The organism is Sulfitobacter sediminilitoris (genome assembly GCF_010667575.1).
In the GTDB taxonomy this organism is placed as follows: domain Bacteria; phylum Pseudomonadota; class Alphaproteobacteria; order Rhodobacterales; family Rhodobacteraceae; genus Sulfitobacter; species Sulfitobacter sediminilitoris.
The window spans coordinates 1-57077 of the sequence record NZ_JAABNT010000014.1 but is presented as its reverse complement, the minus strand read 5'-3'; the positions used below and the strand labels follow the sequence as shown (position 1 = coordinate 57077).

Genomic DNA, 57077 nt, shown 5'->3' with positions numbered 1-57077 from the left:
AACATGCGCTTTTGTTCGGCATCGCTGTTATCGGGGTGGGTGACGCTCACCATCTCGACTTTCTCGAACTGGTGTTGGCGCAGCATGCCTGCGGTATCGCGCCCCGCGCTGCCCGCTTCTGAGCGGAAGCAAAGGGTGTGTGCGGTGTAGCGGCGCGGCAGGTAATCGGCATCGACGACGTGATCGGCCATGATATAGGTCAGAGGCACCTCGGAGGTTGGCACCAGCCACATGCCTTCTTCCGTGCGATAGCTGTCCTCACCAAACTTTGGCAGTTTGTCGGTGCCGTACATGGCCTCGTCCTTGACTAGAACCGGAGGGTTCACCTCGGTCAGTCCGTTTTCGTCCACGTGGGTGTCCACCATTAACTGCGCCAGCGCCCGGTGAATGCGTGCCACGGCACCCGACAACAGCACGAAACGGCTGCCGGAGATTTTCGCCGCCGTCTCAAAATCCATCGATGCGGCCACGCCCGCGATCTCGTAATGCTCTTTCGGCTCGAAATCGAATGTCGGGATGTCGCCCCAGCGATTCACTTCGACGTTGTCGTTCTCATCCGCACCGTCAGGCACATCATCCGCAGGCCGGTTTGGCAAACGGGCAAGCATGTCGGTCAGCTGCGCATCAAGTTCATTGGCTTCGGCCCGCATTGCTGCGACCTCTTCCTTTTTTTGCCCCACCAGCGCGCGCAACCGCTCGAACTCGGCTTCGTCGCCCTTGGCCTTGGCCGCGCCCACTTCCTTGCTGGCCTTGTTCTGTTCGGCCTGCGCGTTCTCGGCAGCGGCGATCTTCGCCCTTCGCGCCTCGTCCAGCTTCAACACTTCGGATGACATCGGCGCATCCCCCCGCCGGGCAAGCGCAGCGTCAAAGGCTTCGGGGTTCTCGCGGATGGCGCGGATGTCATGCATGGGTCCGGTCCTTACTGATGAATCGTTTGCGGGCGGTTATGCCTCAAACTTTGCCAAGGGGGTAGAGTTGTCGCAGCCTTTGATTGTCGGCCCGATTTGACCCTTTCCACCTTGCGCCCACCGGCGGGCGCACATAGGTTCTGCCAAACTCAGCGACAGGGCCATGAAGCGCCCGAAAGCCCACCGAAAAGGACGCATACGATGGCCGGTATTGAACAGTTCATCCCCCTCATTCTGATCTTTGCGATCATGTACTTCCTGCTGATCCGTCCGCAGCAGAAAAAGGTCAAGGAACATCAGGCGATGGTTTCGGCACTGCGCCGTGGCGATCAGGTGGTCACTCAGGGCGGCGTGATCGGCAAGGTCGTCAAGGTCAAGGACGATGGTGAAGTTGAAGTAGAGATCGCCGACGGCGTGAAAGTGCGCGTGGTGCAATCCACCATCGCAACAGTTGTCTCCAAGACTGAACCCGCCAAATAACCTCGCAGACCAAGCCGAAAAGAGGGCGCAGATATGCTTCAGATTGATCTGTGGAAACGGATTATGATCGCGCTGACCTGTGCTGTTGGCCTGTGGCTGGCGCTGCCCAATGCGTTCTACGGTCCGGTTGAGCAGCACAATGATGCGGTCAACGCGATCGAGTTGCAGGGTGCAACGCCGGAACTTGAGGCGCAGCGTGCGCTTTGGCCGGATTGGTTGCCCTCTGGCCTCGTAAACCTGGGCCTTGACCTGCGCGGCGGCGCACACTTGCTGGCCGAGGTGCGGGTTCAGGACGTTTACGCCACCCGGATGGAGGCCCAATGGCCCGAAGTCCGTGATGCACTTCGCAGCCTGACGCCTGTGCGCCGACAGCAATCACCCGAAGATGAACTGAGGGTGCGTCTCAATGATCCCGAAAAGATGGCGGAAGCTTTGGAGATCGTGCGCGGTCTTGCGCGGCCAGTGCCAACTTTGACCGGGGCGGGGGCAACGGACATTGATGTGCGCGGCGATGCGGGCGTTATTATCGTCACCCTGTCCGAGCCCGAAAAGCAGGCCACGAACGAACGCACCATGCAGCAGTCGCTGGAAATCATCCGCCGCCGGATCGATGAGGTTGGCACGCGCGAGCCCACGATCCAGCGTCAGGGGTCGGACCGTATCCTGATCCAGGTGCCCGGCATCGGTTCTGCTGCGGAGCTGAAGGCAATCATCGGTACCACCGCGCAACTGACCTTTAACCCTGTGGTCAGCCGTGGAACCGATGAAAACGCGAACCCCGGCATCGGCAACAAGATCGTACCGTCCATTGATGAACCCGGCGCCTTCTACACTTTGGAATCCGCCCCGGTGGTGACTGGAGAAGAACTGGTCGACGCGCAACCGTCCTTTGACCAAAATGGACGGCCCGCAGTGACGTTCCGGTTCAACACGTCTGGTGCGCGGAAATTCGGTGACTACACCGCAGAAAACATCGGTTCACCCTTCGCCATCGTGCTGGACGATGAGGTGATCAGCGCGCCCACAATTCAAAGCCACATACCAGGCGGCTCGGGTATCATTACCGGCAATTTCGATGTGGAGGAATCCACCAACTTAGCCATCTTGTTGCGCGCGGGTGCGCTGCCTGCCGGTCTCGACTTCCTCGAAGAGCGCACAATCGGCCCCGAATTGGGGCAGGACAGCATTGACGCGGGCAAGGTCGCGACCGTCGTTGCCTTTGTAGCGGTTCTGTTCTTCATGTTTGTCAGCTACGGGCTCTTCGGTATTTTCGCAAACATCGCTTTGATCATCAACGTCGCTATGATCTTTGGTCTACTGAGCCTCGTCGGGGCCACCCTGACCCTACCGGGCATCGCGGGTATTGTTCTGACCGTCGGCATGGCCGTGGATGCCAACGTGTTGGTTTTCGAACGTATCCGCGAGGAATTGCGAACCGCCAAGGGTCCAGCCCGCGCGATCTCGCTTGGCTATGAGAAAGCGCTCTCGGCTATCATCGACGCCAACATTACCACGCTGATCACCGCAGTAATCCTTTTCGTGATGGGCTCCGGCCCGGTGCGTGGTTTCGCGATCACGCTGGGCTTTGGCATCATCACATCCGTCTTCACGGCCATTTTCGTCACCCGTCTGATGGTGGTGATCTGGTTTGAACGGGCACGTCCCAAAACGATCGAGGTCTGAGACATGCGTCTGCGTCTGTTCAAAGAAGCGCCGAATTTCGACTATTTCAGCCGCTGGAAGCTGTGGCTGGGCATTTCGGGTTTGATGATGATCGTGGCGTTTGCCTCTTTCATGCTGCAAGGCCTGAATTACGGCATCGACTTTCGCGGAGGCACGACGGTTCGGACAGAAAGCCCCCGTGTTGTGGATGTCGCGGAATACCGCGCAGCACTGGATGTGCTGGAACTGGGTGACATTTCCATCACTGAGGTTTTTGATCCCTCCTTCCGCGATGACCAGAATGTCGCAATGATCCGGATACAGGCGCAGGACGATCAGGAGGCAGTATCTGTCGAAACCATCAGTGCGGTTGAAGCGGCGCTTAAAGAAGCACGGCCTGATATCAAGTTCACTTCTGTTGAATCTGTCGGCCCTAAGGTATCTGGTGAATTGATCCAGACTGCTGCCATCGCCGTCGTACTGGCGATCGGTGCGGTACTGATCTACATCTGGCTGCGGTTTGAATGGCAATTTGCGGCTGGTGCCGTGTTGGCGCTGGTGCATGACGTTCTGCTGACAATCGGTGTGTTCTCGGAACTCCAAATCCGCTTTGACCTTGCCATCATCGCGGCCTTGCTGACCATCGTGGGATATTCGCTGAACGATACCGTCGTCGTCTTTGACCGGGTCCGCGAAAACCTGCGCAAGTACAAGAAGCGGGACCTGAAAGAGGTTTTGAACCTGTCGATCAATGAGACAATGTCGCGGACTTTCATGACCTCCTTCACAACGCTTATTGCCTTGATTGCGCTGTTTGTGTTGGGCGGAGACGTGATCAGAGGCTTTGTCTTTGCGATGATCTGGGGCGTGATCGTTGGTACCTATTCCTCAATTTTCGTGGCATCCGCGATTTTGTTGTATCTGGGTGTAAAGCGTGACTGGTCCAAACCCGATGCCAACGCTGGAAATCAATACGCCAACATAGATGCCTGAAGCACTTGCATCGGCTTTTCAGACCAAGGGTTTGATCTGGCTGATCGGGGCGGTTTGCGTGGCAGGACTTGTCCGGGGTTTTTCGGGCTTCGGCTCCGCGATGATCATCATGCCGGTAGCCTCTTCCGTTCTGCCGCCGATCAAGGCGGTGATTTTTCTGGTCGCTGGAGAAATGCTTGGGCCACTCCCGAACCTGCCCGCAGCGCTGAGTGATGGCGCGCCGAAAGACGTAGGTGTCCTGATGATAGGCGCGCTGGTGGCTATGCCCATTGGGACCGCGTTTCTTAGCATCATTGATCCAAATGTATTTGGGTGGTTGATTTCGGCTGTGGTTCTGGCGCTGCTCGTTCTGCTTGTGAACGGTTGGCGATATAAGGGGGAACTGACCCGTCGCCTGACTGTTGCGACCGGCGCGCTAGGTGGGTTCATGACCGGCTTTGCCGGAATTCCGGGGCCACCTGTAATCATGCTCTACATGGCAAGCAGCTTGCCCATATCGGTGATCCGCGCCAATTTTCTGCTCTACCTGTTGGCGGTGGACCTGATCCTGTTTCCCTTTCTCTGGCTGAGCGGTCTGATGGTCTGGCAGGTCTTTTTCCTGGGGCTGCTTATCGGCATACCCAACCTTGTTGCGAACATGATTGGGGCGTTGCTTTTTGACCCGCAGGCAGAGGCGCTTTTTCGACGTGTGGCCTATATCGTCATCGCAGCATCGGCTATTGTCAGCTTGCCGATTTGGAAAGGATAACCAATGCGCCTCAATGAGATTGTCTTCACCGATGCCCAGCCCATCGAAGGCTATGGGCCGGGGTTCTTTCGTATCGGGGGGCAGGTGATCGAAGGCGCCGTCATAACGGGGCCTGCTGGCACCCAGACATGGGCAGGGTTCGAAGATGCAGGTACATTGCTTGAGTTGAAAGAGCAGATCGACGTTTTGTTCATCGGCACCGGTGCGGATGTGGCCCATCTGCCTGATGATCTGCTGAACCCGCTTCAGGAGGCCGGGATCGGGGTTGAGGCGATGGCTTCTCCTGCCGCCTGCCGCACCTACAACGTACTACTGAGCGAGGGACGCCGCGTGGCCCTCGCGTTGATTCCGGTGTGATCTGACGCGATGACGCTGAAGGCTTCCAATCTGACGCTTGCCCGGGGGGGCGTCCCTGTTCTGACTGGGCTCAGCTTTGTGCTGGAACCCAGGGCAGCACTGATCCTGCGTGGTCCGAACGGGGCGGGCAAGACAACGCTGCTGCGCACGATTGCGGGGCTGCAACCGGCCGTCGAAGGCGAAATTTCGGGGGCTGCTGACCAGATCGCCTATGCGGGACATGCCGACGGCTTGAAAGCGATGCTGACGGTCCGCGAAAATCTGATGTTTTGGGCGCAGGTTTTCGGCCGCCATGACATCACACCGGCGCTTGATGCCTACGCGTTGCATCCATTGGCAGACCGGCTTGCCGGAACGCTTTCGGCAGGGCAGAAACGGCGTCTTGGGCTTTCGCGGTTGCTTGTGACGGGGTGCCCCATCTGGGTGCTGGATGAACCCACTGTGTCGCTTGACACTGATGCCGTTGCCATGTTCGCCGCTGCGGTACGGGCGCATCTGGCGCAGGGCGGTTCGGCGTTGATGGCGACACATATCGACCTTGGGCTTGAGGCTGACGTGATCGATATTACGCCGTATCGGGCCATGACAACCCTGCGCGTGGGTGCCAGCGACGAGGCGTTCTTGTGATTGCGCTGCTGATGCGTGACTTGCGGCTGGCCTTCCGCGCTGGTGGCGGTTTTGGCCTTGGCCTTGCATTCTTTCTGATTGTCACGACGCTTGTGCCTTTCAGCGTTGGCCCCCAGCCTGCCTTGCTCTCAACGATTGCAGCGGGCGTTCTGTGGTTGGGCGCGCTCCTTGCCTGTCTGCTGTCCCTCGACCGGCTGCTGGCACTGGATTACGAAGACGGCACGCTTGACCTTTTGCTCACGGCGCCGCTGCCACTTGAGGCCGCTGTCAGCGTCAAGGCGCTGGCCCATTGGATTACAACAGGCTTGCCGCTTGTCTTGGCAGCCCCGGTGCTGGGCGTGCTGTTGAATCTGCCGGGGGCTGGATATGGCTGGTTGGTGATCTCCCTGGCCATCGGCACACCCGCGCTTTCTGTCATCGGCACCTTTGGCGCGGCGCTTACGGTCGGCATCAAACGCGGCGGTCTTTTGCTGTCACTGCTGGTTTTGCCGCTTTATGTCCCGACATTGATTTTCGGGGCAGAAGCTGCGCGACGTGGCGCGGCAGGCCTTGATCCGGCAACGCCACTCTTGATGCTGGCGGGCATTACCCTTGCCACCATCGCGCTTATGCCTTTCGCCAGCGCGGCCGTGCTGCGCATGGGATTGCGGTAGAACGTCTGATGGTGCATTCGTAATACCCGTTTGCCATTGCGGCGCTTTGCCCATTGAGGCCTTGCGAAGGGCACATTACATAGGCGCTATGTCCATTTGGTCCTATGCAAATCCGGTCAAATTCTTGGCCCTCAGCACCAAGGTGCAACCCTTTCTCTGGGTGGCAGCCGCTGGATGCGTGATCGTCGGTCTGATCTGGGGGTTTTTCGGCACGCCCGACGATTTCCGCCAAGGCTCAACCGTTAAGATAATTTACCTGCATGTGCCCTCCGCGCTGATGGCAATCAACGCATGGTTCATGATGCTGATCACGTCCCTGATCTGGCTCATCCGTCGCCACCATGTGAGTGCGCTGGCCGCCAAAGCCGCAGCACCTGTCGGCCTTGTCATGACGCTGATCGCCTTGGTCACCGGTGCCATCTGGGGCCAGCCGATGTGGGGCACGTGGTGGGCGTGGGACCCGCGCCTGACGTCATTTCTGATCCTGTTTCTTTTTTATCTGGGCTATATCGCCCTCTGGGAAGCCATTGAGGATCCAGACACAGCTGCCGATCTGACATCAATCCTGTGTCTTGTCGGCTCCGTCTTTGCGGTGCTGTCACGCTACGCGGTTCAGTTCTGGAATCAGGGCCTGCACCAAGGCACCTCTATCCCGGTAGCTACCGGAGAACGCTCTGTCTCGGATGTTTTCTGGTACCCGCTGTTGACCAGCATGGTGGGTTTTGGCCTGCTGTTTCTCGCGCTGGTGCTGTACCGCACCGGTACTGAAATTCGCCTGCGTCGTGCACAAGCGCTGCGTGTCCGGGCAGGGCGGGAGCTATGATGCCTGATCTTGGAAAATACGCGGTTGAAGTGCTGTCGGCCTACGCCGCATCTCTTGTTTTGCTGGCAGCGTTGGTGATGCTCAGCCTGCGACGGGGCCGCGCTGCACGCGCCGCCCTGAAAGAGATTGAAGCGAAGGTCAAGAAAGATGGCTAAAGTCTCGCCTCTGATGATCGCGCCGCCACTGATCTTTGCGGCTTTCGTTCTTCTGGCTGTTGTCGGCATGTTTCGCGAAGATCCTGAAGGTCTGCCATCAACACTTGTCGGTCAACCCGCGCCGGGCCTGCCCGAAGGAACGCTGGAGGGGTTCCCAGCGGCCACGCCTGAAATGCTGGCCAGTGGCAAGGTTACCCTCGTCAATTTCTGGGCAAGCTGGTGTCCGCCCTGTCGCGCGGAGCATCCCATGCTTTTGGAGATGGAAGCAGAAGGTATTCCGATCATCGGCATCAATTTCAAGGATACGCAGGCGAACGCCTTCAAATACCTCACAGAAGACGACAATCCTTTTGTCGGTGTGTCGTTCGACCCGCAGGGCCGCACCGCAATTGACTGGGGTGTTACCGCGCCACCCGAGACATTCATTCTGGATGGCGATGGTACGGTTCTGTTTCGTTTCGCTGGCCCGTTGGTGGGCAGCGATTATGAACAGCGGTTCCTGCCTGCGTTCAACAAGGCAATGGGCCAGTAAGTCAAAAGGCCCCTAAAGCCGGTAGCCGCCCGACACTGTGATTGTCTCTCCGGTGATGAAGCCCGCCGCATCCGACGCCAGAAACCGAACAACCTTCGCAATATCTTCCGGTACTCCTGATCGCCCAAGCGCCGTCATATCGACGAAGGCCTTAACAAGCTCAGGCGGACGGGGGCTTTCGGCCCTATCAATGGCGCCCGGTGCGATACCATTGACGCGGATACCCTGCGGACCCAGCGTCTTGGCCATGCCGCGCGTCCATGTATCAAGCGCTGCTTTGCTGGCTGAGTAGGACACAGCGCCCATCGCTGGAAGGAATGCATTGACCGATGAGATATTGATGATGCTTGCCCCCACCTTCAGATGGGGCAGGGCAACATTCAGCAATGCCATGGGCGCCGCGACGTTGATCGCATTGTTCTGACCGTTATCCTCGTCGTCCGCCAAGAGTGAGCCAGCGTTGTTTACAATTACATCCAGCCTGCCAAACCGGTTGATGACCTGAGGGATAATGTCAGCGGCCTGAGACCTGTCTGACAGGTCCGCTTTGATCGCGAGGATATCTGGCAAACTGTCAAGCAAGGCATCGGGGGCCGTCGAATTGTAGGTCACCGCCACTTCGTGATCCTGAGCGAGGTTTTCTGCAATCCCACGGCCAATGCCGCGCGCGCCGCCGGTGATAAGTGCAACTGGTTTCATCGTCTCATCCTCACCTCGAACTGAATTCTTGGCCTCTTGTCTTCAGCGTAAAGAAAAAGACCCCCGCTGCAATGTGCAACGGGGGCCTTTCTAATGTCATGCAAGCGGTGACTTACTCGGCAGCGATCGCGTCACCTTTTGCAAGGTCACGCAGCACATAGTGCAGCACGCCGCCGTGTTCGATGTATTCGATCTCGATCGCCGTATCGATCCGGCACTTGATCATGATCTCTTTTACCGAGCCATCCTCCATGTTGATGGTGCAGGGGACTTCCTGCAGAGGCTTGATTGTGTCGAGACCGGAGATGGATACCGTTTCTTTTCCGGTCAGGCCCAGAGACTTGCGGGTGTCCCCACCGGTGAATTCGAACGGAATGACGCCCATGCCGACAAGGTTGGAACGGTGAATGCGCTCAAAGCTCTCTGCAATCACGGCCTTGACGCCCAGCAGTGCGGTGCCTTTGGCTGCCCAGTCACGGCTTGATCCCGCGCCATATTGCTCGCCCCCGAAGATCACAAGCGGTGTCCCTTGATCCTGATAGGCCATTGCCGCGTCAAAGATCGACGTTTGCGCGCCGTCCGGCCCAAGGGTGTAGCCGCCTTCGACCCCATCCAGCATCTCGTTCTTGATGCGGATGTTGGCGAATGTACCGCGCATCATCACCTCGTGGTTACCGCGACGCGAACCGTAAGAGTTGAATTCGCGCACAGGAACCTGACGTTCGACCAGATACTGACCGGCTGGCGTGCTGTCCTTGAATGAACCCGCCGGCGAGATGTGGTCAGTCGTGATCATATCGCCCAGAACCGCCAGCACTTTCGCGCCCTCGATATTGGTGATCACACCCGGCTCTGGCGACATGCCCTGGAAATAGGGTGGGTTCTGAACGTAGGTGGACTGCGGCGGCCAGTCGTAGGTCTTGGCTTCGGTCGTTTCCACGGCCTGCCATTTGTCGTCACCCTTGAACACATCCGCGTACTTGGTCTGGAACGCCTCGCGGGTCACGGTCTGCTCGACCAGTTCCGCGACTTCCTTCGACGTGGGCCAGATGTCCTTGAGGTAGACGTCGTTGCCGACCTGATCCTGACCCAGCGGGCTGTTGGCCAGATCGACGTTCATATCGCCGACCAGCGCATAAGCCACAACCAGCGGTGGGGAGGCGAGGTAGTTCGCGCGCACATCGGGGCTGATCCGCCCTTCGAAGTTGCGGTTGCCGGAAAGGACCGAGGTCGCGATCAGGTCATAGTCGTTGATCGCCTTGCTGATCGGTGCCTCCAGCGGACCGGAGTTGCCGATGCAGGTGGTGCAGCCGTAGCCCACAAGGTTGAACCCAATGGCGTCGAGGTCTTCCTGAAGGTTTGCCGCCTCAAGGTAGGCCGAAACCACCTGAGAGCCGGGCGCAAGCGATGTCTTGACCCAGGGCTTGCGGGTCAGACCTTTTTCGCGCGCCTTACGTGCCACCAGACCGGCACCGATCATCACATAAGGGTTGGATGTATTGGTGCAGGAGGTGATCGATGCGATTACGATGGATCCATCGTGCAACTGGTAATGGCCGTCGTCGGTCTTCACATATCCACGCTGATGGTGCCCTTCGTCGCCGGGAATTTCGCTTGGCTCAGGCTGGCCGCCTTCACCTTCCCAACGAATCTCTTCCTTCAGGGTCGCGTCTTTGCCCTCGCGTACGCCTTTGACATAATCGCCGAACGCCGTATGCGCTCTGTCCAGCGCAATGTAGTCCTGCGGACGCTTCGGACCCGAGATCGCAGGTACAATCGTGCCCATATCAAGGCTCAGCGTGTCGGTATAGACCGGCGCGTAATCTGCATCACGCCACATGCCGTTTTCCTTGGCATAGGCTTCGACGAGCGCGATGCGATCTTCATCACGGCCCGTCGTGCGCAGGTAGCGGAGCGTCTCACCATCGATGGGGAAGAAGCCGCAGGTCGCGCCGTATTCCGGTGCCATGTTTGCAATCGTCGCACGGTCCGCCAATGGCAGTTTGTCGAGGCCCTTGCCATAGAATTCCACGAACTTGCCGACCACGCCTTTCTCGCGCAGCATCTCGACCACCTTCAGCACAAGGTCTGTGCCGGTGGTGCCTTCCATCATCTCGCCGGTCAGCTCAAAGCCGACAACTTCGGGGATCAGCATGGAAATCGGCTGGCCCAGCATTGCCGCCTCGGCTTCGATCCCGCCGACGCCCCAGCCCAGAACGGCCATGCCGTTGACCATGGTGGTGTGGCTGTCGGTGCCGACCAGCGTGTCGGGGTAGGCAACTTCCTCACCATTCTGGTCGGTGTCGGTCCAGACGGTCTGGGCCAGATACTCAAGGTTCACCTGGTGGCAGATACCGGTGCCGGGGGGCACGACGCGGAAGTTGTTGAACGCCTTTTGGCCCCACTTGAGAAAGGTGTAGCGCTCCATGTTCCGCTCATATTCGCGGTCCACGTTCATCTGGAAGGCGCGCGGGTTGCCGAACTCGTCAATCATGACGGAGTGGTCGATGACCAGATCGACGGGGTTCAGCGGATTGATCTTTTCCGCATCACCACCAAGGGCCACCAGTCCGTCGCGCATTGCAGCCAGGTCGACCACCGCAGGTACACCGGTAAAGTCCTGCATCAGGACGCGGGCAGGGCGGTAGGCAATCTCGCGTGGGTTCTTGCCGCCTTTTTGTGCCCATTCGGCAAATGCCTTGATGTCATCGACGGTGACTGTTTTGCCGTCCTCAAACCGCAACATGTTCTCCAACACCACTTTCAGCGCGGCGGGCAGATTTGAGAAATCACCAAGCCCGGCCTCCTGAGCGGCGGGGATGGAGTAATAGGCGACGCTTTGATCACCTGCGGTAATCGTCTTACGTGTTTTGGCTGTGTCCTGACCGACTTGAATCGTCATAAAAGACTCCCTTTCTGGTCTGTTGGCTGGCGGAACTTGAGGCTTCAATGCCACTGACGCCTGTGCGGATCAACCACTATTCGTGGCTCTTCAGCACTTTTGTATACCATGGTGTACAGAAAGTGTAGCCCAACACAGCAATCTGACGCAGCTTTCAAGAAACCTTGATTGGTTATTTCAGATCACAAAGGCTAAACCTGAGGCTCGCATGCCGCCAGTCACCGGAATCACATGAAACACCTCACCTTTGCGCTTATAGCTGTCGTCGTCAGCCTTGCCTCGCCTTTGATGGCACAGCAGAACCCGGTCGTTGTCGAGCTTTATACATCGCAAGGGTGTTCAAGCTGCCCCCCTGCGGATGCGATGTTGCTTGAACTTTCGGGCCGGGAGGACGTGATCGCGTTGGCGCTTCATGTGGATTATTGGGACTATATTGGCTGGAAAGATCCGTTCGGCCACCCCGCGCATGCCGAGCGCCAGCGCACCTACGCTGCGGCGGGCAACCGACGGTCTGTCTATACGCCCGAAATGATCGTTGGCGGTGTGACGGATATCGTTGGGGCCAAGCCGATGGCGCTTTCCAAGGCCATAGCAGAGCACGCGCGCAAGCCCGTGAAAGTCACCCTTGATCTGGCGCGGGACGGTGACACGCTGAACATCGCGGCAAAGCGGGTGGCAGATGTGGATGGCAAGATGACAGTCCACATGCTGCGCTACACCCCCCGCCAATCGACCAAGATCAAACGTGGCGAGAACGCGGGAAAGACGCTGGAATATACAAACATTGTTGAAGGCTGGACGGTCTTGGGCGAGTGGGATGGAGCCGAACCGCTGAGCATCTCAGCCCCGATTGAGGGGGACAAGCCAGCCGTCGTGATCATCCAGAAAAAGAATGCGGGCCCCATTCTGGCCGCCGCTCGGATGCGGTAGGGCTTTTTCTCAGCGCGGATGTTTCATCACGTCACCAAAGCCACACCTTTGACTAGGGTTGGTCGGCCCGCCACCGGCGATGCACCCAGAACCATTGCTCGGGTGCTGCCCTGACACGGGCGGCAAGGCTGTCGTTCAGGGCTTGGGTCATTGTCAACGGGTCAGAGTGGGGAACGGGCGCTTCCAAAACACATTCAAAACTAAGCCCGTCGTCCTGCCGGATGCCGTAGAAGGGAATCAGCAATGCATCGTAGCGAATTGCCAACTCTGCCGCAGATACGGCAGTGCGTGCAGGTTCTCCCAGAAAATCAAGGATGGGCGCGTATTGCACATGCTGATCGAATAGCAAAACCAACTGGCCGCCACCCTTGAGATGGCGCACGAAGCCTGCTGTTCCTTTGCGGCCCTGCGGAAAAACAGGTCCGCCGAAGGCCTCCATCGTCTTGACGTAATGCGCATTAAAATATGGGTTTTTCATATCGCGGTAGAGCCCGCCAATGTCATAGCCCTTGGCCACCAGTGCCGCACGGGTTGCCTCATAATTTCCAAAATGACCGGTCACCAGAATGACGGGACGTCCTTCGTCCACAGCCTTTTGCAGCGCTTCTGATCCGGGGCCCGTTGGCGTCACTTTTTCCATCCGTGCGGGAAAGTCCTTGGCTGAGTAATTCTCGATAAAGGTGCGCCCGACGTTGTTGAGGCATTTGCTGGCAATCTCGGCCCGGCGCGTGGCAGAAAGTTCCGGCCAGATCATCGCCAGATTGCGCAACGCCCGCCTGCGATATCCCGCGATAGGGCCGATAACGCGTTCCACAATCCAGCCAACGAACCGAACGCGTGCGGTATAGGGCAGGGCCAGCGCCAACCGAATGATTCCCACGATCAAAGCATTTGTCAGATAATCCCCCAGCTTGCGCGCCGGTTGTGCGTGGGGATCATCCAAGGCTGTTTGTTCTGACATCGGTTCCGGTCATTTGCGACAAGTGCGCCAGACATAGCCCGTGGGTTCAGGGGCAACAAGTCAGCTTTGTCATGCAGGAGTTAGTCCTCTGGTTCGTCTTCGACCACCAGCAACAGATCGCCAGATTGTTCCATTTGACGGATCACTGCAACAACATCTGACATTGCGGCCTCCGCATCGGCAGGTTTGACCTTGCCTGATGCATCGATCTCCTCGCGGAGTTGATCGGCCATGCGGCCTGACATGTTCTCAAGAACAAAGTCGCGTGAGGCAGCAAATCCCGCTGCTTCCGCACCGGCCAGTGCCACAACCAAGGAGGGCTGTTCGACTTCACGCAGGATGCGCGGAATATCGCGGGGCGCGATGCGTGCAGGTATATTGCCAAAGGTGAAGATTGCCTTGCGCACAGCGTCGGCAAAGCCTTGATCCGTCTCGTCCAATCCGGTCAGCACATCGTCGCGGGTGACGGAGGTCGATGAATTCAGGATTGCGCCTACGCGTTCGACCGGTCCATCATCAAAGGCCTGTTTGGGTTGTGCATCAAGTTGGGTCGCCAGCGACAGGCCAATCCGGTCCACCGCTTCGGGCGTTACTGCGTTGGTCAGCGACACCGCATAGGTAACTCTGCGGGCCTGTGGCCCCGGCAAGCGCCCCAGCAGTTCAGCGGCGAGGGACACCGGCAATTTCGACAGCATCACCGCAGCGATTTCCACACTTTCGTTTTCCAGAACCGGGAGCAGTTTTTCCGGACCCAGTTCACGAATTCGTCCCCAGGGGTCGCCGAATTGCCGGACACCGGCCTCCTTGCGCAGTCGTGCTGCGGTCTGATGGCTGATCTTGCCCTCCAGTGCGTCCAGCGCACCAGCAATGCCTGGCGGAAAAGACAGACCAATTTTCTCCAACTCGGTCGCGAACTCATCCACAACTGCGCTCAGCGTGTCGCGATCGACCAGACGCATCTCACCCATTTGTTGGGTCGGTGTGACCTGCAATTCATCCGGCAGTTCCTCAAGCGGGATATCCGCGCCTTCGTTCAGCAACAAACGCACAACGATGGCAGCTTTCGCCCGGCGACTGAGAGATTTGGAAACGCCGCCCCCGGTCATGTCAGGGAGCGGCGCAATTGCGTTCATTGGAACCATATCGTTCATCACAGGCAATCCCTCACAAGTGTGTGGGTTATGCCGTTCAAAGATGAAGAAACGTTGAAATCAGTAGTTGAAGGTCTGACCGGTTGCGATGGCCGTCCGCAAGGAGGCCTCTGCCCATGTACCCGTACCGCCATGGGCACGAATTTCACGCAGTTGCACCAGCGCATCGGCGATCTTGCCCTGCTCAACCAAGCCCTGACCCATGTAAGACCGCGCCAAGACATTGGCCGGGTTCACCCGCAAAGCCTGGGCATAGTAAGACATTGCAGCGTCCACGTTACCCATCTTTCGGTTGGTAAAGCCAAGGTAGGTCAGCGTCCGGTCATCGTCCTGTGGCATCTGGGCCAAAACCACCTGCGCATCATCGTACCGCCCGGCATAAGCCAATTCGCGGACATTCTCATACAGGCTGTCAACGTCAAGGTTGCTTTCCTGCGCCACGACACAGGCCTTGGTTTTTTTGTCGTATACCTGGCCCGTCTTGCACTTGGGCTTGGATGGGGCTTGCTCATCACCACCACCGGCGGCAATAGCAGAAGTTGCACCGAAGGGAATGGCAAGGGCGGACGCCAGAACGATATGTTTCATTTGATGTCTCCTGAAGTGGGCTGTTGGCCGTAAATTAGTCTAAAGCCAAAACATGCCAAGCGGGATGGGCAAACTTACACGCATAAGTGACCCAAGTATATTCAGCATCGACCCGCCGAAAAAAGCGCAGACCGCTGAACGGGCTGCGCAGGCTTTTTGTCGCTGAGAAAGAACGCTCAGGTGCTGACGGGCAGACAGCTATTTGTCGCACTGTCGTAGGCCGTACCGGCCGCACAGGACATGGCCTGCTTCTGTTTGCTGTAGCTACAGCCTTCTGCGTATGCCAAAGCGGGGGCGGCTGTCAGGGCCAGCGCAATCGCAAGGGTCTTGATCTTCATGGTCCGTCTCCTTTTGGTTGTTATTTGAAAGTTACACGGTTTTCACAACATTTCAAATATTCCGATGACGCTGCGACAACTTGCGCCTCAGCGCAGCACGCCCTGCGCCCAAAAATCAGACGCAGACCGAAGCAAAACCTCACAGCTACAGTGCGTACCGTTTAAGCTAACGGTCAGCAGAAACTGGCGTCACGCTGCACCAAAGACCCGCGCAAAGATCGTATCGACATGTTTGGTGTGATAGCCCAGATCAAACTTCTCTTCGATCTCTTCCGCGCTCAGGGAATTCAGCACGTCCGCGTCCGCCAGCAATTCAGTTTTGAAGTCTTTGCCCTGTTCCCAAACCTTCATTGCGTTGCGCTGGACAAGTTTGTAGGCGTCTTCCCGGCTTACCCCAGCCTGTGTCAATGCCAGCAAGACACGCTGCGACATCACCAATCCCCGGAATTTATTCATGTTGGCCAGCATGTTGTCAGGATAGATAACCAGCTGGTCCACCACGGACGTCAGCCGCGCGAGCGCGAAGTCCAGTGTGACTGTGGTATCTGGCCCGATGTTGCGCTCAACGGAACTGTGCGAGATATCACGCTCGTGCCAAAGTGCTACGTTTTCCATCGCTGGGACCACCGCCATGCGGACCAGACGCGCAAGGCCGGTGAGGTTCTCGGTCAAGACCGGATTGCGCTTGTGCGGCATCGCGGATGAACCCTTCTGACCGGCAGAAAAGAACTCCTCCGCTTCCAGCACTTCGGTGCGCTGCATGTGGCGAATTTCCGTCGCGATGTTTTCGATGGAAGATCCGACCACGCCCAACGCTGCGAAAAAGGCAGCATGTCGGTCACGCGGTATCACCTGGGTCGAGATCGGCTCGGGCTTCAGCCCCAGTTTCTCGCAGACATGCTCTTCGATCCGTGGATCGATATTGGCGAATGTTCCGACCGCACCCGAGATGGCACCTGTTGCGATCTCATCGCGGGCGGTGCGCAGACGCGCAAGGTTGCGGTCCATTTCGGCGTAGAACCGCGCAAAGGTGAGACCCATCGTTGTGGGTTCGGCGTGAATGCCGTGTGACCGGCCAATCCGCACGGTCATCTTGTGCTCCATCGCCCGGCGCTTGAGAGCGGCAAGCAGCCCTTCAACATCCGCGATCAGGATGTCTGCGGCACGGGTCAATTGCACGTTGAAACAGGTGTCCAGAACGTCGGATGAGGTCATGCCCTGATGCACGAAACGTGCCTCGTCGCTGCCGACATGTTCGGCCAGATGTGTCAGGAAGGCGATCACGTCATGCTTGGTCACCGCTTCGATCTCATCAATGCGCGCGACATCGAATTCGATATCCTTGGCCTTCCAGACCGCTTCCGCATTTTCGCGTGGAATAACACCCAGATCGGCCATGGCGTCGCAGGCGTGGGCTTCGATTTCGTACCAGATGCGAAACTTGGTCTCGGGCGACCAGATGGCGACCATATCGGGGCGGGAATAGCGGGGGATCATGTGAAGCACACCTTGTGATGACAGTTTTCAGGCTCATGCGCGGCATAGACCGCGGGCGCGTGAAGAACAAGTCAGGAGCCGAACGCTCGCAGTATTTCATGTGCCTCAGTCGTTGGGCGCACGGAGGAGGGCAGATTTCATGGGGGCGGACGTACCAACACAAGTCCATTTTCGGTGCGGGACCTGCTTGGGGTGAATTTCCAAGCGTTAGCTCTACCGAGGCCACAGCGCCGGAGCGGCTGTTTCCCTGCCGTTCAGAGTGGCTTTCGAACAGAAGTGAGGTCCGGAACAAGAGGCACTTATGGCAGAAGTTCGGTGAGCACTTCCGAGGACCGCTCAAAGGTGCGGTGAACGGGGCACCTGTCCGCGATCTCAAGCAGGCGGTCGCGCTGGTCGTCACTCAGATCCCCGGTCAGCTTGATCCGTCTGCGCCAGGTGTCGATCTTATCACCGCTGCCGGTTTCGGCGTCCTGCGCGTGGACCTTGTCGTGGCACACATCGACGCTGACGTGCTCTAATGGCCAACCCTTTCGGCGGGCGTACATGCGGATCGTCATCGAAGTGCAGGCCCCAAGGCCAGCAGACAAGAAGCCGTACGGCGACATACCCCGGTTAGTGCCGCCGTAGGCCAGTGGTTCATCCGCCAGCGTATGATGGGTGGGACCTGCATTGACGTCCTGCAGAAAGCCGTTTGGATCAGCTTCGGCGACGCGCACGATGCCTTCTGGTGCACCCGGCGGTGGGGCGGGCTGTTTCAAGGGCAGGTACAGGCTGGCCCAAGTGGCGATCACGTCGGCGGCATATTCGGAATCTGCTGCACGTGTAACGAGGTGGTCGGCATTATCCAGTGTGACAAAGCTTTTTGGATGTTTAGCAGCAAGGAATATCTGGCTGGCGTTGTCGATGCTGACAATCGCGTCCTGCGGCGCGTGCAGGACCAGCAGCGCAGCCCTGAGATTGCCGATGGCTGGCGCCAGCTCTCCCGCAGCGACGTCTTCGATAAAGCTTTTTCCGATTTTGAACGGGCGACCGCCAAGCGACACCTCTGCTACACCTTTGGAAATGATCTCGGGCAAAGCATCGGCGAAATTGTGGGTGACATGCTCCGGGTCGAAAGGAGCGCCAATAGTGGCAACTGCCTTGATCTCATCCATTTGTGCGGCGGCCTTTAGTACGGCAGCGCCCCCCAGCGAATGGCCTATCAGCAACGCAGGCGGCAGCCCTTCACTGTCGAGATAGGCGCAGGCCGCGATAAGATCTTCGACGTTGGACGTGAACGAGGTGTTCGAAAACTCCCCTTCGGAATGCCCAAGTCCAGTAAAATCAAACCGCAAGACGGCTATGCCCATTCCTGCCAGCCGTGCAGCAATGCGCCGCGCCGCAGGAATATCCTTGCCGCAGGTAAAGCAGTGCGCAAAGAGCGCTGTGGCCAGATGCGGGCCATCGGGCATGTCAAGGCGGGCGGCCAGCGTATCGCCATTGTGGCCGGGGAAGGTGATGCGTTTTGTGGCCATGGGTGCTCTCCGTTGAAGGTTGTCTAAGGGTGGGGGACGCGCAGATGGCATGCAAGGTCTGTGTCACGGCCCTCACGCCCACGTGACGCACAAGACCATGGGCCTCTGGGCGATTGCCTGTCCTGAATGCTGCGTGTAGCAAGGCGCTACAGTCCCAAAAAACGCGAGACCTGCCGTGGCGAACCCACCAAAATCAAATCTATCTTCTGCCACCATTGCAGCACAGGCTGCAGGAGCGACAGACGCTGAGACAGGCGGCGTCGTACCTGCGGTTCATATGGCGACAACCTTCGCGCGGGATGAAAACTATGCGCCGCTAAATGCGCAGAATGTCTATCTGCGCTCTCACAACGAAAACGCCCGCGTGGCCGAGCGGCTCTTGTCTCAGCTTGAAGGTGCTGCTGAGACGCTCTTGTTTCCTTCCGGTATGGCCGCAGTCGCTGCCGTGTTCCGAACGGTTTCCAACGGATCCAGCGTTGTGGTGCAAAGCCAGATATATTGGGGAACGACCGCCTGGATCAGGGATTTCTGTACCCGCCGCGACATTGCGTTGCACGAGGTTGAAGCCTCTGACCCGGCAGCGCTGGACGCAGCTTGCAAGACCCACTCTCCGGCGATTGTCTGGATTGAGACGCCCTCAAACCCGTGGCTGCGCATCACTGATATCGCCCAAGCTGCTCATATGGCGCATGGCGTCGGGGCCAAACTGGTCGTGGACAGCACAGCGGCCTCTCCGGTGTTAAGCCAGCCTTTGAGCCATGGCGCGGACATCGTGATGCATTCAGCGACCAAGGGGATTAACGGGCATTCAGATGTTCTGGCCGGATCGCTGTCTATGGCCGCTGCTGATGATCCGATCTCGCACATGATCCTTGCGGATCGCGATATGGCGGGCGCCGTGTTGGGACCGATGGAGGCCTGGCTGCTGACACGCGGCATGCGCACCTTGCCCTTGCGCATGCGAGAAATGTCGCGCAATGCGCAGTCTTTGGCGGGATACCTGCTGGACCATCCCGCGGTGGAAGATGTGCTCTATCCTGGGCTGCCGGACCATGCCGGACACGAGATTGCCGCGCGCCAGATGACCGGGGGTTTTGGTGGTCTGCTGTCCTTTGTCGTAAAGGGCGGCGCGGAGGCAGCATTGCGGGCCGTCGGACGCATGCAGTTGTTCCACCGGGCAACCTCTTTGGGCGGCGTGGAGAGCCTTGTGGAGCATCGCCATACGATTGAGCCGCATACGGGGATACCCGAAGGGTTGCTGCGCCTGTCCGTGGGGATCGAGGATGTCGAGGATTTGAAGGGGGATCTGGGGCAGGCATTGGGACAGTAATCCCAGCCTGAAACTGAGTTGCTGGCCAGATTGGGAATGTGCACCGGGTTGGCCGACGCCAAACGCTTCAATATTCTGTTGCACGGAGACATTCAGCGCTACCTTAGCAATGTCGGTCCGCAGGACCATTTGCCAGGGAGGCCACGATGAAGCACTTTTTCACAACACTGACCGCAGGAATTTTGCTTGCAAGTACAGCCATCGCCGATGGGCATCGCAACGCGGCACCGGAGGGCGCGCAGGCCTATATTATCTCACCGAGCGACGGTGCGACGGTCAGCAATCCGGTGACGGTCGTATTCGGACTGACTGGCATGGGCGTGGCTCCGGCAGGCACCGAAGCCGACAACACAGGACACCATCATTTGCTGATCAACACCGACCCCGGCACTCTGGACCTTGATACCAGTCTGCCAGCCACGGATCAGGTCGTGCATTTCGGTGGCGGACAAACACAGGTGATCAAGGACCTGCCGTCTGGAACACATACGCTGCAACTGCTTTTGGGGGATCTGAACCATGTGCCTCATGATCCACCTGTGATGAGCGATGTCATTACCATCACTGTTGAGTGAATGGTGCTGATTGCGCTGAAACGGAACTGATGAACAGGGGACAGCGGCACGTGCGTTGTCGGCCCCCTGCGTCTATCGTCCCATCAAGGCTGGATCGAACGGATATGTCGTGAGATTCTCGAAACCCTCTTCGGTCACCAGCACCTGATCTTCCAGCTTGATGGCAAAGTCTCCGCCGTCCGGCTGAACCAGCGCTTCGACGCAAAGGACCATGCCGGCCTCCAACGGATAATCATAAGCCCCTTCAACGGCATGGTCAGGATAGGCAACCAACGGCCACTCGTCACACAATCCCACGCCGTGCATGAGACAGCCGTACTTGCCCGCCTGAAATTGGGCATCCAGAACATGAGTGCCTGCCGATAGCTCCGGGATCATCACGCCAGGCTTGAGCATTTGCATGTTGGTCTGGATGTGCTCCACCCCGTGCTGCATGGCGTAGATCATGTCAGGTCTTGGCTTTTGATCGCCAATCCACCAGGTGCGGGAGATGTCCACACAAATGCCGTAGCTGCCGACAAGATCGGTATCGAATGCCACGATTTCATTGTTTTGAACAATCCGCCCGCCACATTCCTGAAACCACGGGTTTGTGCGTGGTCCTGAGGTCAGCAGCCGTGTCTCGATCCATTCCCCACCACGCTTGATATTCTCAGCGTGCAGCACGGCCCAGATTTCATCCTCCGAGGTCGCGCCCTTTGGGACCATCTCGCGTGCGAAATTCTCCATCTCGCGCACGGCCGTCTCGCAGGCATGCGATGCGCAGCGCATTGCCAGGATCTCGTCCGGACCTTTGACCGAGCGGCTCTTCTCGGTGACTTCTTCTCCGTCCATCACCTCGAACCCCTGCGCCTCAAGTGCGCGCAATCCGTGCAGCATGATCTTGTCCACGGCGATGCGCCTTTCCCCGCCGCCATGCTCTCGGATCAATTCACGCACCTCGTTCGACAGCACGTCGGCCGCAACGTCTACCTTGTCGCCCCGGTCAAAATAAAACAGATCGGCACCGGATCGCTGTTCGCGCACCAATGGATTGAATTCGCTCAGAAAAGGTGAGTTCTTGTAGTCCCACATCACCATGTATCCATCGGCACAAAGCAGTACGGCGCGGAACGGATTGTGGGTATTCCAGAGCTGCATATTGGTGCTGTCAGTGGCGTAACGGATGTTGAGCGGGTCAAACATCAAAAGCCCGCCATAGCCGCGATCCACGATGTGCCGTGTCAGCCGCTTCCAGCGGTATTCGCGCATTGCCGGCAAGTTTGGGAGCGTGAGCCCTGCCGCCTCCCATTCGCGAAACGCCAACCCCGTCGGGCCGATCTCAACCCGGTTGGCGTCATTGGGCGTACCATCCCCCAGAAAAGCGCCCCGGTTCGGGTCAATCTTACGGGTGGTGCTGTAGTGCTGGTTCATGGCGCGGCTCTCGTGGCTATTCATCTCATGCTTGCCCATTTTTCAGGCAGTTGGATGTGGTAAACCGACGCTTTCGCATGTCGTTTTTGCAAGACATTCCCCGTCGCCCTCCGTATTTTCGCCGGATGAAAACGATCCTTCAACGTTTCCTGCCGGATGAGATGCGGGGACAGAAATCGCTGCCGGGTGTTGCGCCCTGCGCTCCCGATGACTGGCTGCGGGTTGATGACGCATACGCGGCACAGATGTCTTATCGGCTTGAGTTGCTTGAGCAGCGCGAGGAGGCTGTTCTGTGGCTTGATCCAGCGGCACTGCCAGCGGCGCAAGAGGTTCTGCAGGAGGCGCTCAAGATATTGCCCGGCAAGGGTTTTGTAGTGTCAGACGATGAGGTTCGCTGCCCGGATGGTCGGCGGGTTAAGATTATGCCTGATGATCCGTTGCGAACTTTGGGCGCCTTGGTTCAGGAGGACATTTGCATTCTAGAGAAACGCAATGACGAACATGTGCTGACCGGCGCTTTCCTGTGTTTTCCAGCAAATTGGCGCTTGGCAGAGAAAGCGGGCAGGCCGCTGACTGACATTCACGTGCCGGTGCCGGAATACGACACGGATATCGCCCGTCGTGTGCAGCGACTGTTTGATGGTGTTCAGGTGGGCAGGCCGCTTTGGCGGTTTAATCGACTTGCCTATGTCGAGGCCGATCTGCACCAGCCGCGCAAGAAACGTGAACACGGGATCCCTTCGTTCATCCGGTCCGAGCGCCAGTGCATAATTCGGATGCCTCAGACGCAGGCCGTCATATTCACCATTCACACCTGGACCGTCCCCAACACGGCAGATTGAGCCGCCTGCACGGCGGCTCAATCACAGGTCATTTTTATGTCAGGACCAGATGCGGCTGCCCGTCCGAAGTCTTTTGCGGTGACACGCCTTTGGGCGTGACAGTCACATTCACCTGACGGCGAAAGCTGCTGAAGAGCGTGGATGCCACCACGTCGATGGGTGCGTCGAAGCGCAAGGTGAGCGACCAATAGCCGTTGGCAGATTGGCGTGCAGCCTTGACCTCTCCGTCAAAGACATGGCCCAGATACCGCCCCGAGACATGTTGGCCCGAGGCGTATCCGCCCGCGTGCGCGGTTGTCGCAAGCGCGGCGAGCGTGTTCCAATCGCGCGCGCCCCACTGATGCGCGATGGTCTCTAGCGCCTGTGCATGGCTGATGGTCTGGCCACGCTCGGCCAGATCGCCGCGCAAGCGCTTTGCCTGCGCCTTGAGCACATCGCGGGATGGGATTTGTAATGTCGTCATGTCAAACACTCCTTCTCGCTCGAAGTGAAAGAGGGGGTCCGCGTTGCCCGTCAATCGGCGAGATTGAAGGTGTGTCTATCAATACAGGACTTCACCGGATTGCGGACGGCAGGGGCCTGACCCTAGGACGGCGGATATAGGCAGAGTTGTTATGTGGCGCAAGCCTATCAGTGCGACAGCAGCTACAGCTGCGGCATTCTCGTAATGATTTCGACAATCAAGCGGATACGGACAGCTTGTCGTCAGTCGCTACCCATCGACCAGTCCAGCAGCGTAGGCAATCGCGCGCTGATAGTTGCCGCTGTCGTTCCATGCCGACAACACTTTGAAGTTCGGCGTTCCCTGACCGAAAGGCTGGCCCGCTTTCCATCCGTTCTGACGCAACATATTCGCTGCCGTCGCCAGCGCATCCACGGCATTATAAGGGTCTGCCCGCCCGTCGCCGTTGCCATCTACCCCGTACCGCAGCCAGTTGCCCGCCAAAAATTGCATATGACCCAGTTCCCCGGATGGCCCGCCACGCGTCCCGGATGTGATGACCCCGCGGTCAGCCATGGTCAGTGCCGCGATGGCGTGGCTTTCAAACTTTGGGTGACGGCGGCAGTACGACGACAACGTTACAGCGCCGTTGACGATTGGTGTCTTGCCCAGATACCCGCCCCAGCTGGTCTCAAGCCCCCAGATGGTGGCCAGAATACTTGCAGGAACACCGTAGGCGCGTTCGATCGAGGCAAAGGTATTGGGATTGCGGGCAATCTTCTTGCGGGTCTGATTGACAAAGTTCTGCGCAGAACTGCCAGACCGTTTGGCAAGAAAGCGGGCTGGGTCGCCTTGTGAGACGCCGGATTGGCTGGATGGATTGGATTCAAATCGCCAGGTGATATCTGACAATGTCGCCGCATTGAGCGCCTGTAATCCGCGCTGGCCGATACCGGCAGCGGCAGCCTGTTTCGCCAGCGTCTGTTTATAAGCGCCGAAATTGCCCTTGGATGTGATGCACTCTGCGGCGAATGCGGACCCCGCAAGCGTAACGCACGTGGCGGCTGAAACTATGAAGGAATGAAAACGGTTCATGAATAACCTCTGACAAATCTGAGATATTCAGATTACCGAGGTTTGTGTGGGGTTCAACGGGGAACCACGCGTGGTATTTCGCAAAAGTGCGAAGCGGCGTTAACTTGCCAGTGCAAGAACCCACTGAATTTCAGAGAGCGCAAGGTTCAGTTCTGGCTGTGTCGCTGCCCATGCATAGGCTGTACCACCCGTCAGAATGCCGACGCCGACCATGAAAGGAAATGTGAAACAGCGGGCGCGGATGGAGCGGCGCTTCTTTGATCGACCAACGATTGCGGCCTGATCTACAGTTTGACCTTTGTTGATGCGTGCGAGCCGCTCTTCAAACGTTGTCTTTGAAATCGCCATGTCTGTCTCCTCGCTTCCTTGCTTAACTTTCTGCTTAAGATTCGAGGCCAAAATGGGGCACAGCATGGGCAATCGTTGGGTAACATCGGGTCGAGAACGTGAAGCAGAATGCCGGAATATGGCGGAAAAATGCAAAGGGCGCCCGTCGAGGAGCGCCCTTTCCTAATTTAATTTCAACAGATTAGCAGCTGTAGTACATCTGGAATTCTACCGGGTGAGGCGTGTGCTCATAGGCGTGCACCTCTTCCATCTTCAGCTCAATGTAGCCTTCGATCTGGTCACGGGTGAACACGTCACCGGCCAGCAGGAAGTCCATATCCGCCTGCAGTTCTTCCAGTGCCTCGCGCAGAGAACCGCAAACCGTCGGGATACCAGCCAGTTCTTCTGCGGGCAGGTCATAGAGGTTCTTGTCCATGGCTTCGCCCGGATCGATCTTGTTCTTGATACCGTCAAGGCCAGCCATCAGCAGCGCTGCGAAGGCGAGGTAAGGGTTGGATGCCGGATCAGGGAAACGCGCCTCAACACGCTTGGCCTTTGGGCTTTCTGTCCATGGGATCCGGACACAGCCAGACCGGTTGCGCGCGGAGTAGGCGCGCAGAACGGGAGCTTCAAAGCCCGGAATCAGACGCTTGTAGGAGTTTGTCGCCGGGTTGGTAAAGGCGTTCAGAGCCTTGGCGTGGTGCAGGATGCCGCCGATGTACCACAGCGCTTCCTGAGACAGGTCAGCGTATTTGTCGCCTGCGAAAAGCGGCTTGCCGTCTTTCCAGATAGACATGTTGACGTGCATGCCGGTGCCGTTGTCGCCTGCGATGGGCTTGGGCATGAAGGTTGCCGATTTGCCGTATGCATGTGCCACGTTGTGGATCACGTACTTGTATTTCTGAAGCTCGTCAGCCTGCTTGGTGAGGCTGTCAAAGATCAGGCCCAGCTCGTGCTGACAAGAGGCTACCTCGTGGTGGTGCTTGTCGACCTTCATGCCAAGGCGCTTCATGGTTGAAAGCATCTCGGACCGCAGGTCCTGCGCTTCGTCCGTTGGGTTCACGGGGAAGTAGCCACCCTTGACGCCAGGACGATGGCCCATGTTGCCCATCTCGTACTCGGTGTCAGTGTTCCATGACGCGTCGGTTGCGTCGACCTCATAAGATACCTTGTTGATGCTGTTGGAGAAACGGACGTCGTCAAACAGGAAGAATTCCGCTTCTGGACCCATGTAGGCCACATCACCGATGCCGGATGACTTGAGATACGCCTCGGCCTTCTCGGCAGTGCCGCGGGGGTCGCGGTCATAAGCCTCGCCGGTGTCAGGTTCAACGACGGAGCAGTGTACGCACATCGTTTTTTCCGCATAGAATGGGTCGACATAGCCACTTGTCGTGTCTGGCATCAGCTTCATGTCGGAAGCTTCAATGGACTTCCAGCCCGCGATTGAGGAGCCATCAAACATGAAACCTTCGTCAAGAAAGTCTTCGTCTACCTGATCGGCACAGACGGTCACGTGCTGCAGCTTGCCACGTGGGTCGGTAAAACGGATGTCGACATACTCGATATCTTCATCTTTGATTTGCTTCAGAAAATCCTTGGTGCTCATCAGGGAGAGTCCTTTTTTCCTTGAGATGGTAGAGAGTGGGTTTAAAGCGCGTCCGAGCCGGTCTCACCGGTGCGGATGCGGATGGTCTGTTCAACGGGGGAGACGAAGATTTTTCCGTCGCCGATCTTTTCTGTCTTGGCTGCAGCGACGATGGCTTCGATCGCGGCATCAACCTGATCATCGTCAAGCACGACTTCGACTTTGACCTTGGGCAGGAAATCAACAACATACTCCGCACCACGATAAAGTTCGGTGTGGCCTTTCTGACGGCCGAAGCCTTTGACTTCGATCACCGACAGGCCTTGAACGCCAACGTCTTGAAGGGCTTCTTTTACCTCATCCAGTTTAAACGGCTTGATGATCGCTTCGATCTTTTTCATGGTGGGCCCCTTTGTGGCTATGCGTGGCTTGCGGCGTCATTTCATTTCGAATGTTGGGAATCCATAATGGCCGTTAATCTGACGCCAAGGATCAGACTGATTCATCGCGGAGTGCCGCTATTTTATGCGAAGCGATTAAAAGTTAGGCGAAATTGAATCGAGGAGTGCGCTACGCATGACCGAACTGCTGACTTCGACGCAAATGCGCGAGATTGAACAGGCTGCCATAGGCAGCGGCGCGGTCACCGGTCTTGAGTTGATGGAGCGCGCGGGGCAGGGCGTCGTTGACGCCATTTTTAGTGAGTGGCCCAAGCTGAAGGATGGCGACCGTGCTGCTGTCATCCTGTGTGGGCCGGGCAACAACGGTGGGGACGGTTTTGTCATTGCGCGTCTCCTGGATGAGATGGGGTGGGAGGTCCGCGCACACCTTTTCGGCGATCCTTCAAAGCTGCCGCCAGATGCAAAGACCAACCATGACAGATGGGCCGAAAAACACGCGGTTCTGTCCTTGTCGGCGGATGATATCTACTCCGGTCCAAGGCCGGACGTCATCATTGATGCGGTTTTTGGCATCGGTCTGACGCGACCACTGCCAGAGCATATTGCCCTTGCGCTGAATTCGAAAGCCAAGACGGTGTGGAAACGTGCCACGGATATCAAGACCGTAGCCGTAGATTGTCCTTCTGGTCTGGATCTGGACCGGGGCCACGTACTGACGGATTTTGACTATGAAGATGAGGATGCGCATCCTTGGCCCAAAACACTGAACATGGCCGATCTGACGGTGACATTTCATGCGCCGAAAATTGGGCATTATCTGGGGATGGGGCCAGCGCTGTGCCGCAAGCTGAGTATCGTCGATATTGGGCTTGAGGACCTCCAAGCGGAACGCGCGATGCTGGGCATGCCGCCTGACCCCTCGCGTGTGCGGCTGGTGGAGCCGCGTTTCCTCGGCCGACCTCTTTCAAAACGCATCTGGCCGAAAACCGCGCTGAGCAAGAATTACGCCATGGGTCATAAGTACGACCATGGTCACGTGATTGTCTTCGCAGGTGGTGTAGGGCGTGGCGGCGCGGCACGGATGGCGGCGCGTGCAGCTTTGCGGTCCGGCGCTGGTTTGGTGACAGTACTGTGTCCACCCTCCGCTTTGATTGAGAATGCCTGTCATCTGGACGCGATCATGTTGCGATCACTGGCAAAGGACCAGTTATTGGCGGATGTGGTGGATGGCCGGGCAACCGGTTTTTGCCTTGGCCCCGGCATGGGTGTGTCCGATGCCACGCGCAGCAGGGTGATTGAGGTTCTGGGGCGGCGTGCCGCAGGATCATCTGGGCGTGATCCGGTGGTCGTGCTGGATGCAGATGCCTTGACGAGTTTCGAAGGCGATCCTGACGCACTGTTCAAGCATTGTCATGAGCGCACCATCCTGACCCCGCACGAGGGGGAATTTGCGCGCCTGTTCCAGGATCTGAGCGGACGGGCACGAACAGACCTGTCCAAGGTCGATGCTGCCCGGCAAGCGGCAGCGCGGGCGGGTTGTACCATCCTGTTGAAAGGGCCCGATACAGTGATCGCGCAACCCGATGGCGGGGCGTCGCTACATGCCGCAACGTATGGCCGCGAGGTGCCCTGGCTCGCGACAGCGGGGGCAGGGGATGTGCTGGCAGGTTTGATCGCCGGGCTGGCGGCACCGCATCTGAGCAGTGATCTGTTCGTGATGACTGAAATCGCAGCCTATCTGCACGCAGAAGCAGCACGCGGATTTGGCCCCGGCCTTATCGCCGAAGACCTGCCGGAACAGTTGCCGCAAACGCTTCGAGAAATGGGCTGTTAAGCTGCGTGCAGCACCGCGCCGCGCGCTTTCGCCCCGTCGGCTGTGCTAAGCTCAAGACCGTCGCAATACAGGATGTGCGGCCCGTCGCAGAAGATCTGGTAGAGCGTCGTTTCGCGAATGCCGAGATGGGTAATGAATTCCCCGTCTACCAGGGCGCGCGCAGCAACAAGGGCACGCTCGGAATTGAACAGCGCCCGTGCGCGCCAATCACGAATAAGAACCATCTGGTCGCCAGCGAGATGCGCGTCATGCTCTGGCCGCGTGTCTCCCAGTGATCCGGCGGCAAAGGCAATGGTGTGCACTTGACGTGTCGACCGTTGAATATGCTCAACTTTGGAAATTCCAGTGTCCCGCGTGATCAGCTTGTCACCCACTGACAGAAACTCAACTGGCATTTCCCCATCAAGGGTCAGCAGCATGGAACCGTGAATCAGTCCGGTGTCCATCACGGCATAGGGGGTAAAATGGCCCGCATGACGGTCGCGGCCGTCAACGCGCCCGACCGTTTTCGGCTCCATGGGCGTCACTTTCTTATTATTAACCTGCTCTGGTTATCGAAACTATATGACAACATCTTGTTAAAGTCTTGCCCTTTTTTGGCCTCGCCATGGGTCCAAGTCTTTGCTAATCAGCGCGAGTTGCCGGACATCAGGTGACAGCGTGCGGGTGTGGCGGAATTGGTAGACGCACCAGATTTAGGTTCTGGCGCCTATGGCGTGGGGGTTCGAGTCCCTTCACCCGCACCACTACCATCAGACAACCTACTGAAATTCCTTCGACTTTAACCATCGGAGGATGTCATCTTGTCACACATTCCGTAAACAATTCGTCGTGCAGGGACCTTTTACTACAACCGTCGTGTGCCCAAACATGCCGTAAGAATCTATGGGGATTTCATCAGACAGGCCCTGTCGAAAGACCCGGATGAAGCGGAAGCCTATGCAGAACGTCTGAGTAATGTCTTAGAGGGGTCTTGGAGCGCTACGACAAGGATCACCCCTGTTGATGTTGTCTCTGTCGTAGAGAGTTTCAAACCTCGGTCCTACCTGTTGTCAGAGATCGCAGAGGAATACCTAGCCCTGAGGAAGATCGACCAGACACCGCCTCGGGTGGCCCTCTCAACATTCATATCCTTGGCAGGAGACAGGGAGGTTAGTGACTATACCCGAGAGGATGTCAAGCTCTTTGTGCGCCACCTGATCCTGCGAGGGAACAAGACAGCTACGGTCAGACGTAGGATCAACAGCCTGTCAGCTATCCTGAACTATGCCTATTCGGAGTTGGACCTCGACAAGAGAAACCCCTTCACACGGTTGATGATCCAAGGAGAGGGAGAGGACACATTCAAGCGAGGGGTGTTCACGAGAGAGCAACTGAAGCAGGGATACGACAAGGCTCTGTCCTCCGGCAGTACGGTGAAGCTTCTGATGCCCTTGCTGGGTGAGACTGGGTGTCGATTAGCGGAGATTGTTGGACTGAGGCTGGAAGACATCGACCTACAGGAGGACCTGATCCACATCCGTCCAAACTCTGCAAGAAGATTGAAGACACCAAACTCGACACGGACACTCCCTCTGGTGGGATACGCCAAGCTAGCGATGGAGAGGGCAGTCCAAAGCTCAGACGGACAGTGGTTGTTCCCTCGGTACATCAAGGACGGCACCTGCAAGGCAACCCATGCGTCCAATGCCCTGAACAAGTGGTTGAAGAGGGACTTTGACGGACTGACCGCTCATTGCCTCAGGCACACCATGAGGGACCGTCTCAGGGCCGTTGAGTGCCCGTTGGAGCTGATAGATCAAATTGGTGGTTGGCGATGCCGGATGGGCATTGGCTCACTTTACGGTGACGGTTATCCAGTTCAGATTGTCAAGAAGCATCTGTTGGTTGCAAGCATCAAGGAGAAGTGAGTTGGAAACAGCATTTAAGTTTCTGAAATTTGTGTTGAATTTCCTCTTTATGTGCTTTCAGTTTTTGATCACGGGTGCTGTTATCATATTGATCTGGGAATGGGGTCCCGAACCCGTAGGTGCAGAAGGAGTTTTGTTCACCCTTGAAGTAAAGGGGGTAGCAATTGGAACGGTGGTGTTTGGCTTTTGTTGCACACAACTCTTCATCAATGGTCTTCTTAAACTAACCGGCGATTGAGCTGCGACCTAAAAATATTAGGGCCTTGCGCGGTTCGCTCCGATTTGCCTGCGTTTGACCGTTCGCACAGCTTCAACACTTAGTGCTTCTTGGTTCTTACACAAAGCAGAGATCCAGGAAGTAGTGCAGTGTTGTGTTCTGAAGAGTCGAGAATTGCGTATATACTGGAAGATAATTTCCAAGTTGACCCCTTTAGGCGAATGACTGAATGAACAGGGTACGGTGGTCTATCTGATTTCCCATCTCTGTCGACAATCAGAGACACATGCGTACCACTTATTGTCTTGGAGTCGAGGAACTCAGCCGAAACGACCGTCCTAACAAGGTCCACGTAACCGTTTTCCTGCATGTACTGCCGAACGTCGGCAAGCATATGGCAAACTTCTTTCTCAAACAAGAACACTCGCTGCCCATTTACGGTTTCCTGCAAGAGAGGGAGCGAAATGGATGAGAGAAACAACGCGTCATCATTCTTCAAAACCCCCTTGCCCGTTCTGTAGAGTATATCCTCCAAGATGCTTTCTGCAGCTAAGTCTTCTGACATGTCTATCGAACTCAGTATCACAATCAAAACGCTGAAGGGATTGAATGCGATTCTGTTCCGTTGCGCAAGCGCCTGCATGCCAACGATTCATCCCAAATTTTGGCTTTTTCATGAGAACCAATCGGATCCAAGCCCCAAGCTTTTCATGTTTCCCGGCGAAGGTGTGCTCTGACTTCATTCTCAGTCTATAGTTCTTCTGCGGTGTTGTCGGGTTATGGCGGGGAAATGCCAATGAAATGGCAGGGTAAGCTCCAAACGACAGGCGCTTTTCTCGCCCTTCAAACCTGTACTTCAAGGGCCGTATCTCGTTCATTGTCGAAGGTCGGATCAGGGGCGGAAGGACAAGAAGGATCACTCTGGGACAACATCCAACAATGACCGTAGCAGAGGCCAAAGAGCTTGCGCGGGAAAAGCTGCTGCAAATGCAGAAAGGGGAAGACCCAGTAGAGTCACGAAAGAAAGAGGAGGCGCGTGAACAAGCCTTAGGCAAGACAGTAGGGGCGGTGTTCGAGAGCTATCTTGCTGTCCATCAGGTGTCGGTGTGAAAGCCTTCAGCGATCCACGGCTAGCAGCGGTACTGAAGCAGGTTCGAGAGGCAGAGACTGTTCAGGCACTTGCGAGACTACGGCTGGTTTGGGCGAGTTACCCGAAAAGGGTGTTCCTGTTGTCGAACCTGCCGGTGGAAATGCCTGTCGACCATCTGATTGAGTTCAATGACTTGATGCCGGACCGACTTGAATTGGAGCTTCTGGACAAGGGCGAAGTACCGATTACAGCAAAGAGCCTAGTGAGGCTGCGGTCTGATCTTGGTTACAACGAGAGTGCTGCAAGGAAAGTGGTCGCCCGGTCTAACGCTTCTAATCCCGCAAAGATGCTCTCCGCATTGCCCGAGCTTGTAAGAGCTTGCGCATTCCTATCAACCTACCGGGCCGGAGACGCCAAAAAGACCAAACAAAAACACCTGTTTCTTCCAAAGAACTTCAAGGTCTATTGGCCAGAGAAATTGGGTAAGCCGCTTGAGATTGATCTCAAACTTTGGACTAACGAAGAGATTCTGGAGCATCTGGAAGCAGGTTGGGGACAAGGGAACGTTGAGGAACTCATGGTCAGTACTTACGTGCCAGTGTAGCCCAGAGTTTTCGGCTTAGATGTAGGACCGAAAATGGGACAAAGTGCTATAGTATATTATAGGAACGTGTCCAAGTTTTGATACCTTAAGAACAAAATAAAACGGTACTGTAGGTCGAAATCTAACTCCCAATGAATAATCCAGTGGTTGCGCCCCTTGGATCATAACTTACGGGTTTAAAGCTGGTAGCAAGGGTAGAGGTAATAAAGGAAAGTTTTCTTGGACTAGAGACAACTAAAATGATGGAGCGGCTCTATCTTTAAGTTTCTATTCTCTAAAATGTACACATAGACAAGTAATACCCTCTTGGAGAAATGTACATTTAATGAATAACCAGAGGCGCGCCCTTGGTTCATATCATCTTCTCTTTTGTCTCTTGTATTATTATAAAAGGAAAGAAAGAACTACGGGATAGGGCCGCTTTAGTATTTTGGAAGAACCAAGGGCAATCTGAAATTTCGGCTTAGGGGGCCGTTATTGTGACAAAGTGCTATAAGATACTATAGGAACCTGTCACATCAAGAGACAAGAAGACGGTACTGAAAGCCGAAATCTAAACCTATTGGATTACCCAGTAGTCGCGCCCCTTGGTCAGAGCTTTGAGTGGCTTCCATCGCACATCGGTGACTTACCCGACGCCTTACTGCCCCCAGAAATAGGCCTGAGAGCGATCTGAGGGTGCCTTTTAGGGGCCTTCTCGCTGTTTTGGAGGTTAGGTAGCCTGAAGGGCAAGAAGGGCAGTAAATTGGTCATTGAGAGGTCTGCACTATAACGAGAGCGCAAAGGATTTTTCGAAAGAAGTGCTATAAGCAAACTATATGCACTTCCTACTAACCGGTCCTCTTCTTTCCAGAAAAAAGCCGCGTTTGTCTTGACCCAGTGAATAGCTTTGCTGGAAAATCCTTTGCCCATTTTCAGTTAATGCATTGAAGACATCTACCATCTCAATTTCAGACACTGGTCGAGGTTGATAGTTGGTAACCTTATTGTCGGACACGACAGGGTAAAGGCGTAGGCCTGCTGCCCATTTTTCACCAATCCTCTTTAAATTAAGTCTTGCGACGGCGCTATAAGGTGGCGCGCCCACCTTCTGATAACGCCCTGGAGAATTGAAGACAAAATTTCCCAATGAAAAGACAGTTGTGTTGCCGTCCTCAACCCAGCACTGCTGCAGCATGTGAGCTCCGTGCCCCAAGACGATGTCAGCGCCAGCTTTCATAAATGACGTGTTCGCTATCAGCATGTTTCGATTTGCCCAAGCATAATTCTTTGCACCGCCCCAATGAGGAAAAACCACGATGAAAGAATCATGGTCATTTTTTCTAACAGTGCGAATTTCCTCCGACAGTCGACTTTCTGAGGTTAGACTAAAGCGTTGGACGCCTGGTCGATTTAGTTCCGAATAAAACTTGAAATTCTCCTGATAGTTCCGCCGAAACTCGAAGCCACCAAAAATATATATATTGCCATAATTTGTAGGTAAAATCAGAGGGGATAAAGATTCTTGTCTGTTGCGGCCGCCGCCGAAAGTATTGATTCCAGAGTTCTGAAGCTCATTAAGTGTTTCCAAAAAGGGAGCAACGCCATAATCTAATGTGTGGTTGTTCGCCACTGAAACAGAGTCCACACCAATAGTTTTGAGCGCAGATACTGTTTGACACGGATCATCTAGCCCTAGGAAATTCTTCTTTCCTCCCCAAATATCTTTCGCAGACTGAGCCAAAACGGTTTCAAGGTTAAGTACAAAATGGTCATTTTCAGAAATTAAAGGCATCAGTGCATCGAAAAAATCCAGGGGCGCTTCGATTAATCTTTTCTTGAGTTTTGCATCGCCGTTTTTTTGAATGTAGCTATATCCAAGACTTGTATCACCACCAAAAACAAGCGAAACTTCTGTCATTTTATGGAAATCCCGAGAGGAAGTATCGGTTACCATCTTACTAACTTCAGATAGACGTATTTTCTTTTGGGGCTTCGGTATTTCGTGCCCCATTTTTTTATAACAGTATTCCGCTACCTTTCGATGCACATAATTGGGTCGTCCGTAGTCAGGAAATATATGGCCCGATAGGTTTGGGCGTGTGTTCGCTTCGACAATTATGTAATTCAGCTCGCTGCGAGCATTGAAATGATCATTTGCGAGAATATCTACTCCGGTCACGTCCAGTCCGGGAGCAATAGTTGCAACTTTCTCTGCAATCCGCTTCAGATCAGAGCGGACTAAATCCGTAATCTCATATGCATCACCACCTGTAGACAAACCCGCTTTTGTGTCGATAATCAAACGCTCATCTGCGTCTAACACCGATGATAGGAACAGCCCCCGTTTTTCAAGCAAGCCTATTCGGTGAGCATCCATCTTTATGATATGAGATCGACGCGCAGGGATAGCACGCTTCCGTTTGTTCTTCGCCCGAATGAGTTCATCTACGGTACTGATTCCATCTCCGATTATGGATGGAGGTAAGCGAACTAATACTCCAACTCATTGTCCATCTACGATTAGATATCGCGCTTCTGTTCCCTCGCTAAAATACTCTTCGATGAGAATTTCATTTCTAGTTAGATTAGCAGCCAAGCCCCATGCTAAGTCAAACTCTCCAACAGAAACACCGACGCTCACGCCTCTACCGTGGCTACCATCAACTGGCTTGATGACGCCAGAACCAATTTGTTCTATGTAGCTGAAGGCTTTTGCTTTCTCGCTCTTTGAAAACAAGCGACCGTTTGCAACGCGAAGACCTGCCTCCTTTATCAACTGACGCGCCACAGCCTTATTCTTCAGAACCCGCGTGCTTACCCGGGAAGTGTAACTGGTCTCCGAATCGAATGTGAAGACCTCTTTGTCTTCTAAACATATTGAAACTAGGCGACCAATCTCTTGAACTTGGCAACCAAGCATTCGAAATTCGTGCGCAATCAAATCAGTCACGCCAGAGAACTCTAGGTCAACATCCCGGTAGTCGTTTGGCTGCTCATTGATAATCATTTATTACATCCTGAAATGACGAATATTCTAATATTTGCGCGTTCTGTGATCAGTTCAGCTGAATTGGACATATGACATAATTTAGAATTGTCTGCATCGATTTAGTGTTTTGCTACTTCTCTTTACTGCTGATACAGGCCTCAAAATTCTCAGCCCCGGGCCTTAGGCGCTGATGTCCACGATATTCCCTTGATTTGATCGTACAAGAGGACGGTCCGTTTTGTCACGTCATGGGTTTACTTGAGGGTCGCGGCAGACAATATCAGATTTTTTGAAGGAAATCTGCCAACACTATTTCCCAGTGCTCTACCGTCCCGAGACCGCCAATCAATGATGAGTGCTCCAAGCTCCAATCCGCCCTAGATCGGCCCAAAGTACTTAACAAACTCTGAGGCTTAAGCACTGGCAGCGGCTGAATATATCATACGGGACAGGGGGGTATGGCCCATGCCTAAGGTTGCAGGCCCTGTCTCTTACCTAGTCCAACAGTTTCTGGGGGTAGGGAGGCGCAAAGGGGTCTCTGTTGTCACACATCTTGTCACACATTCGGTACACATTCGGTGTTTTTCGGGTCATTGACAGGGGATTCATCGTCGTGAATGATGCGTGCAGGAATTGATGTAGGTTCCTGTTGGTAGGTATCACGACTCAGCAAACGTTTGATTTTGTTGGGGTTTGTGGCGGAATTGGTAGACGCACCAGATTTAGGTTCTGGCGCCTATGGCGTGGGGGTTCGAGTCCCTTCACCCGCACCACATACAGAATGAAGTACAATTCTATTGCGCCGAATTGTGTCCTTGCACTGATGTGCTTAACGCATTTCCATCGGCAACCATTCTCCTTGACCGGGTACACCGGCTAAAAGGCGGTCTATGACAATGCCACGCCCATTGGAGAGCACCGTCACTGGCATGCCCTTGACTGTCGTACCTTGATACGGATTGTAGCCGACGTTGTCTTTGAGATCGTTCGCACCGTAGGTATGGGTCATTTCGGGATCCCAGATCGTGATATCGGCGTCCATTCCCGCCGCGATCCGACCCTTGCCGCGCAGCCCGAACGCGTGGGCAGGGGCAGTAGCGGTAAGGGCAACAAAGGCTTCAAGGCCGCCACGACCTTGGTTGACCATCGCATCAAACATCAGCGGCAACCGTGTCTCGAGGCCCGGCATCCCGTTGGCGATCAGGTTGAAGGGAGCATTCGGGCCATTGGCAAGTTTACCCGTTTCATCCATGCGGTAAGGGGCGTGATCAGAGGTCACAAGTTGCAAGGTCCCATCTGCGAACGCGGCCCAAAGCGCTTCCTGATCGTCCTTCGTGCGCTGCGGAGGGGAGCACATAAAGCGGGCAGAATTGTCCTGCTCAAGAACGCTGTCTGTCATGAACAGGTAATGCGGACAGGTCTCCGCCTCAACACAAACCCCACGCGCACGGGCATCACGGATGATCTGAGCGCCTTCGCGGGTTGAAACATGGAAAATCATAACCCGCGTACCGGCGAACTCAGCAAAGCGGCACATACGGTCAATGGCTTCGATCTCTGCCTCGCGGGGGTGCGAGGCGGCGTGATACTTTGGCGCTGTATTGCCTGCAGCCAAAAGCTTTTCGGTCATATGTCGGATGATGCCGTCGTTTTCGGCGTGAAAGCAGACAAGCGCATGTTCCCGCTTGGCCACATCAAGAATGTCGAGGATGGATTTGTCGTCCTGGCGCACCTTGTCGTAGGTTGTGAAAACCTTGATGGACCGGTGGCCCTGAGCGATCATATCCGGGATGTCTTCGCTAAGATTGCCGTCACTGGTATCGGCGACGATCATGTGAAACGCGTAATCGATCATGGCACCTTGGCGCGCCAGCGCAGCGTAGTCCGCAACCACCTTGCGGATGCGCTGACCTGGGTGCTGTGCGGCGAAAGAGACCACCGTCGTTGTGCCACCAAAAGCAGCTGACCGGGTGGCGCTTTCGAACGTATCTGCATTCATCAAACCGGCACCGGATATCTGTTCGATGTGGCAATGCGTGTCCACACCGCCGGGCAGAACAAGCCTACCGCTTGCGTCGATTTCGGTTGGCGCCGTCCCGGATAGGCCGGTGCAGATGGCCGCGATCTTGCCAGATCGGATGCCAATATCTGCGCGTCGCACGCCTTTAGCAGTCACTGCCGTGCCGCCTCTTATGATCACGTCGTAATCAGTTTCACTCATGCCTGATCCCCAGCGGATTTCTGCGCCTTACCCACCCAGACCTATACCTTTGAAAAGACATCGGCGGCAAATCGGGAATACCTTGAGACATCAGGAATGGCACTAAAGCCTGCAAGAGACATCGCATAGGCGGTCAGTTGGGTAATAAGTACTGCATCATCGAGGACGTCGAAGATTGCCCGGTCAAGGTCTGACTGCGCAAACCGTCTTGCTTACTTTCTGTCGGCAACGGGTGGCGCGCTGGTACGTAAGAGCTCCCTATCGGGTCGTGGACAAAAGTTGGCAATTCGCTAGCTTGGGCGGAATTCATGGTTCTTGGTCCAGCCTGGGCAAGGCCGCGACACCAGCAAGGGACAAGCATGACCATTTTCGTGGTAAACCCGAACAGCAGTCAGCATGTGACCGATGGCATTGATCGTGCGGTAGAACCAATGCGCGGTGCCAGCCCGGTGCCGATTGCGACCCGCACCCTTGTCGAGGGTCCGCCGGGCATTGAAACACAGGCACATGTCGACGGTGTGGTCGGCCCGCTGCTTGCCCATTGTGCTGAACTTGAAGAGCAGGCCAGCGCCTTTGTCATCGCCTGCTTTTCCGACCCCGGACTTGCGGCCCTGCGTGAGCAATCTGCGCGGTCGATACTGGGGATCGCAGAGGCTGCAATCCTGACAGCGATGACCCTTGGTCAGCGATTTGGCATCGTTTCAATCCTGTCAAAGAGTGTTCCGCGCCACATGCGCTATGTGGGCGCAATGGGTGTTATGGATCGGTTGGCCGGGGACTTGCCGTTGGAGTTGGGCGTGCAGGAACTGGCGGATGAGACCCGGACGTTCGAGCGTCTCAAGGTCGTGGGGGCGGCGTTGCGCGACACTGCAATGGCTGATGTGGTCATTCTGGGCTGTGCGGGCATGACGCCCTTTCGCAATGATCTTGAAGCGCACCTTGGTGTTCCAGTGATTGAGCCTTGTCAGGCCGCTACCGCGATGGCGATTGGCCGCGTGGCGCTTCAACAGACACGATAGGATTTCGATATGGCACGACTGACTACCAAAGCTGCGGGCGTTTTCGTGATCGCCGTGACGCCGTTTCATCCTGATTGCCGCATCGACATGGAAAGCTGTGATCGCATGGTGGATTTCTATCTTGAGGTCGGGGCAACGGGGCTGACGGTGTTGGGAATGATGGGAGAGGCCCCAAAACTGACGGTGGATGAATCGCGCGACGTGGTCGCGCGCATTCTTTCCCGCGTGAACGGCAGAGTGCCTGTGGTTGTTGGAGTGTCCGCCCCTGGTTTCGCGCAGATCGACGCCTTGACCCGGATGGTCATGGACCTTGGCGCGGCGGCAGTTATGGTTGCACCTCCCGGAACACTGCGCACGGATGATCAGATCTATACCTATTACACCCAGATCGCAGAGCTTTTGGGTGACGTCCCCTTTGTTTTGCAGGATTTCCCGCTGGCGACGGGCGTCCAGATATCACCAAAGGTGATCGCGCGGATCATGAACGACATGCCCACCTGCGTGTGTCTGAAACACGAGGACTGGCCAGGTCTGGAAAAGATCAGCTTCCTGCGCAAAGAAGGCGTGATGAATAACCGCATCTCGATCCTGTGCGGCAATGGCGGCCTGTTTTTGCCAGAAGAGATGGCGCGTGGTGCGGATGGTGCGATGACCGGCTTTGCCTATCCAGAGATGATGGCCAGCGTGGTCGCGCATCATCACAGTGGCCAGATGGAGCGCGGGCGCGACATCTTCGATGCGTACCTGCCATTGGCCCGGTTCGAACAACAGCCTGGTATGGGACTTGCCATTCGCAAATACACCTTGGCCAAACGCGGGATCATTGCGCATGATGCGTTGCGAAAGCCGGGTGCGGCGCTGTCGGAGGCCAGCAGAGCAGAAGTGGATCGCTTGATTGTACGTCAGGAAAGACGACTGGCCGAACTCGGTTAGGCTTTGAACGCAGGATCATTGGGCTCACGGGCGGTGCTAACGATATACGTCAGAACTGCCCGCTTTTCGCAGCTATTCAATCGGGCTGTCCTCCTGTGCGAAGTCAGCTTGTGTCAGTTTCGCGTTGGGAACGAACCGGCCCGGAGATCACACCGCAGGTGCGCGCACCCGGTCTGACTTCGCACGCTCCGATTTACGCGCTATCCAGAGCCAAGAGAAGCGAATATAGTTCATCTTTGAAACGAGCTTTTCTTATGGATCTCTGGTGGATATCACTCTGCTGAAAACATTTGTCGAAGTTGCCAATACGGGATCCTTCGTAGCTGCCTGCGACAGGCTTTTTGTCACCCAATCGGCAGTCAGTCTACGCATCCAGCGCTTAGAAGACAGCTTGGGCCATCCGCTCTTTGTCAGGTCCAAAGCTGGCGCGGTTTTGACACCCGCAGGCCAACAATTTGAGCGGTACGCATTGAGCCTGCTGAAAATCTGGGAAGAAGCACGCCAGCAAATCGCCATCCCCGAAGGCTATACCCGTGCCTTTACCATTGGGGCGCAGTATTCCCTCTGGCCCCGGCTTGGGTTCCGCTGGATCGATGCCTTGCGTGCCGAGATGCCTGATCTCAGTATTCGCACAGAACTGGGCATGACAGACCGCATTACACGCTTTCTTGTCGAAGGGGTGGTGCAGGCCGCGCTGCTTTATACGCCTCAGTTGCGGCCTGGTCTGATTGTTGAAAAGGCCTTGGATGATGAACTGGTGCTTGTTGCCTCCTATCCTGACGCTACGCTTGATCTAAAGGACGACTATGTCTTCGTGGACTGGGGGCCGGAATTCACTCACGCGCATGCCATCGCTTTGCCGCATCTGACGAATGCAGGCCTGACGATGGGTATGGGGGCGATGGCAGCAGACTATATCGCACACCGAAAAGGGGCGGCGTACTTGCCAGCACGCGCCGTAAAACGCCGACTAGACGCGGGAAGCCTGCATCTTGTGGCAAATGCACCACGCTTTCCCTACCCGTCATGGGCCGTCTGGCGTGATGACTTAGACGACGAGGTGGCCGTGCTTGCGCGCCGCACATTGGCAGCGGTCGTGCAGGCCGCGGAAAAAGAACAAGAAAAAGTCGTCGAGCTTACGGAGACCAAGGACGATTATTTGACTGAGTGAAGGTCTTCAAGTTCAAATTCTAAATACTCGTTTCATCTATAAATCATCTGAATTTCACTCACGACATCGGGTCGCTTATATCATTCCCAGCAGAGATGCTCCCGCTCTACGGCATGGACGCCGGATGACGGGTCACCTTGTTGGGAAAGGAATGAACCTAATGAATAACCTACTGAAACTGGCCACTGTATCTGCACTGGCCCTGATGATTGCGGCCCCTGTGGTTGCGCAAAACCGCATTACTGGTGTCGAAGGTCTGAATGATCAGATCGACGATATCACCGATGACGTGAACGAAGATATCGCCCGCGGTGACGACGCTGAACGCTATGGCCCGAACGGTGTGGCCCAAGGCTGGCGCGGCTCTTTCGCCCTGTCTGCCTCTGGCACCTCTGGCAACACCGATAGTGGTGAACTGAGTGCCGCAGGCCGTGTGACCTATGGTATCGGCGACTGGAATCACCTGATCGGATTTGCCGCCGAATACGGTGAGAGCAACGGCGTACAAAGCGAAGAGAAGATCTTTGGTACCTACGAGGGCAGCCGCTATTTTACACCTGAGCTATACGCTTTTGGTTTGGCGCGCTTCCAATACGATGGATACCTGACCGACGCGAATGGCAACGAGATCGACGGCGACGAGAAAGACGCATTCCTTGGCTTTGGCCCGGGCTACCGTGTGCTGAACAAAGAAGGCCACACATGGCGCGTTCAGGCGGGCCCCGGTGTGCGTTACTTCTCTGATGTGACCGGTAATTCCGAAACCGAAGTCGGCTTTATCGCGTCTTCGCGTTACTACTACGCTTTCAACAATACGGTCGCGCTGACCGTTGATACCGATATCCTTGGGTCAGACGTCAACACGATCATTTCGAACGACGCTGGCGTGAACTTCAAGATGTCCGACAACCTGTCCACCCGGATCAGCTACCGGACGGACTATAATACGGACCCCGTCGCGGGCCTTAAATCCACCGACAACACTTTGGGCGTATCGCTGGTTCTCGGCTTCTAAGAAAAGGCAGGCTGGTTGCGGTTTGTTACCTCGTACCACGACCAGCCTGACTGACAGGAGGATGGCACCCCCATCCTCCTCCTTTGCTTTGAGAGAATTCACACTGATCATTCGACAGACCGAGGCACCGACGAACAACGGCAATGACTGCCGATTTGTCGAGGTTCTGACAGCTCAGATCAGCGGAAACACAATCGGTTACCGTTTAGGCGGCAGTTTTGCCGGAACGAACGCGCTTGTCGCCGGAGAGGCGGCGCTGGTTGACGCACTCTTTGACCGGCTTCACCGGTTGCCCACACTGCCGTGGATGTGGGGCAAGCTTCATATTGTAGTGCTTGACGGCGTGGAATGTCTCGATTTGGACAGTGTGAGAATTTGTGTAGCGGATGTTCAATTGGATGAACTTATCATGCTGCCTCACACGAAGGGGTTGCCAGTTTGGCAGCATTCCGTGGACCGTGCCTATTGGACCACTCTGCGCCTGTGTCGGCGACTTGGAATGAAAGAAGGCCGTGGGATTCGGATGGATGCTGTCTGAGCCAGACGAAAGTTGCGGCTTTTATGTTCGGTTCGAATTTTCTGTGGCAAATATCCTATCATGACCGATGCACACGGCGGCGGTGTAGAGTTCGTCCGTTAACCCTAGGTCTTCTTACGTTAGCAGTTGACGCAGTATGGTCGGATGTTTCCACCGTCTCTGTGGCATTAATCTGGTCGTAAGACCTGACAGCCTAAAAAGCGCTCAGGCGGTCCTGATGGACCATTTGCAGAGCTGAGGTAAAGATAAATGTCGCCACAAGATAACCAGACAAAGCGGGTCCATCCGCTGCATAGCCAGTTTTTCAAATGTACATTTATGGTGGCAATCTGTGTCTTGCTCGTGGTCACTGTCATCCAGGTTCGAAATTATCAGAAGCTTTTGGACAAGGCCGAAACCGACACAGTTGAACGGGCGTCGCAGGTCACAGAACTGCTGGCGATGCAAATGGGCGGGGCGATTAAGTTCGGCAAAGTGCAAGCGCTGTCTGATCTGACACAAGATTTCACACAAAGCTCGGGTGAGGAGGCCCTAGGCGTCGCCGTATATGGCGCGGACAGCGGCGCACTTTTCGCAACCGAAGCCCTTCCGGCGTCTGCCGATATGACACAAATATCGGAACTGGCCAAACGTGCGCAGGAAACCGGACAACCTCAGCTATCTGATGATCGGATGACGATTGCACGGCCCATTTTCTACGGGGGTGATGGACAGGTCGTTGGAACAGTTGCTTCTGCGTGGTCAACTGCGCCAACTCTTGTGAAGCTGCGCGGTGATGTGATTGTCACGATCATGATCGGTTTCGCTGTTTTCCTGGGGGCCATGTTCACCGTGGCATTTTACCTGTCTACGCGCATGTCGCGGCCCTTGGTGCGGCTGGAGCATGCAATGGCCGGCGTTGCCGCCGAGGAGTACGATCAACAGATACCCTATACTGAACGAAAGGACGAAATTGGTCAGATGGCAATCAGGCTGGACCAGTTTCGGAAAAGTCTTGAGGCGGCCAAAGCTGCGCAGGTAGAGGCGGCCTTCAAGGGCGCGGCCTTCGAAGGGTCGTCCGCTGCAATGATGATGGTGGACGAAAACCTCAATGTTACCTTTGCCAATCCGGCCTGTTCGTCATTGATAACCGGCCTTTTACCTCGATTGTCGGAACATTGGCCTGACGTATCGGCGGACGCTATCGTCGGCTCAAACCTTGGTAGTTTGAAGCGGCTGCGTTCAATACTGGAAGGGTGTTTGAACGTGTCGCAGGGTGGGGCAGGCGATGACGGTCCGGCGGAACTGGTGCTGCGCGTTGATGAAAAGATGATCAGCATCCGGATCAATCCGGCACGGGATGCGACAGGCACAAGCATCGGCTGCGTGATTGAATGGTCAGACAGAACGGAAGCCCTACGCAATGCTGCACTTATCGATGCCATCAACCACGGACAATTGAGCCTTGAATTTGCCAAAGATGGAAAGCTGTCCGATGCGAATGAGAATTTCGTGAATGCCACACAAAGCGGTACGGGGATAATGGGCAAAGCAACACTGGCCCAGATGTTTGCGGATAATCTGGAAAACGACCGAGATGGGCGCGTATTTGCCAATCAAGTCATGTCCGGGCGCATGAAACCTGGTCGCTTTCGCGCGGCGATGCCCGGCGCATCTTCCGGATTTATCTTCGAAGGTAGCTTCACGGTTCTTCACGACGAAAAAGGTGTACCTGATAAGGCGATCTTCCTGGGCACGGATGTCACGGCGAATGAGATGGCTGTTCGCGCCGCAGAGGCAGAGCGTGAAAAATCTGCTGAAGAGCAGAGCCATGTTGTGGAGCTGCTGAGCGAAGCAATGAACAAGTTGGCTGAAGGTGATTTGCAGACCGATATTTCAGAGACCGTGCCGCCTGCCTATGAAAAACTGCGTACGGATTTCAATGGCACGGTTGAGTCATTGCGTCAGGCCATTGCCGCCGTCATGCATAATTCTGAATCCATCCGCAATGAAACAGCCGAAATCACTTCTGCAGCGGATGATCTGTCCCGCCGGACAGAAACACAGGCGGCGATCTTGGAAGAAACAGCTGCTGCACTTGATGAATTGACCGTTTCTGTCCGGTCGGCGGCCGAGGGAGCGGATGATGTTTCCAAGATGTCTGCCGAGGCGCAGAAAAATGCCGAGCAAGGCGGGAATGTCGCGCTTGAGGCGGTCGCAGCCATGGACGGTATCAAAACGTCATCTCAAGAGATTTCCAAAATCACCAGCGTGATCGACGATATCGCATTCCAGACCAATCTGCTGGCTTTGAACGCAGGCGTCGAAGCAGCGCGCGCAGGCGAGGCAGGCCGCGGGTTCGCAGTGGTGGCGACAGAGGTCCGCGCCTTGGCCCAGCGTTCATCTGATGCCGCGCGCGAGATTAACGCCTTGATCAGTTCAAGCGGCGATCAGGTGCAACAGGGCGTTGAATTGGTGGATAAAACTGGCACCGCACTGGCATCGATCGTGACCTCAATTTCGGAGATCTCGAACCGGGTTTCGAACATCGCAACATCTTCGCGGGAACAATCCAGCGGTCTGGCCGAAATCAACACAGCTGTCAACGAACTGGACCACGTCACCCAGCAAAATGCAGCCATGTTCGAAGAGACGACAGCCGCCAGTCACGCGCTTACCTCGGAAGCGGATGCACTGGCGAAAGCGGTGTCACGTTTCAAGATGGCCGGAATGCAAGTCAGCAAACCGAAAAAGCCTGCCCGTAGTACGCCGGTGTCAGCGGCACCGTCGCGCCCGGTAGCGTCCGCTGCCGTGACGCAAGGCAATGCCGCCGTTGCCATCGCCCAGCAGCCCAGCACGGACGGCTGGGAGGAATTCTAGAGGTGCGGGGCCCAGTTACCGGAATACTGCGATACTGGGGGGACGCGCCCTCTTAATCGCGCGTGCCGGCAAAACGCTCTGACCACGCTTCACGGTCTTCGTCGCTGATCTTGGCGAACATGACCTCTGGAACGTCGAAAGCGTGGCCGGGCGACAGCAGACCCAATGCCGCCGGAACGTCATCTGGCCAGATCGCATCTGGCAGCCGCATCGCTTTCAGCATTTGCTGGCTGGCTGTTGGGATAAATGGAGCCGACAGCGTTGCGTAAAGCGGGATCAGGTTCAGTGCCAGGCGTACCTGCGCTGCGGCCTTGTCAGCATCAGTCTTGAACGTCGTCCAGGGTGCTTCTGCCTGAAGATACTCATTCCCCGCCGCCCAAATGGCGCGCAGTTCCTGTGCTGATTTGCGCACTTCGATGGCATCCATATGCTCTTGATACTTTGCGACCCGTGCGGTGATATCAGCAATCAGCGCCTCTTCGGCAGCGCCATAGGTGCCGGCCTCTGGCACCGCTTCCCCGAATTTTGATCGGCAGAACTTTGTGATGCGGCTGACGAAGTTGCCCAATACATCCGCCAAATCCTTGTTCACGGATGACTGGAAATTCTCCCATGTGAACTCTGCGTCCGATGTTTCGGGCGCATGGCTCAGCAACCACCAGCGCCAATAGTCTGCAGGCAGGATTTCAAGCGCCTGGTCCATGAAAACACCGCGACCCCGAGACGTTGAGAATTGGCCCCCATCATATGTCAAGTAATTGAAAGATTTTATATAATCGACCAGTTTCCATGGCTCTCCGGACCCCATGATGGTTGCCGGAAAGCTAAGCGTATGGAACGGTACGTTGTCCTTGCCCATGAACTGGGTATAGCGCACGTCATCTGCGCCAGCGTCGGTGCGCCACCAGCGTTCCCAGTTGGTTCCCTGGCCCGCATCGACCCATTCCTGAGCGCTTGCAATATATTCGATCGGGGCATCGAACCAGACGTAGAAGACCTTGCCCTCCATCCCCGGCCAGTCCTTTTCACCATGTTTTACGGGAACACCCCAGTCCAGATCACGGGTGATCCCCCGGTCCTGCAAGCCGTCGCCGTCATGTAGCCATTTCTTGGCGATGGACGTGGTCAGCACGGGCCAATCCGCCTTGGAGTTGATCCAGGCGTCCAGTTGATCTTTCATCTTGCTCTGGCGCAGGAACAAATGCTTGGTTTCGCGCATTTCAAGGTCGGTTGATCCTGAAATAGTACTGCGAGGGTCAATCAGATCAACCGGATCAAGTTGCTTGGTGCAATTGTCGCATTGATCGCCCCGCGCGCTTTCGAACCCGCAATTGGGGCAGGTGCCTTCAATATAGCGGTCGGGCAGAAACCGTCCGTCGGCGTTGGAATAGACCTGTTGTTCAGTCACTTCCTCGATCAGCCCCTGATCGGCCAGCACACCTGCGAAATGCTGCGTCAGCTTTTGGTTTTGCGGGGAGGAAGACCGCCCAAAATAGTCAAAGGACAGCCCAAACCCTTCTGTAATTTTTGCCTGAACCGCATGCATCTCAGCGCAGTATTCCGCTACCGGCTTGCCTGCCTTGGCTGCAGCGAGTTCGGCCGGTGTGCCATGCTCATCCGTCGCGCAGAGAAACAGCACCTCGTGGCCACGTGCCCGCAGATACCGCGCATAAAGGTCCGCCGGCAATTGGCTGCCAACCAGATTGCCCAGATGCTTGATGCCATTGATATAGGGAATGGCGGAGGTGATCAGGTGGCGTGCCATGGGTTATTTCCTTTGCGCGGGAGGCTGGAGGATCACATAGACCGCCTGTCCCGCAGGATCAATTGGCGCAATGGCTTCTGGTGGTCTTTATGGAATCTGCGCACGGCCTGTCAGCATTGTTCAGTTCTTGTCACGCTCTTTGCGCAGCAATCGACCGATCGTGAAGGAGGTGCGGGGTGCATAAACATAGGGCGTGCGGACAGGTTTCGTGGGCCTTGCGCGCATCCGGGCCAATCCGAAAATTACAAGCACACCGTGCCCCACAGATATCATCAGGAACAATGCGGCAGGCCCGTACCCTTCGATCAGGACCGAGGCGATGTAGGGGGCAAAGATTGCTCCGGTCGCAAACCAGAACATCAGCGCGGCAGAGAGCTCGACGCGTTCTTCGCTGCTGGCAAAGTCATGCGCATGGGCGGCGGATACCGAATAGATTGGAAAGGTTGTCAGCCCAAAAAGGCCCGCCGTCAGCATGATACTTGCGGTACCAAGGCCACTGGCCATCACGGTCACGCCGCAGCTGAGCATGGCGGCCACTGACAGCCAGATCAGCACCCAGCGGCGGTCGTATTTATCGGCAAGCCAGCCCACGGGAAACTGTGCCACCGCGCCGCCCAGCACGAATGCAGACAGGAACCACGCAATCTGGCCAGCAGAGAGGCCGACCTCTTGGCCGTAGATCGGTCCGACCATGCGGAAAGATGCGCTGGAGAGGGCCGCAACAACGACACCTGCAGCAGCCAAAGGGGACCGTTCAAATGCAAGGCGCGGGCGCAAGCGGGGTGAGGCTGGCGTTTCGGGCTGCTTGATCGTGGTTAGGGTCAGCGGCAACAGCGCGGCACAACACCCTATCGCCAGAACGTTGTAAGAGACATAGGACGCAGGGGCGAGGATGCCGACGATCATTTGTGCGCCCAGACTGCCTGTCGTGTCTACGACGCGGTAAATGCCCATGGTCCGGCCACGGGTGGCATTCGTGACCTTGGCCTGCAACCATGCTTCGATCACTGTATAACAACCGGCAACGCACAGCCCGGACGCGATCCGCATTACCGCCCAGGCATATGCATCCACGACAAGCATATGCGCCATAAGGCCGATGGCGCCGGTTGCGGTGAACGCGGCGAAGGCCCGGCTGTGCCCTACGGATCCCATCAGGCGCGGAGCCCACCAGCACCCGATGAAGAACCCAAGGAAATGCGCCGACCCCAAGAGGCCAATCTCTTGACGCGAGAACCCCAGCGCCGTTCCGGACAGCACATCAATCGGCCCAACACCGCCCGAAGACAGTTGCAACAGGATGACTGACAGGAAAAGGGCTGCAAAGGAGATGAGCAAGCGCATGGCGTTTCATAGACGCGCTTGGCCCTTGTTCCCAATAGGAAAGCCGACAAAAGGCGTCGTTTTCCGATTTGTGCCAGTACTTTATTCAGAAAATCATGCCAGACCACGTGAAGATTTCTGGCTTGCGGCGCACATCTCGCCGCTTAGGGTGGCGTCAGAAGCGAGGTGTAGAATGAAGATGAACAAACTTGGCGGCAGCGATCTTGAGGTATCGGAGTTGTGTCTTGGCTCAATGACATGGGGCACACAGAACACTGCGGAAGAGGCACATAAGCAGATTGACCGCGCGTTGGACGCTAGCATTAATTTCATTGATACTGCTGAAATGTATCCGGTGAACCCGGTCAGCGCCGAGACAACGGGCCGCACAGAACGCATTATCGGCTTGTGGTTTGAGCGCGGCACCCAGCGCGGTGATGTGGTGCTGGCGACGAAACACTCCGGGGCCGGAATGGCCCATGTTCGCGACGGTGCGCCGATATCGTCCAAGACAATTGCCGAGACCGTTGAAGGATCATTGCGCAGGCTCAAGACCGATTACATCGATCTTTACCAGTTTCATTGGCCAAATAGGGGCAGCTATATGTTCCGCCAAAACTGGACATTTGACCCGTCAGACCAAAACCGGGCTGAAACAATGGCTCATATGGAAGACGCCATGGGCGCCCTTCAGGATGAGGTCAAACGCGGCACAATCCGCCATTTCGGACTGAGCAACGAAAGCGCGTGGGGCTTGACCCAATGGGCGCAGGTGGCAAAGAACGTCGGCGGCCCGCGCCCGATTTCGGTGCAGAATGAGTATTCGCTGATGTGCCGGATGGCGGATACGGACGTGGCCGAGGCTTGCATTAACGAGCGTATCGATATGTTTGCCTTTTCGCCTCTGGCGACCGGATTGCTCACCGGCAAGTATCAAGGCGGCCAAGTCCCCGAGGGTTCGCGACTTTCGCTGAACGCCGACCTTGGCGGACGCAAGACCAAGCGCGCGTTTGAGGCTGTGGATGCCTACCTGAAAGTGGCACGGGATCACGAATTGGACCCCGTTCATATGGCCCTCGCATGGTGTTGCCAGAGGCCTTTCATGGGCTCGGTAATCTTTGGGGCCACGCGGATGGATCAATTGGAGACAGCGATCGGCGCGGCTGACGTCACGCTGTCTGATGAGGTGCTTACGGCACTTGACGAGGTAAACAAGGCGCATCCAATGCCATATTGAGCCCTCGAATTGTCAAAGTTCTCTTGCTGAACTCCGAAGGTAGAAAGGACCGCGTTCACGGGGTTCTTTCTATGCAATGCCATGTCGTTTTCGGCATGGCGTTCACGCGAATCCTGACGCATGGTCTGCGAAAACATGCGAATAAAAGGGAGCGCACCCATGCCACTTTCCATGAACCGTGAGGTTTTCATTACCTGCGCCGTCACCGGGTCAGGCGGCACGCAAGATCGCTCGCCTCACGTGCCGCGCTCGCCTCAGCAGATTGCAGACAGTGCAATCGCAGCGGCCAAAGCTGGTGCCGCCGTCGTACATTGCCACGTGCGCGACCCTGAGACAGGAACGCCAAGCCGCGATTTGTCGCTTTACCGTGAAGTAACGGAACGCATCCGCGATTCCGAGACGGACGTTGTGCTGAACCTGACCGCAGGGATGGGTGGCGACATCATTTTTGGCGATGTCGAAAACCCGTTTCCGGTACAGGAAGGCACCGACATGATCGGCGCGACTGAGCGGGTTGCGCATGTGGCGGAATGCCTCCCAGAGATTTGTACGCTGGATTGCGGCACAATGAATTTCGCCGAAGCTGACTACGTGATGACCAACACTCCCGGTATGCTGACGGCAATGGGCGGCATGATGACCAAGCTGGGCGTCAAGCCCGAGATCGAAGCGTTCGACACGGGCCATCTTTGGTATGCCAAGCAACTGGTCAGCGATGGGGTGCTGGAGGCACCCGCGCTGGTGCAGTTGTGCATGGGCGTCCCGTGGGGTGCTCCGGATGATCTGAATACCTTCATGGCGATGGTGAACAATGTGCCGCCGGACTGGACGTTCTCTGCCTTTGGTCTGGGGCGCAACCAAATGGCCTATGTCGCGGCCTCAGTCCTCGCTGGCGGTAACGTGCGCGTCGGGCTGGAAGACAACCTCTGGCTCGACAAGGGGGTGAAGGCGGAAAACTGGCAGTTGGTCGAACGTGCAGGCACCATCATCGAGAACATGGGCGCGCGGGTTATCGGCCCGGCGGAAGTGCGCGAGAAGCTTGGATTGGTCAAGCGGGCGCCGAAGTGATTGCCGTCGCCACGCGGAAACATTGCGTAAATCGTCTTGTAGGTTGCGGCGTCCGTGCAAGGCTTTGCTGCGCGGTAACGGGGCTGGGCATGTTGATTTCTGCCTGTGCAGCCCCCCCTGCTGCAAATGTTGAGATCGGTTTTCGCAATCCCACCGCACCTATTGGCGGGACCAGCCGTTTTGACAAAGCGCGCTTTGCTGGGGACTGGTCGACAGTGGCCTGTCTGGGAACCTGCTCCACTGAGGTGCGGTATGTCGTGGCGACTGATGACGTTTTCGTGCGGCAGGCAGAAGGGCAGGACACCCCGTATTTGATCAGTGCGCCCGGCGTTCTGCGGCAGATGGGCGGTGATGAGACACTCGTGGTGATGTGGATCGATGAAGGATTTCGGACAGCTGCAATCGGAGACGCGGACGGCCGTTGGGCGGCAATCCTGAACCGAAACCGTAAAGCTGCACGGGATCGCATAACCGCGGCGACGGAGATCTTGGATTTCAATGGCTGGGACGTGGCCAAGCTGAGAAAGGTTGAGGGATGAGCAGAACAGCAGCGATCATTGGCGGCGGTGTCATTGGCGGTGGCTGGGCGGCGCGATTTGCGCTGAACGGCTGGCATGTCCGGGTGTACGACCCCGACCCGGAGGCAAAGCGCAAGATTGGCGAAGTGATGGGCAACGCCCGTCGCTCTCTGCCGGGTTTAACGGACGTGGCATTGCCTGCAGAGGGGAAGGTGAGCTTTCATGCAGCCATCGCTGAAGCCGTTGCAGGGGCTGAGTGGATTCAGGAAAGCGTTCCAGAGCGGTTAGAGGTCAAACATGCGACTTTCGCCGAGGTGCAGGCGGACTGCGCCGAAAGAGCTGTGATCGGATCGTCAACATCCGGCTTCAAGCCCAGCGAACTGCAGCAAGGCGCGGCACGGCCGGGCCAGATCATGGTCGCGCACCCGTTTAACCCTGTTTATCTGCTGCCGCTGGTCGAATTGGTGCCGGGTGACGCGGGGGAGGCCGCTTTGGTCGAACAGGCCAAAACGACGCTTTCTTCGCTCGGGATGTATCCGCTGCATCTGAAAAAAGAAATCGACGCCCATGTGGCGGACCGGTTCCTTGAAGCCGTCTGGCGCGAGGCGTTGTGGCTGGTCAAAGACGGGATCGCGACAACGGAAGAGATCGATAACGCAATCCGGTATGGGTTCGGGATCCGCTGGGCACAGATGGGGTTGTTCGAGACCTACCGCGTGGCAGGCGGCGAAGCAGGCATGAAGCACTTCATGGCGCAGTTCGGCCCGGCGCTGAAGTGGCCCTGGACCAAGCTGATGGATGTTCCCGAGTTCACAGATGAGCTGGTCGATTTGATTGCTGGACAGTCCGATGCACAGTCAGGCGCCTATTCCATCCGAGAGCTGGAGCGCATTCGGGACAATAACCTGGTGACCATGATGCGCGGTTTGAAAGCACAGGACTGGGGTGCTGGCGCGCTTTTGAATGCGCAGGAATCCGAAATGCGTGCCGGGACGGCTCTGGGCGCGCGGGCAGCCGAATTGCCTGCGGATCAGCCAGTGCTGACGGCGCGGCGCACGGTGCCCCTCGATTGGACGGATTACAACGGCCACATGACGGAAAGCCGGTATTTGAATGCCTTTGCCGATGCGACGGACAGGTTCATGGAAATCATCGGCAGTGACGCGGAATATATCTCATCAGGCGGCAGCTATTTCACGGCTGAAACACATATCCGGCATCTGGATGAGGTCCACGCCGGAGCCGTGATCAAGATCACGACGCAGGTGATCTTGGGCGAGGGCAAAAAGATGCATTTGTTCCATGAGATGCGGGAGGGGGAGCGTTTGTTGGCGACAGGAGAGCATTTCTTGCTGCATGTTTCGCTTGAGACGCGCAAGCCATCGGCACCGTCACCGGAAATTGAGGCTGCATTGGTTCGGTTTGCGGCGGGTCACGCGGCGCTCGGCCGTCCCGAAGGGGCGGGGCGTGCCATCGGCGGACCAAGGTGAAACGGGTTCTGATCACCGCTGGCGCGTCTGGTCTCGGCCGCGCGATGGCCGAGCATTTTGATGCGGCGGGGTTCGATGTCTGGGTAACAGATGTCGACGCCGCCGCGCTCAGAACCTGTCCTGAAAATTGGACCTGTTTCGAGGCGAACGCTGCCGATGAACAGGCAATGGCCGGGGTCTTTGGCGAACTCGACAGATTGGATGTGCTCTGTGCCAATGCAGGGATCGCCGGGCCGACCGCGCTGGTGGAGGACGTGGCGCTGGATGATTGGCGCGCCTGTGTGAGCGTCAATCTGGAAGGGGCATTTCTTGCGGCGAAATATGCGGCCCCGCTGATGAAGCAGGCGCACTCTGGCGCGATGATCTTGACCTCATCAACTGCGGGTCTCTTCGGCTATCCAAATCGTGCACCCTACGCGGCGGCGAAATGGGCCGTGATCGGGTTGATGAAGACACTTGCGATGGAACTTGGGCCGTTCGGTATCAGGGCCAACGCGATTTGCCCCGGCTCGGTCGAGGGGCCGCGCATGGAAGGGGTGCTGGCGCGAGAAGCGGCAGCCAAGGGAATGACCCGTGATCAAGTTTACAACGGCTATGCCGCGGGGACGTCGATGCGTTCTTTTGTCGAAGCGCGCGATGTGGCGGAAATGGCCGTATTCCTTGGGTCGGACGCGGCGCGGATGGTGTCTGGACAGCTGATCGCGGTCGACGGCCATACGGAGAACCCGGATCCCAAGGTGGGGCATTGAGAGGCGAATTCAGCGGTTGCAACGCATTCGTTTCATTTCGTGAGAGATTAGGCTGACCAGTCAGACAGGCCCAAATCAACGGATCAGGGTGCGGAGGTTGGTGAGAATCTCGGGGAAATCACGGGCAGAAGTCGAGGCTTCACGGATGAGGCGGTCGAAATCGCCGGTGAATGTGGTTATTCGAGCGCGATCCCGGAATGCCATGTAGTGGCCGCCCGCATAGAAGACAGCGAGAAGAGGGCCAAATACTGTGACCGGCGCTGACCAAAGCTTGCGGGCATCAAATTGATAGATGCGCAGGCGCGGGTAAAGCTGAGAGCTCAGGTTGATCAGATGATCGGTTTGCGCAAGGCGCAAGCTGACGGGCAAACCCCTGTAATAGCCGGTTCCGCGAATGAAACTGTCGACTTCGAAAAGCGGGAGGGCAATCTCATATTCGGAGCCTGCCTCGCGCATCCAGTCGAGACGGTCGCGCGACGCGCCAATCGCTTGTTGCGTAGTGCGACCCAGATGGGGCCCGTATTCCCAGGCCAACATGTCTTCGGTCTTTAGCATGTCAGGCAACGTCGCGGGGACGTGACGGATTTTGTATCCTGCGGCCTCGCGGTGCCAGGCAAATATCTGTTCGTCGACCAGAGCGCGAGGGGCCTGCGATACCACGAAGCTGTTTGAAACAAGATCGGCAGCGGATTCGGGCCGATCTGACAGTCCCAGCAGCCAGTCGGTAGAGACACCAAGGACCGAAGCGCAGGCCCCAATCACATGCGCGCTGGGCAACCGCGTACCAGAGTCGCCAAGGGCTTGGGACAAGGTGGATCGGTCAGCCCCGATGGCGCGTGCCAGCGCACTTTGGCTGAGACCCGAAGTTTTGAGAGCCTGAAACAGACGACTGCGAAATTCACGGGCACGGCTGATTTTGTCGACTAATTTCGTCATCCGTGGATAATTATCACCAGATGGGCGGATTGTTAACTGTTATCTGAATGGGGCATTCATTCTTTCTGGGTCATGTTTGGTCAAAAGACTTTGAAAAAAAACCATGCATACCGACCGTATCCCGCCCTCTCCATCACAATCCTTTCTACGCAATTTATCAGCTGTTCTAAAACGTTGGGATTGGCCGACGCTCTGCGTATTTTCTACCTGTTTGGGCGTTTTTGGGGCCATGCTTGCGCTGCCTCCGGGCTGGGCTGCCTTCCAATGGGTGGTGTTGGTTCTGGTTTTGACGCTGCATTCCTCGCTTAGCCATGAGATTTTGCACGGGCATCCCTTCGGTTCTGAAAGGGCAAGCACTGTTCTGGGTGTGGTGCAGCCCGGTCTGTTTGTGCCCTACCTGCGTTTCAAAGCGCTGCATCTGGCGCACCACCGGGATGCCAATCTGACGGATCCATATGATGACCCCGAAACGAATTATCTTGATCCTGAGATCTGGGCGGGGCTGGCCCTGTGGCAACGTCGGGTACTGACGTTCAACAACACGCTTTTTGGCCGGATGACGATCGGGCCATTCATCGGAATGAAATCTTTTCTGGCAAGTGATTTACAGCGGATCATGCGCGGAGAGCGAGAGGTAGCATTGCATTGGCTTGCCCATCTGCCCGGCGTTGTGCTCACGGTCTGGTTGGTCAGCTTGTCTGCGATGCCAATATGGAGCTACCTGCTGGCATGTTACGCGGCCCTGTCGGTCCTGCGCATCCGCACGTTTCTTGAACATCAGGCACATGAACGTGCGTCGGGGCGCAGCGTGATTATCGAGGACCGTGGGCCCTTGGCATTTCTTTTTCTCAACAACAATTACCACGTCGTGCATCACATGCATCCGCGCGTATCGTGGCACAAGTTACCGGCGATCTACCGGGCGCGGCAGGCGCGTTTTGTGCGGATGAATCAAGGGTATGTCTATCGCTCCTACGGCCAGGTTTTTGCAAAGCATCTTTTCAGGTGTAAGGATCCTGTTGCCCATCCGCTCTGGCAGCGACCCGAGAAATAAGCCACTAGGGATGTATGAACGTCCCGTTTCCTGATCTTTGGATTCTTGTAACTCTTGCCGCTGCCGCATTTCAGACGGTGCGCTTTATGTTGCAAAAGCATCTGGCAACAGCGACCCTGTCGGCAGGTGGCGCGACATTTTCGCGTTTTCTGTATTCCCTGCCATTTATTCTGATCCTGTTGGCGCTCTATCTGGCCGGAACTGACAGATCGCTGCCGCCGGTGGGCGCATCCTTTTGGGGTTTCGGCCTGCTGGGGGCAACAGCACAGATCATGGCGACGGTCTGCGTCGTTCTTTTGTTCAAGCAACGCAACTTCGCGGTCGGGATCACCTTCAAGAAGACCGAGGTCATTCAGACTGTATTGGTTGGCTGGCTTTTGCTGGGAGAAGGTGTCTCAGTCTTGGGGTTCGCTGCGATTGCGCTTGGCATCGTTGGATTGCTGCTTTTGTCAGGCGGGCCGGAGGCACGTGGGTTCAGGCTGTCTGATCTTGGCAACCGCGCGGCGGGGCTTGGTATTGCCTCTGGCGTGCTCTTTGCATTCTCGGCTGTCAGTTATCGGGGGGCGACCTTTGCCGTGGCGACCGATGATGCTGTGTTGCGCGCGGCTGTGACCCTTGGTGCGGTCGTGACGATGCAGACCGTGATCATGTTGGTATGGTTGCGGATGCGCGAGCCCGGCCAGATCACCGCAGTCTGGGGCGCACGACGTGTGGCGCTTTGGATCGGGCTGACGTCCATGGGCGGATCGCTGTGCTGGTTTATCGCCTTTGCCCTGCAGAACGCAGCATATGTGAAAGCGCTGGGACAGGTGGAATTGATCCTGAGCGTTGCGGCGTCGACCCTGTTTTTCCGCGAGCGGATCAGTGCGCGCGAGTGGGCTGGCATGGCGGTGCTGGTGGGGTCGATCCTGATGCTTGTGCTGGTGATCTGAGGGGAGCGAATGTCGGCTTCGAGCCCAAATCGAGCATTGTTGCCCAAAGCATGCATGAGCGCGAAATGCGCGAAGCGGACGTTATGAATTCAGAATCGGCGCAAATTCTACATTTGGAGTTGCCGCATCTTCCATGTTGCCCGATCGTGTCAAACGAATAGCATGTTGTCGGAAAATGACAGGCTCCTGAATGTTTGGCTGCTTAGACGGTACGAATTCTGGATGGAGGTGGAGTGAGATGCACTTCAAGAAACAAAAACCCAAAGCCGCCCGCGGCGGGCCGAAGTGGAACAAGCCATGGAAGTTAGGTCGCACCCCGACTGAATCACCTGAAGGCGAGAAATTCAGTGATCACAAGCGAAGGAAAACTGCCGATCCAAATTCCGACCAGGGCGACGAACAACCATCCCGCCCAGACAAATCGTGAAGGCTTGAATCTAAACTAGGCGAAACACTTTATTAGCGGCGAGCTATCGCCCCGGTTTTGCGACCGCTATTTACAGCAGTTGTCCTGATAGGAGGTTCCGGCGGGGCAAACAAGGCAAACTTCGACACCATTATAGTACTGGGGCTGATACCCGGCAGGACAGATTGGCGCGCAATACCCTTCTGCAAGGGAAATTCCTTCACCGCCACCTATCAATCCCTGGGCTTCTGCTGCGGTCAAACATCTATATCCGTCAGGGTATGGAGGTTTAGCTGGAAAGTAGTAGTTTTTTCGGAACACCGGATTGGAAATACTCGAGGGAGGGGTGCAAGAGGGTTGGGGCGGCGAATTGCAAAGGCGAATTTGTTCCCACTGCCGCAACATATCGGTCGTATTTCCAAATGAATTAAATCCTCCAATTATGGTTTGCAGCGCGATTGCTTGACCGACAAGGTCTTCAGACAGGGCAATCAGATTGGCGAGGCTGGTTGTTCGACAATTGTTATATGTATCCACACACTGAATAGACATTTGGTTAAGAGAGTGTCCGATCTTCTGTGTATGAGTAATTTGGCCGATGCTTCACCAACGAAGGAGCATGACGACAATGACGATTTCCAAGGAACTTTTAGACGAGCTGCTTAACGGCGTTAAGAACGCGGATG

Annotated in this window: 55 protein-coding genes and 1 tRNA gene (1 of these 56 running past the window's edge); 34 read left to right on the top strand and 22 right to left on the bottom strand. The window is 56.3% G+C overall.

The genetic code is table 11. From position 1 onward, the window contains the following. On the bottom strand, window positions 1–908 hold the 5' portion of the coding sequence (gene serS / locus GV827_RS18255) for a serine--tRNA ligase (protein WP_164355254.1). Its footprint begins 385 nt before the window's first position; only the first 908 of its 1293 coding nucleotides appear in the window; its start codon is at window positions 906–908; its stop codon lies off the left edge, out of view. Between the two features lie 201 nt (window positions 909–1109). Here serS and yajC point away from each other — a divergent pair, with 201 nt between their 5' ends. The 10 genes from yajC (at window position 1110) to GV827_RS18205 (ending at window position 7938) form a co-directional block, all read left to right on the top strand. Next, the gene (yajC, locus tag GV827_RS18250) at window positions 1110–1388 is read left to right on the top strand and encodes a preprotein translocase subunit YajC (RefSeq protein WP_164355253.1); all 279 of its coding nucleotides are present in this window, start codon (window positions 1110–1112) and stop codon (window positions 1386–1388) included. 33 nt (window positions 1389–1421) lie between these two features. After that, a complete protein-coding gene (secD, locus tag GV827_RS18245) occupies window positions 1422–3071 on the top strand; it encodes a protein translocase subunit SecD (RefSeq protein ID WP_164355252.1) in 1650 nt (549 codons plus the stop codon). 3 nt (window positions 3072–3074) lie between these two features. Next, the gene (gene secF, locus GV827_RS18240; protein ID WP_164355251.1) at window positions 3075–4043 is read left to right on the top strand and encodes a protein translocase subunit SecF; all 969 of its coding nucleotides are present in this window, start codon (window positions 3075–3077) and stop codon (window positions 4041–4043) included. Next, entirely contained in the window at window positions 4036–4791 is a 756-nt protein-coding gene (locus GV827_RS18235; protein WP_164355250.1) for a sulfite exporter TauE/SafE family protein, read from the top strand. Before secF ends, GV827_RS18235 begins: the two co-directional genes overlap by 8 nt. A 3-nt stretch (window positions 4792–4794) precedes the next feature. Continuing rightward, window positions 4795–5148, top strand: coding sequence for an Mth938-like domain-containing protein (locus GV827_RS18230; protein WP_164355249.1), 354 nt, complete (start codon window positions 4795–4797; stop codon window positions 5146–5148). 9 nt (window positions 5149–5157) lie between these two features. Continuing rightward, a complete protein-coding gene (ccmA, locus tag GV827_RS18225; RefSeq protein ID WP_164355248.1) occupies window positions 5158–5775 on the top strand; it encodes a heme ABC exporter ATP-binding protein CcmA in 618 nt (205 codons plus the stop codon). Then, window positions 5772–6428, top strand: coding sequence for a heme exporter protein CcmB (gene ccmB / locus GV827_RS18220; protein ID WP_164355247.1), 657 nt, complete (start codon window positions 5772–5774; stop codon window positions 6426–6428). Before ccmA ends, ccmB begins: the two co-directional genes overlap by 4 nt. Window positions 6429–6516: 88 nt before the next feature. Continuing rightward, complete coding sequence (locus GV827_RS18215; protein ID WP_164355246.1) at window positions 6517–7251, top strand: heme ABC transporter permease; 735 nt, start codon at window positions 6517–6519, stop codon at window positions 7249–7251. Beyond that, a complete protein-coding gene (gene ccmD / locus GV827_RS18210) occupies window positions 7251–7406 on the top strand; it encodes a heme exporter protein CcmD (protein ID WP_408056274.1) in 156 nt (51 codons plus the stop codon). The genes GV827_RS18215 and ccmD overlap by 1 nt, the downstream gene beginning before the upstream one ends. After that, on the top strand, window positions 7399–7938 hold the full coding sequence (locus GV827_RS18205; protein ID WP_164355244.1) for a DsbE family thiol:disulfide interchange protein: 540 nt from the start codon (window positions 7399–7401) through the stop codon (window positions 7936–7938). The genes ccmD and GV827_RS18205 overlap by 8 nt, the downstream gene beginning before the upstream one ends. Window positions 7939–7950: 12 nt before the next feature. On the opposite strand, the gene GV827_RS18200 is transcribed toward GV827_RS18205, so the two are convergent. Together GV827_RS18200 and acnA are read right to left on the bottom strand one after the other, a co-directional pair. After that, a complete protein-coding gene (locus GV827_RS18200; RefSeq protein WP_164355243.1) occupies window positions 7951–8637 on the bottom strand; it encodes an SDR family NAD(P)-dependent oxidoreductase in 687 nt (228 codons plus the stop codon). A gap of 112 nt (window positions 8638–8749) precedes the next feature. After that, complete coding sequence (gene acnA, locus GV827_RS18195; RefSeq protein WP_164355242.1) at window positions 8750–11539, bottom strand: aconitate hydratase AcnA; 2790 nt, start codon at window positions 11537–11539, stop codon at window positions 8750–8752. Between the two features lie 231 nt (window positions 11540–11770). On the opposite strand from acnA, the gene GV827_RS18190 reads away from it, so the two are divergent. Continuing rightward, window positions 11771–12469 carry a DUF1223 domain-containing protein gene (locus GV827_RS18190; protein ID WP_164355241.1) on the top strand — a complete coding sequence of 233 codons (699 nt, stop codon included), beginning with the start codon at window positions 11771–11773 and terminating at the stop codon, window positions 12467–12469. A 52-nt stretch (window positions 12470–12521) separates the two neighbouring features. Here the strand turns inward: GV827_RS18190 and GV827_RS18185 are convergent, their stop codons facing one another. From GV827_RS18185 to GV827_RS18160, 6 genes are all read right to left on the bottom strand, one after another. Next, the gene (locus GV827_RS18185) at window positions 12522–13430 is read right to left on the bottom strand and encodes a lysophospholipid acyltransferase family protein (protein WP_164355240.1); all 909 of its coding nucleotides are present in this window, start codon (window positions 13428–13430) and stop codon (window positions 12522–12524) included. A gap of 80 nt (window positions 13431–13510) precedes the next feature. Further along, on the bottom strand, window positions 13511–14581 hold the full coding sequence (locus tag GV827_RS18180) for a flagellar motor switch protein FliG (RefSeq protein ID WP_164355239.1): 1071 nt from the start codon (window positions 14579–14581) through the stop codon (window positions 13511–13513). Between the two features lie 60 nt (window positions 14582–14641). Continuing rightward, window positions 14642–15169, bottom strand: a complete 528-nt coding sequence (locus tag GV827_RS18175) for a tetratricopeptide repeat protein (protein ID WP_164355238.1) — start codon at window positions 15167–15169, stop codon at window positions 14642–14644. Window positions 15170–15345: 176 nt separating this feature from the next. Beyond that, window positions 15346–15507 carry an adenylosuccinate lyase gene (locus tag GV827_RS18170; RefSeq protein ID WP_164355237.1) on the bottom strand — a complete coding sequence of 54 codons (162 nt, stop codon included), beginning with the start codon at window positions 15505–15507 and terminating at the stop codon, window positions 15346–15348. A gap of 189 nt (window positions 15508–15696) precedes the next feature. Next, entirely contained in the window at window positions 15697–17004 is a 1308-nt protein-coding gene (gene purB / locus GV827_RS18165; RefSeq protein ID WP_164355236.1) for an adenylosuccinate lyase, read from the bottom strand. Between the two features lie 299 nt (window positions 17005–17303). Beyond that, window positions 17304–18518, bottom strand: a complete 1215-nt coding sequence (locus GV827_RS18160; protein WP_164355235.1) for a bifunctional alpha/beta hydrolase/OsmC family protein — start codon at window positions 18516–18518, stop codon at window positions 17304–17306. A gap of 175 nt (window positions 18519–18693) precedes the next feature. Here GV827_RS18160 and GV827_RS18155 point away from each other — a divergent pair, with 175 nt between their 5' ends. Together GV827_RS18155 and GV827_RS18150 are read left to right on the top strand one after the other, a co-directional pair. Continuing rightward, window positions 18694–19848 (top strand): trans-sulfuration enzyme family protein, encoded by a 1155-nt coding sequence (locus tag GV827_RS18155; protein WP_164355234.1) that lies wholly within the window; start codon window positions 18694–18696, stop codon window positions 19846–19848. 146 nt (window positions 19849–19994) lie between these two features. Further along, window positions 19995–20423 carry a DUF4399 domain-containing protein gene (locus GV827_RS18150; RefSeq protein ID WP_164355233.1) on the top strand — a complete coding sequence of 143 codons (429 nt, stop codon included), beginning with the start codon at window positions 19995–19997 and terminating at the stop codon, window positions 20421–20423. 72 nt (window positions 20424–20495) lie between these two features. On the opposite strand, the gene dddP is transcribed toward GV827_RS18150, so the two are convergent. Next, a complete protein-coding gene (dddP, locus tag GV827_RS18145) occupies window positions 20496–21836 on the bottom strand; it encodes a dimethylsulfonioproprionate lyase DddP (protein WP_164355309.1) in 1341 nt (446 codons plus the stop codon). A 125-nt stretch (window positions 21837–21961) separates the two neighbouring features. Here dddP and GV827_RS18140 point away from each other — a divergent pair, with 125 nt between their 5' ends. Beyond that, window positions 21962–22678: a heme-dependent oxidative N-demethylase family protein gene (locus tag GV827_RS18140; protein ID WP_164355232.1), complete on the top strand. Its 717-nt coding sequence runs from the start codon at window positions 21962–21964 to the stop codon at window positions 22676–22678. A gap of 34 nt (window positions 22679–22712) precedes the next feature. Here the strand turns inward: GV827_RS18140 and GV827_RS18135 are convergent, their stop codons facing one another. The 5 genes from GV827_RS18135 to GV827_RS18115 all read right to left on the bottom strand — a co-directional run bounded on the left by GV827_RS18135 (window position 22713) and on the right by GV827_RS18115 (window position 26531). After that, a complete protein-coding gene (locus GV827_RS18135; protein WP_164355231.1) occupies window positions 22713–23141 on the bottom strand; it encodes a glyoxalase superfamily protein in 429 nt (142 codons plus the stop codon). Between the two features lie 249 nt (window positions 23142–23390). After that, the gene (locus GV827_RS18130) at window positions 23391–24215 is read right to left on the bottom strand and encodes a lytic murein transglycosylase (RefSeq protein WP_164355230.1); all 825 of its coding nucleotides are present in this window, start codon (window positions 24213–24215) and stop codon (window positions 23391–23393) included. A 99-nt stretch (window positions 24216–24314) separates the two neighbouring features. Continuing rightward, the gene (locus GV827_RS18125) at window positions 24315–24563 is read right to left on the bottom strand and encodes a hypothetical protein (protein ID WP_164355229.1); all 249 of its coding nucleotides are present in this window, start codon (window positions 24561–24563) and stop codon (window positions 24315–24317) included. 181 nt (window positions 24564–24744) lie between these two features. Beyond that, a complete protein-coding gene (gene glnA / locus GV827_RS18120) occupies window positions 24745–26151 on the bottom strand; it encodes a type I glutamate--ammonia ligase (RefSeq protein ID WP_164355228.1) in 1407 nt (468 codons plus the stop codon). 41 nt (window positions 26152–26192) lie between these two features. Continuing rightward, the gene (locus tag GV827_RS18115; RefSeq protein ID WP_164355227.1) at window positions 26193–26531 is read right to left on the bottom strand and encodes a P-II family nitrogen regulator; all 339 of its coding nucleotides are present in this window, start codon (window positions 26529–26531) and stop codon (window positions 26193–26195) included. A 175-nt stretch (window positions 26532–26706) separates the two neighbouring features. Between GV827_RS18115 and GV827_RS18110 the strand changes: the two genes are divergently transcribed. Beyond that, entirely contained in the window at window positions 26707–28365 is a 1659-nt protein-coding gene (locus GV827_RS18110; RefSeq protein WP_164355226.1) for an NAD(P)H-hydrate dehydratase, read from the top strand. On the opposite strand, the gene GV827_RS18105 is transcribed toward GV827_RS18110, so the two are convergent. Next, the gene (locus tag GV827_RS18105; RefSeq protein ID WP_164355225.1) at window positions 28362–28883 is read right to left on the bottom strand and encodes a Hint domain-containing protein; all 522 of its coding nucleotides are present in this window, start codon (window positions 28881–28883) and stop codon (window positions 28362–28364) included. The two genes, GV827_RS18110 and GV827_RS18105, sit on opposite strands and share 4 nt — an antisense overlap. A 144-nt stretch (window positions 28884–29027) precedes the next feature. Between GV827_RS18105 and GV827_RS18100 the strand changes: the two genes are divergently transcribed. The 5 genes from GV827_RS18100 (at window position 29028) to GV827_RS18080 (ending at window position 32186) form a co-directional block, all read left to right on the top strand. Next, window positions 29028–29111: transfer RNA gene (locus GV827_RS18100), tRNA-Leu, on the top strand. Between the two features lie 78 nt (window positions 29112–29189). Continuing rightward, the gene (locus GV827_RS18095) at window positions 29190–30275 is read left to right on the top strand and encodes a site-specific integrase (RefSeq protein WP_328823183.1); all 1086 of its coding nucleotides are present in this window, start codon (window positions 29190–29192) and stop codon (window positions 30273–30275) included. Between the two features lies 1 nt (window position 30276). Then, on the top strand, window positions 30277–30513 hold the full coding sequence (locus GV827_RS18090; protein ID WP_164355223.1) for a hypothetical protein: 237 nt from the start codon (window positions 30277–30279) through the stop codon (window positions 30511–30513). A gap of 828 nt (window positions 30514–31341) precedes the next feature. After that, entirely contained in the window at window positions 31342–31602 is a 261-nt protein-coding gene (locus GV827_RS18085) for an integrase arm-type DNA-binding domain-containing protein (RefSeq protein ID WP_164355308.1), read from the top strand. Then, window positions 31599–32186 (top strand): hypothetical protein, encoded by a 588-nt coding sequence (locus GV827_RS18080; RefSeq protein ID WP_164355222.1) that lies wholly within the window; start codon window positions 31599–31601, stop codon window positions 32184–32186. Before GV827_RS18085 ends, GV827_RS18080 begins: the two co-directional genes overlap by 4 nt. A gap of 814 nt (window positions 32187–33000) precedes the next feature. On the opposite strand, the gene GV827_RS18075 is transcribed toward GV827_RS18080, so the two are convergent. The 3 genes from GV827_RS18075 to hydA form a co-directional block, all read right to left on the bottom strand. Further along, window positions 33001–34491, bottom strand: a complete 1491-nt coding sequence (locus GV827_RS18075; protein WP_164355221.1) for a CapA family protein — start codon at window positions 34489–34491, stop codon at window positions 33001–33003. A gap of 180 nt (window positions 34492–34671) precedes the next feature. Then, on the bottom strand, window positions 34672–35175 hold the full coding sequence (locus GV827_RS18070) for a hypothetical protein (protein ID WP_164355220.1): 504 nt from the start codon (window positions 35173–35175) through the stop codon (window positions 34672–34674). Between the two features lie 811 nt (window positions 35176–35986). Then, window positions 35987–37378 (bottom strand): dihydropyrimidinase, encoded by a 1392-nt coding sequence (gene hydA / locus GV827_RS18065; protein WP_164355219.1) that lies wholly within the window; start codon window positions 37376–37378, stop codon window positions 35987–35989. Between the two features lie 359 nt (window positions 37379–37737). Between hydA and GV827_RS18060 the strand changes: the two genes are divergently transcribed. The 6 genes from GV827_RS18060 (at window position 37738) to GV827_RS18035 (ending at window position 44913) form a co-directional block, all read left to right on the top strand. Then, window positions 37738–38397, top strand: coding sequence for an aspartate/glutamate racemase family protein (locus GV827_RS18060; RefSeq protein WP_164355218.1), 660 nt, complete (start codon window positions 37738–37740; stop codon window positions 38395–38397). Between the two features lie 9 nt (window positions 38398–38406). Continuing rightward, entirely contained in the window at window positions 38407–39330 is a 924-nt protein-coding gene (locus GV827_RS18055; protein ID WP_164355217.1) for a dihydrodipicolinate synthase family protein, read from the top strand. Between the two features lie 265 nt (window positions 39331–39595). Beyond that, window positions 39596–40501, top strand: a complete 906-nt coding sequence (locus tag GV827_RS18050) for a LysR family transcriptional regulator (protein WP_164355216.1) — start codon at window positions 39596–39598, stop codon at window positions 40499–40501. Between the two features lie 160 nt (window positions 40502–40661). Continuing rightward, complete coding sequence (locus GV827_RS18045) at window positions 40662–41516, top strand: DUF481 domain-containing protein (protein WP_164355215.1); 855 nt, start codon at window positions 40662–40664, stop codon at window positions 41514–41516. A 61-nt stretch (window positions 41517–41577) separates the two neighbouring features. After that, complete coding sequence (locus GV827_RS18040) at window positions 41578–42054, top strand: hypothetical protein (RefSeq protein WP_164355214.1); 477 nt, start codon at window positions 41578–41580, stop codon at window positions 42052–42054. Between the two features lie 249 nt (window positions 42055–42303). Beyond that, complete coding sequence (locus GV827_RS18035) at window positions 42304–44913, top strand: methyl-accepting chemotaxis protein (protein WP_235930432.1); 2610 nt, start codon at window positions 42304–42306, stop codon at window positions 44911–44913. Window positions 44914–44965: 52 nt separating this feature from the next. Here GV827_RS18035 and metG read toward each other — a convergent pair whose 3' ends face one another. Next, window positions 44966–46678 carry a methionine--tRNA ligase gene (gene metG / locus GV827_RS18030; protein WP_164355213.1) on the bottom strand — a complete coding sequence of 571 codons (1713 nt, stop codon included), beginning with the start codon at window positions 46676–46678 and terminating at the stop codon, window positions 44966–44968. A gap of 120 nt (window positions 46679–46798) precedes the next feature. Further along, window positions 46799–48022 (bottom strand): MFS transporter, encoded by a 1224-nt coding sequence (locus GV827_RS18025; protein ID WP_164355212.1) that lies wholly within the window; start codon window positions 48020–48022, stop codon window positions 46799–46801. 172 nt (window positions 48023–48194) lie between these two features. On the opposite strand from GV827_RS18025, the gene GV827_RS18020 reads away from it, so the two are divergent. From GV827_RS18020 to GV827_RS18000, 5 genes are all read left to right on the top strand, one after another. Continuing rightward, window positions 48195–49238 (top strand): aldo/keto reductase, encoded by a 1044-nt coding sequence (locus GV827_RS18020; RefSeq protein WP_164355211.1) that lies wholly within the window; start codon window positions 48195–48197, stop codon window positions 49236–49238. A gap of 159 nt (window positions 49239–49397) precedes the next feature. Continuing rightward, complete coding sequence (locus GV827_RS18015) at window positions 49398–50306, top strand: BKACE family enzyme (RefSeq protein ID WP_164355210.1); 909 nt, start codon at window positions 49398–49400, stop codon at window positions 50304–50306. 89 nt (window positions 50307–50395) lie between these two features. After that, window positions 50396–50845, top strand: coding sequence for a lipocalin family protein (locus tag GV827_RS18010; RefSeq protein WP_164355209.1), 450 nt, complete (start codon window positions 50396–50398; stop codon window positions 50843–50845). Then, window positions 50842–52314 (top strand): carnitine 3-dehydrogenase, encoded by a 1473-nt coding sequence (locus tag GV827_RS18005; protein WP_164355208.1) that lies wholly within the window; start codon window positions 50842–50844, stop codon window positions 52312–52314. Before GV827_RS18010 ends, GV827_RS18005 begins: the two co-directional genes overlap by 4 nt. Next, window positions 52311–53063 carry an SDR family oxidoreductase gene (locus GV827_RS18000; RefSeq protein ID WP_164355207.1) on the top strand — a complete coding sequence of 251 codons (753 nt, stop codon included), beginning with the start codon at window positions 52311–52313 and terminating at the stop codon, window positions 53061–53063. Before GV827_RS18005 ends, GV827_RS18000 begins: the two co-directional genes overlap by 4 nt. Window positions 53064–53138: 75 nt before the next feature. Here the strand turns inward: GV827_RS18000 and GV827_RS17995 are convergent, their stop codons facing one another. Further along, window positions 53139–53999, bottom strand: coding sequence for a helix-turn-helix domain-containing protein (locus GV827_RS17995; protein WP_164355206.1), 861 nt, complete (start codon window positions 53997–53999; stop codon window positions 53139–53141). A gap of 229 nt (window positions 54000–54228) precedes the next feature. On the opposite strand from GV827_RS17995, the gene GV827_RS17990 reads away from it, so the two are divergent. The 3 genes from GV827_RS17990 to GV827_RS17980 all read left to right on the top strand — a co-directional run bounded on the left by GV827_RS17990 (window position 54229) and on the right by GV827_RS17980 (window position 56412). Then, entirely contained in the window at window positions 54229–55053 is an 825-nt protein-coding gene (locus tag GV827_RS17990; RefSeq protein WP_235930431.1) for a fatty acid desaturase, read from the top strand. Window positions 55054–55067: 14 nt separating this feature from the next. Further along, on the top strand, window positions 55068–55985 hold the full coding sequence (locus GV827_RS17985; protein WP_164355204.1) for a DMT family transporter: 918 nt from the start codon (window positions 55068–55070) through the stop codon (window positions 55983–55985). Window positions 55986–56223: 238 nt separating this feature from the next. Beyond that, a complete protein-coding gene (locus GV827_RS17980; protein ID WP_164355203.1) occupies window positions 56224–56412 on the top strand; it encodes a hypothetical protein in 189 nt (62 codons plus the stop codon). Window positions 56413–57077 lie beyond the last annotated feature (665 nt).

Excerpts from the sequence above, each read along its gene's own strand:
- yajC (WP_164355253.1), top strand. The coding sequence starts at position 1,110 with ATGGCCGGTATTGAACAGTTCATCCCCCTCATTCTGATCTTTGCGATC.
- secD (WP_164355252.1), top strand. The coding sequence starts at position 1,422 with ATGCTTCAGATTGATCTGTGGAAACGGATTATGATCGCGCTGACCTGT.
- secF (WP_164355251.1), top strand. The coding sequence starts at position 3,075 with ATGCGTCTGCGTCTGTTCAAAGAAGCGCCGAATTTCGACTATTTCAGC.
- GV827_RS18235 (WP_164355250.1), top strand. The coding sequence starts at position 4,036 with ATGCCTGAAGCACTTGCATCGGCTTTTCAGACCAAGGGTTTGATCTGG.
- GV827_RS18230 (WP_164355249.1), top strand. The coding sequence starts at position 4,795 with ATGCGCCTCAATGAGATTGTCTTCACCGATGCCCAGCCCATCGAAGGC.
- ccmA (WP_164355248.1), top strand. The coding sequence starts at position 5,158 with ATGACGCTGAAGGCTTCCAATCTGACGCTTGCCCGGGGGGGCGTCCCT.
- GV827_RS18215 (WP_164355246.1), top strand. The coding sequence starts at position 6,517 with ATGTCCATTTGGTCCTATGCAAATCCGGTCAAATTCTTGGCCCTCAGC.
- ccmD (WP_408056274.1), top strand. The coding sequence starts at position 7,251 with ATGCCTGATCTTGGAAAATACGCGGTTGAAGTGCTGTCGGCCTACGCC.
- GV827_RS18205 (WP_164355244.1), top strand. The coding sequence starts at position 7,399 with ATGGCTAAAGTCTCGCCTCTGATGATCGCGCCGCCACTGATCTTTGCG.
- GV827_RS18200 (WP_164355243.1), bottom strand. The coding sequence starts at position 8,637 with ATGAAACCAGTTGCACTTATCACCGGCGGCGCGCGCGGCATTGGCCGT.
- acnA (WP_164355242.1), bottom strand. The coding sequence starts at position 11,539 with ATGACGATTCAAGTCGGTCAGGACACAGCCAAAACACGTAAGACGATT.
- GV827_RS18190 (WP_164355241.1), top strand. The coding sequence starts at position 11,771 with ATGAAACACCTCACCTTTGCGCTTATAGCTGTCGTCGTCAGCCTTGCC.
- GV827_RS18185 (WP_164355240.1), bottom strand. The coding sequence starts at position 13,430 with ATGTCAGAACAAACAGCCTTGGATGATCCCCACGCACAACCGGCGCGC.
- GV827_RS18180 (WP_164355239.1), bottom strand. The coding sequence starts at position 14,581 with ATGAACGATATGGTTCCAATGAACGCAATTGCGCCGCTCCCTGACATG.
- GV827_RS18175 (WP_164355238.1), bottom strand. The coding sequence starts at position 15,169 with ATGAAACATATCGTTCTGGCGTCCGCCCTTGCCATTCCCTTCGGTGCA.
- GV827_RS18170 (WP_164355237.1), bottom strand. The coding sequence starts at position 15,507 with ATGAAGATCAAGACCCTTGCGATTGCGCTGGCCCTGACAGCCGCCCCC.
- purB (WP_164355236.1), bottom strand. The coding sequence starts at position 17,004 with ATGATCCCCCGCTATTCCCGCCCCGATATGGTCGCCATCTGGTCGCCC.
- GV827_RS18160 (WP_164355235.1), bottom strand. The coding sequence starts at position 18,518 with ATGGCCACAAAACGCATCACCTTCCCCGGCCACAATGGCGATACGCTG.
- GV827_RS18150 (WP_164355233.1), top strand. The coding sequence starts at position 19,995 with ATGAAGCACTTTTTCACAACACTGACCGCAGGAATTTTGCTTGCAAGT.
- dddP (WP_164355309.1), bottom strand. The coding sequence starts at position 21,836 with ATGAACCAGCACTACAGCACCACCCGTAAGATTGACCCGAACCGGGGC.
- GV827_RS18140 (WP_164355232.1), top strand. The coding sequence starts at position 21,962 with ATGAAAACGATCCTTCAACGTTTCCTGCCGGATGAGATGCGGGGACAG.
- GV827_RS18135 (WP_164355231.1), bottom strand. The coding sequence starts at position 23,141 with ATGACGACATTACAAATCCCATCCCGCGATGTGCTCAAGGCGCAGGCA.
- GV827_RS18130 (WP_164355230.1), bottom strand. The coding sequence starts at position 24,215 with ATGAACCGTTTTCATTCCTTCATAGTTTCAGCCGCCACGTGCGTTACG.
- GV827_RS18125 (WP_164355229.1), bottom strand. The coding sequence starts at position 24,563 with ATGGCGATTTCAAAGACAACGTTTGAAGAGCGGCTCGCACGCATCAAC.
- glnA (WP_164355228.1), bottom strand. The coding sequence starts at position 26,151 with ATGAGCACCAAGGATTTTCTGAAGCAAATCAAAGATGAAGATATCGAG.
- GV827_RS18115 (WP_164355227.1), bottom strand. The coding sequence starts at position 26,531 with ATGAAAAAGATCGAAGCGATCATCAAGCCGTTTAAACTGGATGAGGTA.
- GV827_RS18110 (WP_164355226.1), top strand. The coding sequence starts at position 26,707 with ATGACCGAACTGCTGACTTCGACGCAAATGCGCGAGATTGAACAGGCT.
- GV827_RS18105 (WP_164355225.1), bottom strand. The coding sequence starts at position 28,883 with ATGGAGCCGAAAACGGTCGGGCGCGTTGACGGCCGCGACCGTCATGCG.
- GV827_RS18070 (WP_164355220.1), bottom strand. The coding sequence starts at position 35,175 with ATGATTATCAATGAGCAGCCAAACGACTACCGGGATGTTGACCTAGAG.
- hydA (WP_164355219.1), bottom strand. The coding sequence starts at position 37,378 with ATGAGTGAAACTGATTACGACGTGATCATAAGAGGCGGCACGGCAGTG.
- GV827_RS18060 (WP_164355218.1), top strand. The coding sequence starts at position 37,738 with ATGACCATTTTCGTGGTAAACCCGAACAGCAGTCAGCATGTGACCGAT.
- GV827_RS18055 (WP_164355217.1), top strand. The coding sequence starts at position 38,407 with ATGGCACGACTGACTACCAAAGCTGCGGGCGTTTTCGTGATCGCCGTG.
- GV827_RS18045 (WP_164355215.1), top strand. The coding sequence starts at position 40,662 with ATGAATAACCTACTGAAACTGGCCACTGTATCTGCACTGGCCCTGATG.
- GV827_RS18040 (WP_164355214.1), top strand. The coding sequence starts at position 41,578 with ATGGCACCCCCATCCTCCTCCTTTGCTTTGAGAGAATTCACACTGATC.
- GV827_RS18035 (WP_235930432.1), top strand. The coding sequence starts at position 42,304 with ATGTCGCCACAAGATAACCAGACAAAGCGGGTCCATCCGCTGCATAGC.
- metG (WP_164355213.1), bottom strand. The coding sequence starts at position 46,678 with ATGGCACGCCACCTGATCACCTCCGCCATTCCCTATATCAATGGCATC.
- GV827_RS18025 (WP_164355212.1), bottom strand. The coding sequence starts at position 48,022 with ATGCGCTTGCTCATCTCCTTTGCAGCCCTTTTCCTGTCAGTCATCCTG.
- GV827_RS18020 (WP_164355211.1), top strand. The coding sequence starts at position 48,195 with ATGAAGATGAACAAACTTGGCGGCAGCGATCTTGAGGTATCGGAGTTG.
- GV827_RS18015 (WP_164355210.1), top strand. The coding sequence starts at position 49,398 with ATGCCACTTTCCATGAACCGTGAGGTTTTCATTACCTGCGCCGTCACC.
- GV827_RS18010 (WP_164355209.1), top strand. The coding sequence starts at position 50,396 with ATGTTGATTTCTGCCTGTGCAGCCCCCCCTGCTGCAAATGTTGAGATC.
- GV827_RS18005 (WP_164355208.1), top strand. The coding sequence starts at position 50,842 with ATGAGCAGAACAGCAGCGATCATTGGCGGCGGTGTCATTGGCGGTGGC.
- GV827_RS17995 (WP_164355206.1), bottom strand. The coding sequence starts at position 53,999 with ATGACGAAATTAGTCGACAAAATCAGCCGTGCCCGTGAATTTCGCAGT.
- GV827_RS17990 (WP_235930431.1), top strand. The coding sequence starts at position 54,229 with ATGCTTGCGCTGCCTCCGGGCTGGGCTGCCTTCCAATGGGTGGTGTTG.
- GV827_RS17985 (WP_164355204.1), top strand. The coding sequence starts at position 55,068 with ATGAACGTCCCGTTTCCTGATCTTTGGATTCTTGTAACTCTTGCCGCT.
- GV827_RS17980 (WP_164355203.1), top strand. The coding sequence starts at position 56,224 with ATGCACTTCAAGAAACAAAAACCCAAAGCCGCCCGCGGCGGGCCGAAG.